The organism is Streptomyces sp. MUSC 14 (assembly GCF_001866675.1).
Taxonomy (GTDB): Bacteria; Actinomycetota; Actinomycetes; order Streptomycetales; family Streptomycetaceae; genus Streptomyces.
Genome location: NZ_MLYN01000034.1, coordinates 56887 through 110419, shown reverse-complemented (window position 1 = coordinate 110419; position 53533 = coordinate 56887). Strand labels below are relative to the sequence as shown.

Below are 53533 nucleotides of genomic sequence, written 5' to 3'. Positions count from 1 at the left end.
GCACGGCTACACCACTTCATGGGACGCGATCCACTACACCGCCGCCCAACAGTTCCACGAGCGCGAAGGCCACCTTCGGGCAGCCAGGGGCACGTCGAACGGGTCGTCACCGGCGACGACAGCGACCGGGAGGAACAGGAACTGAAGCTGGAATCGCAGATCGGGAACCAGCGCTCACGGGCCGCGAGCCGCTCCCTGAGCGCGTGGAACAACTGGCGGCGATAGCCCCTCGTCATCCCCGTCATCATCGGCGCCTGAGCCACAGCCCGGCAGCACAGTCCCCGGTTCCGGTCGCGGCCCCCGCAGGCATCGAGGTCGGGCACGGGAGTCAGCAGCCACCCCTGCAGACCGAACTCGATCGCGTGTGGAGCAAGCCGAGGTGTACGCGTTTTCGAAGGCTCCGAGAGTGCCGCAGACGAGAAGGTCGCCAGGAGGGGCCGCTGGCGCGGGCGATCCCCCCCACCAGGGCAAAGACGACGGAACACACGGAACGCGCGGTGTACAGCGGCTCCTGCATACCGGCCACCATGCAGGCGAAGCCCTGCGAATCGGCATACCGCGTCATTCCGGAGGAATGCGAAACTCGAATTCGGGACGGTCCCACAGCACGGCGGGCGGGTTCGCGAGCGCGGTCCCGATCCGCACGGCGCCGACGCGGTGGTAAAAGTCCTCGGCGGGAAGATGTGACACGACCTTCACACGGTCGAGCCCGGCGGAACGGGCCTCGGACTGCATGTGCGCGACGAGCATCCGCCCAATACCCCGCCCTTGCGCTTCGTCGGCGACGAACAGCAGGTCGAGCTCCGGTGGAACGACGACGAGCGAGTAGAACCCGAGGACCCGGCCTCCATGCTCGTCGTCGGCGGCGGCTACGAAGGTGCGGTGGGCCTCGATGTAATCAGGACCGACACGGTAGCCCGCGACTGCGGATGCGTACTTACCCTCGTAGGCGCCTGAGCCACGCACGAGCCGCGTGAGCCGTTTGGCATCCCGCGCGACGGCCCTCCGTATCGTGACCGGCTGACTGACCGGGGAAGTACGTGAACTCATTGGAAGAGTATTTCGCACCGGGGGGTGCCTTCGTGCTGCGGGTCCGCCGCACGGGCGGGCGTTCCTGCAGCGCTGCCGGGAACCAGTCGCCCAGGACCCGATCGATCACATCACTGCCGGCGTCGTCCGCGACGGCGTCCCTTGTCGGGAACCGGCGCGGTGGCGCTTCGCGCGCTCCGTTTCCAGTCCCCGCCGCATCAGTCCGTGCACGCGGTTCTCCCACACACGGCTTTCCGACATCGTTCACCGACCGGAATGCGCCATTTCCCCGTGCGCGTTCCCGCTCAGACGGAAGATCCGAAGACGCCTGAGCCACGCACAGTCATCGCGGGTGGCCCGATTGTGACCGCGTCGACCGTGCTTGCAGCTGAAAAGGATCGCCAGCCGCTCAATGACACGGGTGCTCCGGCTACACGCTCGTGGCTACGCAGGCCAGTGCCTGGGACAGGGTGAAGGCCCCGCAGTAAAGCGCGCGGCCGATGAGGGCGCCGTCGACTGCGTGGGGGGCCAGCGCGGCGACAGCGCGCAGGTCGTCCAGGGTGGCGATGCCGCCCGCGGCCAGCACGGCTGCGCCGGTCCTTTCGCACACCTCGGTGAACAGTGCCAGGTTGGGGCCGGACAGGTTTCCTTCCCGGCTGACGTCGGTGACCACGTAGCGGCCGCATCCGGCGTCGTCGAGGACGGTGAGGGCCTGCCACAGGTCTCCCGCGTCCGTGCCCTGTCCGGGGCCGGCCAGGCGCGGGCCGTGGTCGGTCCAGCGGACGGGCAGGCTGACGCCGACCCGCTCGCCGTACCGGGCGATCGCCGCAGTGCACCAGTCAAGGTCGGTCAGGGCGCTGCGGCCGAGGTTGTAGCGGGCGCATCCGGTGGCGAGGACCCGTTCGAGCGCGGCCTCGTCGTCGACGCCGGCCCGGCACATCAGCTGCACGTCGATGCTCACGGCCTCAATGACACGGCGGGCCTGCTCAAGGCTTGGGGTGCCGTGCGCCGGTTCGGCCATCACCAGGTGCAGCCACGTGGCCCCCTGCTCCTGGAAGGCCAGCGCTGCCTCGACCGGATCGCTCCGGTCCGGCTCCGGCACCTGGCCGTCCCCGACCAGATGCACCACCCGTCCACCGGCCACATGCACCGACGGAAAGAGATCGAACCGGGCCCCGGCACCGGTCCCCCGCACAGAGTCCGCATCCTGCGACACGCGCGGCATCGCCGCCCCCTCCCGAAGCATGTGCCGAAGACCCCCACCCGCTCCGGCAACACGGTAGGTACGCCCAACCCAGCCGTATACGGCGCGAACTGGCCACCCCTCGCCCGAAAATGCCGCTCACCGACACCGCCACCGTGCCGTCCGTGATCGGGCTGTCCCCGGCCGCCCGACGAGTCGGGCTGCGCTGTCTGGCACAGGCTTGCAGCGCACCGGCCGCGCGAAGGCAGCATTCGGGCAGGACCAGTCGGACGGCGCCTGCATCAGGGGGCTACCGGGGGTGCCAGTTGCAGGGGCTGCCGTTGCGCAGGCCGGCCAGGAGCCGCCGGTACTCGTCCGCCGCGACTTGATCCTCCTGCCCGTTCTGCATGAGCCACACCGTCATCGCGAACCCCTTCAGAGCGCGTGGTGTCTCGTACCCGTGCCAGTCGTACCGGTCCCGTCCGGCGGCGGGCACGAAGGCGGTGCACTGTTCACCGGTCTGCCGCCCGAGACCGTGATGCTGCACGGCCGTGACCCTCAGATCCCACTCCGGGTGATCGAAGCGGAACGCTTCCAGGTCGATCACGGTCACTCGCCCCTGACCGTCCGCCAAGAGGTTGCGCACGTGGGCCTCACCGTGAACGGGCCCCTTGAGCGTCACGGACCTCAACCCGTCGAACTCCCCCCCCGCAGCTTCCGCCATCGCCCGCTCAGGAAGAGGGGCGCCGGCGCGAGTCAGGGCGGCGCCCAGGACCATCTCCATGGAGATGGCGAGCTCCAGGCCTCCGCGTCGTGAACGCTGCGCACGTGACTCGGCTCGCCGTCACACCGAGAACTCGCGTATCACCATGTCGCGGAACACCGCGCTGCCACCGATCGTGAACAGCGCGAGCCGCGTGTCCAGCAGGTACGGGAAAACCTGGCTGGTGTGCACGTAGCGGCCGTCGTCGACGAACATCTCCACCGACGTCCGGTCCACCAGTATGCGCAGCTTCACTGTGCCGGCGGACGGGTCGAACGGGGTGTGGCTCTCCTGCCACTTGCCGGACGTGTCGGCGTTCACCGTGTTGCGTCGGTTGAGGAAGGCGTAGTTGTCGTAGATCCCGGCGTCGATGTGCCGACCGCCGTCCGGCGAGCGCCGCAACTGCAGTCCAGCGCCGATGAGTTGGGTCCAGGCGATCTCGGTCGTCACCTCGTAGGAGATACCGGTGTAGTCGAGTACCTTCGTGCCGTCGACGGTCACGTCGCCCAGGTTCACGGTGCGAGAGACATGTGAGTCGAGGCCGGCGACGGGCTGGGAGGCGAGGTAGTAGGTGCCGTCGGATGCCTTCTTCATGGTGACTTCTCGGACGATGGAGTCGGTGCCGTTGAAGCCGTCGCAGTCGATGGTGGGGGTGGTGTTGGCGTAGTCCCAGTCGTTCACCCAGCCGATCGCATACCGGGCAGCGACGTCCAGCGCGCCGCTCGCGTCCCGCTTCTCGAAGGTGACGGCGGCGTACCAGTCCCAGCCGTGGTCGAGCCACTGCGGGGCACTCGCGTCGGCGGTGAACGCGCTGCCGTCGAAGGAACCCGTCCAGTAGGCGTACGTGTTGGGCAGTCCGGAGTTCTTGCCGTTGGCGCTCGCGCCGAGCACCCACTTGACGGTGCCGTCGTCGGCGGTGATGCGGAACAGGTCGGGGCACTCCAGGACGCCGATGCCGTCGTGGACGAAACCTTCCGTGTACGTCCAGGACTTGAGGTCGTCGGAGTGGTAGAAGCCGATCTTGTCGTTCTCGGCGAGGGCCATCACCCAGCGGCCCCGGTCCTCGTCGCGGATCACCTTGGGGTCGCGGAAGTCGGCGACGCCCGGGTTGGGCAGGACGGGGTCGGTCCCGTAGTTGGTGAAGGTGCGGCCGCCGTCGGTCGAGTAGTACAGGAACTGCTCCTGGTGGTCGGTGCCGCCCCCTGGGGACATGGTGACGATGACGACGACCGCGCCCGCGCCGAAGCCGGCTGTGTTGCCGGTGTCGACCACCGCCGAACCCGACCACAGGTTGCCGTTGGGCGTGGTGTCCTTGGGCACGGCGACCCCGCGGTCGGTGAAGGAGACCAGGTCCTTGGTGGTGGCCAGACGCCAGGCGGTGCCGACGACTCCGGTGAAGTAGTCGGCGTTGTAGAGGTAGTAGTAGTGGTACTCGCCGTCGATCCAGATGGGCCGCTGCGGGTCGTTCTTCCACTGGTCGGGGACGGTGAAGTGATAGGCGGCACGGTAACTCGCGCCGCTCACCGCGGCCTTGGCCCTGCCCTTGGTCGTCGTCCTGGGCTTCGGGGCGGCCGTTGCCGGTCCGGGGGCCAGCAGCGCGACGGCGGTGCCCGCGGCCGAACCTGCGAACAACACTCTGCGGGAAATCCCCGACGTTCCGGGCATGACGCATCGTTCCTCTCGTGACGGCCCATGAAGGGCCCGTGACGCACGCGAGTGCGGCTCGCGACGTAGGTGGCGGAGAAGGCGGCTCGTGTGAACGAGGATGTAGACCTAACTCGTTAAAGGTCAAGCGCTCCCAGCCCTTGACAGGCCTGTGGCCCGGTTCACATCATCTGGGACATCAACCCTGATCTAACACGAGTTAGGCCTGTTTCGATGACCGACTCGCACCTCCTCCGCCGCACTCTGTTGCGGTATGGCGCGTACGGGGCGGGGGCCTCCGCCCTGGCCGCTACCGCCGCAAGCTGGGACCGGCTCACCGGAACCGACATCCCCGGCCGCGACGACGGTTCCCTCGTCGTCGCCACCCTCGGCTCCGCCTTCGACCCGGCCGCCGTCGACGCCCTCACCGAGGGCTTCCACCGGGTCCACCCCGACATCCCGCTGCGGGTGAACGCGGTCCAGGCCGTCGACTGGTCGGACTTCTTCGCGAAGATCCTCACCCAGATCGCCGCGGGCACCGCGCCCGACCTGGTCTATGTGGCCACCGAGGGCGTGCAGTTGTTCGCCCGACGGCTCGGCGTGCCACTGGACCAGTGGGTCAAGCGGGACGCGGCTCAGCTGCGCGAGTACTTCACCGACGTCCACCCCTCGCTGGTGGAGTCGATGATGTACGAGGGGAGCCTCTACCAGCTGCCGATCGAGTTCAACGCCGCCGACATGTACCTCAACAAGCAGGTGCTGAAGCGGGCGGGCGCGGGTTTCCCGGCGGCTGACTGGAGCCGCGACGACTTCACCGCGCTGCTGCGGGAGATGAAACGTGCCGGCGATACGCACTTCACGCCGTACTTCTGGACCAACCGGCTGTGGGGCGGCGTGGTGCCCTGGCTCTTCGCGGGCGGCACGAACCTGCTGAAGGAGTCGAAGGCGCCCGGTGGCGCATGGCTGTGGGACACCTTCTACCCGGCCGCCGACCGGCAGGGGCGCGGCGGGGGCTTCCGCTGGACGACCCCGCAGGCCACCGCCGACCGGGTCGAGGAGGCGTACGACTATCTCGCTTCCCTCGTCCAGGAGAACCTGTGCACCCGGCCCGAGGGCGGCAACGGCAGCAATCTGGTCGGCGTGTTCTCCACCGGCCGCGTCGGCGTCACGCCGGCGGGCGGCTTCTGGGCCGGCGGCCTGCGTCTGGCCGGCATGCGGGCGGCGGACTACGACGTGCAGTACTTCCCACGCTGGCGCACCCAGCGCCACCAGTTCGGCGCGGCGGGCTACGCGCTGCTGCGCACCTCGAAGAAGCAGGAAGCGGCCTGGGAGTTCATCAAGTACGCCGTGCGCAAGGACACGATGACCCGGCTGTTCCGGAGCAACCAGACCACCCCGGCCCGGCGCTCGATGCTGAACGCCACCCGCTATGCCGCGAGCGGCCCGGCGCACTGGCAGGTCTTCTATGACACCCTCGACCGGTTTCCCGACACCGGGCCGATCCCCGCGCCGCCGCAGGTCGCCGAGGTGACCGACGTCCTGCTCAAGTACACCGGCACCGCGCTGGCCTCGCCGCGTGCGGTGCGTCCCGCGCTGCGCCGGATGCAGGGCGACCTGGAGAAGGCCATGGAGCGTGAGATATGATGAACGCCAAGGTCCCGGCCGTACGTCCACGGCCCGCCACGCCACCCGCCGTCGCCGTACGGCCCTCCGTCCGCGAGCGCGGCACCCGGCTGCTGGCCGCACTGTTCCTGGCGCCCACGGTCGTCGGCATCGTCGTCTTCACGGTCGTGCCGATCATCGGGTCCATCGTGCTGAGCCTGTTCCACTGGAACGTGATCGACCCGCCCCGTTTCGCCGGCGGCGCCAACTACCGCACGACCTTCACCGATTCGACCGTCCTGGTCTCCTTCCGCAACACGCTCGTCTTCATGGTCTTCGCGGTCGCGCTGCAACTGCTGATCGCGCTGGCGCTGGCGCTCGCGCTGAACGGGCGGATGCCGGTGTGGCTGCGATCGGTGTTCCGTTCGGCGTTCTTCTTTCCGCTGGTGCTGTCCGCCGCGTCGATCTCGGTGGTGATGAAGTACCTGTTCAACCAGGACTTCGGGGTGGTGAACTGGCTCATCGGCCTGGTCGGCGTCGCGCCCGTGCCGTGGCTGACCTCGGAGCACGCCGCGATGGCCACGGTGATCCTGGTCTATGTCTGGCAGCAGTTCGGTTTCTCGTTCCTGCTGTTCGTCGGCGGTCTGAACAACATCCCCAAGGAGATCCACGAGGCCGCCGCCCTCGACGGCGCGACCGGCCTGCGCAAGCACCTCGGCATCACTCTGCCACTGCTGTCGCCCACGCTGCTCGTCGCATCGGTGGTAGGCATCATCAACGCCCTGCAGGTCTTCGAGCAGCCCTACGTCCTCACCGACGGCGGACCCGGCGACGCCACCCGCACCGTGGTGATGGTGATCTACGAGAGAGCCTTCGAGCAGCTCGACTTCGGTGAGGCGTCCGCGGTGGGCGTGTTGCTCTTCGTGCTGATCATGGCGGTTACCGCCCTCCAGTTCCGGCTCAGCCGGCGTTTCGTCCACTACCAGTGAGCCGGTGAGCCGCATGAGCCAAACAACCCCGACCCTGAGTCGCGTACGTTACTCACTCGCCCCCTGGGCCCGGGTCGCCGGACTGACCGTGTGCGCCCTGCTGACGCTCGGCCCGGTCATCTGGACCGTCTCCACCTCACTGCGCACTCCGGCCCAGTCCTTCGACCTGCCCCCGCAGATCATCCCTACGCACCCGACGACCGCGGCCTACCGCGGGGTCTTCCAGCAGATCGACGTGTGGCTGCTTGCCCTGAACTCCACGCTGGTGACGGCGCTGATCGCGGCCGGCCAGATGATCACGGCGGGCCTGGCCGGATACGCCTTCGCGCGCCTGGAGTTCCGTTTCAAGAAGCCTCTGTTCGGCCTGGTCCTGGCGACCATGATGGTGCCGTTGCAGGTCACCATCGTGCCGGTGTTCCTGGTACTGAAGTCGATGGGCCTCACCGACACGCTCCTCGGCCTGATCATCCCGGCCTTCCCGACCGCCTTCGGCACCTTCCTGATGCGCCAGTACTTCCTCGGCATGCCCAAGGACCTGGGCGAGGCGGCCATGCTGGACGGCGCGGGGCCCTGGAGGATCTTCCGCTCCGTGTACGCGCCGCTGGCCACACCCGGCCTGGCGATCGTCGGCGTGCTGGCCTTCAACTACCACTGGAACGAGTTCTTCCGCCCGCTCATCCTGGAGACCTCCAGCCAGAACTACACCCTTCCGCTGGGCCTGGTCTCCCTGCAGGGCAATCTCGGCACCGGGTCGATCTCGGTGGTCCTGGCCGGGGTCGTGCTGTCGATGCTCCCCGCCGTCGCCGTGTTCGTCGTCGGCCAGCGCCCTCTTCGCGAGGGCATCACCTCGGCAGGAGTCAACCGGTGAGCCACGACCCCCACACGCCCCGCTTTCGAGTGCGCCCGCCGACCGGCTGGATCAACGACCCGAACGGCCCGTTCCGGTGGCGCGGACGCCGGCATGTCTTCTACCAGTACAACCCCAGCGCCCCGGTCCACTCCGACATCAACTGGGGCCACGCCTCCAGCCTCGACCTCGTCCACTGGGAGCACCACCGGGTTGCCCTCACGCCGACGCCCGGCGGCCCGGACGAAGCCGGCTGCTGGTCGGGATGCGTGGTCGACGACGCCGGTACACCGACCGCCGTATACACGGGAATCGACCGTGACCACGCCGGTCTCGGCACCATCTGCCTGGCGCGGGCGGCGGACCCGGACGACGAGCGGCTGACCGAGTGGAAGCCGCTGCCGACGCCCGTGTTGGCAGGGCCGCCGCGGGGACTGGACGTGGTCATGTTCCGCGACCCGTTCGTCTTCCGCTGCGCGGACAGGCGCTGGGCCCTCGTCGGGGCCGGGCATGCCGACGGCACGCCGTCGGTCCTGCTCTACGACTGCGACGATCTGACCGACTGGCGGTTCGCCGGTGTGCTGCTGGACGGCAAGGACCCGGTAGCCGCCTGCGCGTTCGGTGCCAGGGCGGTGGGCTGGGAGTGCCCGCAGCTGTACGCGGCCGGCAGCGGTGACCACGTACTTCTGCTGTCGCTGTGGGACGGAGACCCGAGCTCGACCGGATATCTGACGGGCCGTCTGGAGGCTGACACCCGGGACGGGCTGAGGTTCGTGACGCGCACCGGCGGCCGACTCGACCAGGGGCGTGACTTCTACGCTCCCGCCGTACTCCAAGAGCCGGACCGCACGCTGCTGTGGGGCTGGTCGTGGGAGGCGCGTCCACCCGAGGAGGTGGACCAGGCCGGGTGGGCGGGAGTGCTCACCGCACCCCGGGTCCTCGACGTGCACCCTGACGGATCACTGCGCGTCCGTCCGGCCCCGGAACTCGACCTTCTGCGCGCTGCCGAGCCGTTCGTCACCGCGCCGGGCCGGGTTCCGCTTCCGCTTCCGCTTCCGCAGACATACGACCTGACGCTCACCGCATACCACCCCACCACGGTGAGCCTGCTCCGGAACGCGTCGGGCCGGGAACTGACCGTCCGGGCGGATCCCGCCGCAGGAACCGTCATCCTCGACCGCAGCGCCTGGCCCCGCACCGGCCGGGAAGGCTCCGCACCCATCACCGTGCAGGTACCGAAAAGGCCGCAACTCACACTCCGGCTGCTCGTCGACGGCTCGCTCCTCGAACTCTTCGTCGCAGAACGCACGATGGTCACCGAGCGGCTCTACCGGCGCCCCGACGACATCGCCGAACTGGTGGTCAACGGGCCGGATGCCCGGGTCACCGGGTGGGCGCTGGACCCACGGAGGCGCGACTGACCAGAGGGCAGGCCAGACGCCGGATGGTCGCGGGCGGCGTACGGCCGGTGCCGATGGCGTCCAGGAGCAGCCCGACCGCCGCTTCGCCCATCGCCCTGTGCGGCAACGCGACCGAGGTGAGCGGCGGGGTGAGGAACGCGGCCATGTGCTCCTGGTCGTCGTAGCCGACCACCGACAGGTCGGCGGGCACATCGATCCCGAGCCTGGCCGCGGCGTGCAGGACCCCCGCCGCGACCCGGTCGTTGTAGCACAGGACGCCGGTGGGGCGGTGGCCCGGCTCAACCCCGTCGAGCAGGCGCAGCGCCCCTGCATACCCGGCGGAGATCTCCCCGCCGCCGCGCACGATCCATTCCTTGGGCACGGTGATGCCCTCGGCGCGCAGCGCGTCCCGGAAGCCGCGGGTACGTTCGGCCGAGGCGATGTCGTCCTGGCCGCCGATCATGGCGAGCCGGCGGTGGCCCGCGCCGAGCAGCAGCCGGGCCGCGGTACGGCCGCCGGCGCGTTCGGCCGGGACGACCGCGGGCAGCGAGTCGTCCTCGGGCAGGCAGTTGGCGAGCACGGAGTGGGTGCGGTGCAGGCCTTCGGGGACACGGACTCGGCGCAGTGACATGGCAGCGTAGATGATGCCGTCCACCCGCCGGTCGAGGAGTTCCGCGACGGCCGCGTCCTCCTTGGCCCTGTCACCGCCGGAGTCGATGGTGAGGACAAGATGGTCACTGCCCCAGGCGGTCTCCATGGCGCCGCGCAGCAGTCGGCCGGCGAACGGTGAGGACGCGATCTCGTCGGTGACCAGCCCGATCACAGCCGTACGGCGACGACGCAGACCGCGGGCGACAGGATCGGGGCGATAGCCCAGCTGAGCGGCGGCCTGCCGGATGCGTTCCTGGGTGGCGGGCGAGAGGTTGCCCTCGGCCCGGCCGTTGAACACGAAGGACACCGCCGTGTGCGACACACCGGCGAGCCGGGCGACGTCCCGTGACGTGGGGCGCCCGGTGCCCGTGCTCCTGCTGTCCTCGGCACCACCCACGCCGTCCGCCGCCCTCGCTCAGCCGTCCCTGTCGATCACCATCCACCCTATCCGCGCCACGCGCTCTCTCTGTCTGGGCCGTTGTGATGAGGTGCCTCGTGGAGCGCCTCATAAGACGCTCTCGTTCTGACATGCCGGGCCTGGTGCCCCGGCCATGTCGTCCGGGACCCGGCCGGACCGGATGGCGTCCGCCGTTAGCCCCTGCGCCAGTTGAAATGACCGGCTCAGCCAAAGCGAACGCTTCGTACAGCGAAGGAGGCGCCGTTCACAGCCGAACCGCTCGGCAGAGTGACCGCAGTTCCGACGCAGCCGTACTCCGGGAAGACGGTGGCCCTCCTGTCCGTATGGTTGACCACTGTGTGCGTACCATTGTCCAGCGGATAGCACACGCCGTCTTCCAAGCTGCGGAGCGTGGATTCTTCGCCGTTCACGTTCGCGTAGATGAAGCTGCCTGTGGCGTCGGCCTCAGCGATGGCGGGCAGTCCCAAAGACAGGGTGAGAGCGGCGCCGGCCGCCAAGGCCACGCGTTGCATACGACCGAGCGTTCTCATGACTTCTCCCACGTCATTTCAGGGATGTTCTGTGCCCATACCGTATGGGCCAGTTCCCTCGGGGTTCCGGACCGACCGCATCCACCTCACCCCAACGGATGCGCATTCGCGGGATTGCTGGAACAGCACGAGCGCGCCGCTCGCCGTCGGGTGGATGAGTCACAGACGCAGCCGACCGCATCCAGGTCCGATGACCACACTCTCGGCGCGGCCGAGGCATCCAGTCCCCGCACGCCGATGCGCTGCGGGAGCCTGTGCCTCTTGTTCCGCAGGAGGCGAAGTGGAAGCCGGTGGTGCCGGTGTGGTGCAGGCGCCGCCTCGTACTCGGGTGCGCAGGAGTCGGCGCGCGGCCAGGTCGGTCGGTGGTGCCGCGGGTTCGTTTGACGAGGGGTGGAAGCTGTCCCCGGGCCTTGTGCAGGCGATGACGGTTGCAATGCCGGGCACAGGCGTCCAGCACCGCACTCGCGCTCGGCGGCCTGCCCGACCTGCTCCGGTGTTTGCTGTAGTCCCACCTACGCGCGATGCGTCTGCGGTGCCATGCCGACACGGTTGCGGGCGTCATCGGGAAGACACGCGACCACCAACGCCGCGATCAGCGCAGACAACGCCCCGAAACACAGCCGGTCCGCCGGTGCATACCATACCGGTCCCTTGAGCTGCCTGCGCAGCAGCGCGTTCTCATTCTGTACCACCAGCAACTCGACGCCCATTGCTGCGTGTTGGTGTCACAGCACCGTCGGGACCGACAACAGCTTCCACGTCACCCGATACACCAGCGAGACGCGCATCCGGACAGGTTTCCAGGAGCTCGTAGCGGCGCGCCAGACGCACCCACTCCGAGCAGCAGCGATGAGCTTCCGAACGGCACACGACCGGCGGGCCGTCGGCACAGGCCAACATCCCGCCAACTCCTCGTAATCTCCTCGTATGCGCGAGCACACCGCGCCGTTGTCAGCGTACGGTCGGCTCGTGCATGCAGTCGGCCAACCCCCCTCACTGTCCTCCGCCCCTGTGGCTCGTCGCCTGCTCCTGGGCGCTGGCCTTGCGTCGGTCGCGCAATTCGGCGTCGCATGCGGCGACTCGCGCAAAAAGGCCAAAGCAGCCGGTTCGCCCACGGTGAATGCCACTGAAGGGACCGTGGTGATGGTGATCCGGCACGGCGAAAAGCCCACCTCCGGGCAGAGCGGGATGGACGACTCCGGGCGACCGGACAGCAAGTCGTTGACGGCCCGGGGCTGGGAGAGGGCACACGCGCTCCCGAAACTGTTCTCGCCGCCCAGGGCAGGACTGGCACGACCGGCAGCGGTGTTCGCCGCCGCCGACCAGGGCCCGAACGCGGGTGCCCATCGCATGCGCCAGACCGTGACCCCGCTGGCCAAAAGCCTCGGGCTGACCGTCGACACCAGCTTCGCCGAAGGATCCGAGCGTCGACTAGCACAGGCCGCGCTGAACGCGCCAGGCCCCGTACTGATCTGCTGGGAGCACAGCCGGATCCCCGCCATCGTGGCCGGGCTCGGCGCGGCGGACGCCCCCGGGACGCCGGCCACCTGGCCGGACCGCTTCGACCTCGTGTGGGTATTCCGCCGCCGGTCCGGATCCTGGTCGTTCACGCAGGTCGACCAGCATCTGCTGCCGGGAGACCGGTGACCGACAAGTCACGGAACGGGGTACGCCCGATGTCACGTGACGTGGACAGGGACGGCATCTTCTCCGTCAACGAGATGATCGAAACGACTCTGGAGTACAGCACCAGCACCGATTAGCAGGCCAACGGCAACGACCTGCTCGGCCGGACGAGACATACAAAGCCGTGACCCGTAACCGGACCGGTGAGAGAGCACAGCCTGGACGAACTCGTCCGGCCAGGCCCAACAGCTGGATCAAGCAGTCGTGAGCCTCCAGACCGGCTCGTGTACGGCAAGGGCCAGCGTCCATTTCCCCGCTCTCGACCGAGGAGAGCTCATCGTTGACGTCACCCATGCTCTCGACCCACGCCAGCTCTCCGACCCCGGTCACTGACAACGGCCTCGCCGCCGAGATCATCGCGGGCCGGCCTCCGGCCACGGACCGCTCCCGACGCGCACCATGCGGATCAGCCCGCCAGGTCCTCTCATCTTCGCGGGCCAGGTGCCGTGGACGGCCCACGGAGCAGACAACGGCTCGCACACGGCATTGACGGGCGCCTGGAGGTGCGCATCGAAACTCGCGCGGACATACGCCAAGTCGTCTCTCCGGGCAGGGTCGCCTCGATACGGCGATGGAGTGACGACCGGGATTCCTCCACCCCGCGTTCGTCGTGGAGCCGTTGGTGGATCGTGGTGACGCCGACTGTCCCGAGCAGGCTGCTGATGTAGTCGCGGTGTTCGTCGATCTGGTCCCAGGTGATCTGCCGCAGCCGCCGGTCCGCGAGCTCCGGGAACCGGCTCTCGATCGGTTTGACTCAGTAGTCCTCGCTCATGGGCGGGCCGCCCAGGGTGATCCCGGACAGCTCCGCCGGTGCCAGGGACTCCCTGACCGACTTGCGGTCCCCCCAGCGACACGGCCGGCTCGCTCTTGGAGCGGCCCGCCTGCCAGTGGACGTAGATGTCGATGATGTCGACCACGGGAACGATCCCTTGCCATCAGGTGCGCCCATTGACCTCTCGTGGCCCAGGTCGAGGGACACGTGCGTGTTCGTGATGCCAGGACCCTTGGACCGGCATACCCCCGTGTGGCCGGGCGGACGTTCCTTCTGCATTGCGTGGAGGCGGCCCCAGCGGGGCCGATGAGTGGACGAGGAGCACGATGTCTCTCCGCAGAGCCCTGGCGGCACGAACCCGAGGAGCGCTCACCGCGGCCGCGACGGTCGTGGCGATGACGGCAGCGGCCGGGCTGGCGGGCTCGGTCCCCGCACGGGGCCACCTCCACGGCGAGGCGCCCCAGCAGTACACCGCGATGAGGCTCCTGGCAGACGGGGTGACGACCAAGACCACCCGTCGGCTGCCAGGAGCTTCGCCGTGTCTGTGGCCGAAACCGCGCTCGGCCCACCCGGGCCGGCCCTGCGGCCGCTCTCACCACCGTACGGCGCAAGGAGCCCGGCAGCCGGGGCCCGTCGATACCGAAGAGCGGCGACGTGCGCAGCGCGAACGACGGAGAGCTTCGCACCGGCCTGGCGGCGACAGCCCCGCGAGAAGAACCTATGCCGGCTCGGGTCGTTCCGGGTTCGGGACGAAGGCGGGCAGCGCGGCGAGGCTGTGGCGCACGGCCTCGCCCCCGTACTCGAACATCTGCCGCTCGTAGCTGTCGACTGCGGTGAGAAGATCTTGCCGGCCCTCGGCGGCCTCGATCAGGCAGCGGCCCAGCAGGTCGGCATCGCGCAGGGCGGTGTTCGCACCGTTGCCGCCGGTCGGAGAAGTGGCGTGGATGGCGTCACCGAGCAGCGTGACCGGACCGCGCGCCCAGCGCTCACCTGGCTCGACCACCCCGATGGACAGCAGAGTGCTGTTGTCCGGGTCGGCCTGTTCGATGAGCGCCTGCAGGTCCGGGTGCCACCCTTTCATCCTGGACAGCGCGGCTTCCTGTGCCGTCAAGGTGCCGAGAGAGCCGTTCGGCGGGAGGATCATGGCCCAGCGCACGTAGTCGCGGATGTCGGGGAGCGTTACCTCGGGGGCCAGTTTCTCCGCCGCTTCCTTCGGCGGCATGGGGAACCGCATCGCCCCGAGCAACAGACTCACTCCGTCCCCGACGATCTTCCCGCCGTAGGCCCGGGACAGGCCGGCGAACTGCTCCGTCAGCGGCGTGCGGCCGATGACGAACCGAACGCCGGTGTCCCTCGGAGTAGTCTTCGGCGCCAGCACCTGGCGAACCGCGGAGCCGACCCCGTCCGCCCCGACGAGCAGATCGGCGGTGGCCGGATCGCACCTCGCGAACCGGGCTTCGACCCTGCCGTCGTCCAACACGTCGTAACCGGTCAGCGCGGCCCCGGTGTGCACGGTGAGTCCGGTCAGCAGCAGGTACCGGAGTACGTGCCGGTCGACCACGATCCCGCTCCTGGCAGGGCCGAGTTCGCCGATCTTGTTCAGCTGGGCGTCCAGGGCCAGTCGCTCGACGTAGGCATCACTGACGACCGTGTCCAGCAGCGGGTGCCAACGCTGTGGCAGGCAGCTGCGCAGCGCCTGGAATCCGACCGGATCCAGTACGAGCCGGTACCCCTGGAATCGTGTGGTGATCGCTGGGTCCCGCTCGTAGACGTCGACCTCGATCCCGGCACCGCGCAGACCCTGCGCCAGGCACAGACCCCCCAGACCGGCTCCAACCACGGAAACTCGCATCACACGCCTCCTGAACAGGATTTCCGAACCCTGCCCGGGCCTGAGCAAGGGGTAGCGAATCACGCAGATACGAACTTAGTTCGTTTCTACGATCTAAGCTCTACTTGACGAACTTAGTTCGTGTCAAGCTATAGTGACCAGCATGGCCTCCGACCCCCGGCAACGCCGAGCAGCTCGTCACGCCCAGCCCCCCGGGGAGCCCGCAGCGGCGCCACCGCGCAAGAAGCCCATCACGGTCGACCGGATCACCGACGCCGCCCTGCAGGTCGTGGCCGCCGAGGGCTACGACGCACTGACCATCCGTCGAGTCGCCGCGGTACTCGGCACCGGGCCGTCGTCGCTGTACGCGCACATCGTCAGCAAAGAGGACATCGACGATCTGCTCGTCGGCCGGCTCTGCTCCGAGGTCGTGCTGCCCGAGCCGGACCCCACCAGATGGCGTCAGCAGATCCTCGACGTGTACGAGCAGATCCGCGACCAGTACCTGAGTTACCCCGGAGTCTCCCGTGCCGCGCTGGGCGTGGTCCCGACCAACCTCTCCACGTTGCGGGTCCAGGAAGGGCTTTTGGCGATCCTGCTCACCGGCGGAATCGAACCGCGGAACGCCGCCTGGGTGCTCGATGCCCTGTCCCTCTACGTCAGCGCCTACACCTTGGAGCAGTCGCTGGTCCAGCAGCGGCGCAGTCACCCGGACCAGGAATGGGTCCTTGGCCGCGAGGAGCTGATCCGCCGCTTCACCGCGCTGCCGGCCGACACCTATCCGCAGACCCGACGCTATGCCGCTGAGCTGACCTCCGGCACCGGACACGACCGGTTCGATTTCACCCTCGGACTGATATTGGACAACCTCACCCAGCCCCGACCGGCACCGGCATCCGACATCGCCGGATGAACCCCGTGGCCCGAGGCCTGTCGACCACGGCCTCCCGCCAGTTCTGCGTGGCGAAGGAGATGACGACTGTCACGAAGCGGCGCATCCGGGTGTGCTTGGGCGGGTCCTGGTGGAGGAGGTGCACCTGGAGCTGGGAGTGCTGCGGCTCGGGCATGATCGAGGCGCGGGCACGCCAGCGGTCGTTGCCGCGGTCGTGGTTCTTGCCGAGGCGGTCGTCGTTCAGCGCGGCGTGGGCGGCGTCGTAGCCGGTGACGAGCCAGGCTTGGACGCCGCGGGGGAAGAGGACCCGGTGGACGGGACCGGCCTCGCGCATCCGCTCCTACAGGAGGTAGGGGTTCGTCTCGTAGGGCCAGCCCATCAGCGGCACCGGGGCGGGCAAGGTGTCCGGATCTGTGACTGGCTGCTGTTCCCGGAGGGTCGTGGAAATGCTCCTCAGAGGGCGAGTTCGGGCCGGTAGTGGTCCAGCCGGAGGGGGAGGTCGACGACGCGTTCGAGGCACAGGCGGTGGCCCCACTCCAGTCGGTCGATCGGGATGTCGAGGCAGGGCTCGATGCGGGTCTCGTCGGCGAGGGCGCATGGGACGACTCCTCGGTCAGGGGTGGTGGGCGGCGGGCGCCTCGTCGGTGGACATCTCCTTCGCGAGCGCCGGGCTGCGTCCTGGCAGTGCGAGCAGGGGTACGGCGATACAGGCGGCGGCTGCCGCCAGGGTCAGCCCGGCCGTCACGCCGTCATCACCTCCGGCCAGGCCCCGGGCGACGACGGCCGGAGCCGGGCCGAGGGCGATGCCGAGGCTGCGGGCCAGCGGGACGGATGAGCCCACGGTCGCCGTGCGGTCCGCCGGGGCGGCGCCCATGACGAGGGCCTGGGCCGGGCTGCCGTTCAGGCCCATGCCGAGGCCGGCCAGCGCCATCCGCCAGGCCACGTCCACCGGCGACCAGTCGCCCCCCAGCGGAACGAGGAGGAACAGACCGGCGGCGGTGAGCGCGGCGCCGATGACCGCCACTGGCGGATCCCCGCACCGGTCGGCGGGGCGACCACCGACCGGCCCGGCCAGCCCCATGCCGGGCGGGAAGGCGAGCACGGTCAGACCGGTTCCACTCTGTGCGCCCGCCGTGCGCCGGGCGCGTGCAGCGGCGTCCCTCTACCGGACCATCATCATCACACTGCGTAGCGGGGAAGATCACGGATGCGGCACGCAACCAGCGTCCGCTCGCCTCAACCCCGCTGAGCACCTGGCACGTGCGCACCGTGCGGCGGCAGCAGGGCGAACTCACATCCCGTCGAACGGAGTAGTGCTGTGCCCTTGACCGTGGAGACCGTGGAAGCCGAGCTGGAAGCCGCAAACCTGGAGGGTGATCCGGCAGCGGACGCGCTGGTGTCCGACCTCATCGACAACAGGGAGGTCGACGGCGTCAACGGCCTGTTCCGCACCATCGGAACACTGAAGCCCCACATGCCCATGGACGAACTGTCCAACCTGCCCGAGCGGCTCGCGCAGTTCCTGCACGACGCCTCCGAGGAGCCGCCTGGCTGGAACGACGCCGACGTCAAAGCGGCGGAGGGCTTCTTCGCCCACCACCACGGCACGGCCTCCATGCTGCAGGGCACCGTCGGGCTGATCGGCACCTACCTCTCCCCCACCGGCGCCTACACCCTGCGCTCCACCGGGAAACTGGGCGGCGTGGACGGTCCGGGCCGCCGTCTGTCGCAGTCCTCGCGCCTGTTCATCGGCATGGGCGACAAGGACGCCCTGCGCAACGGCACCCTGGCCGCCACCGTGACCAAGGTCCGCCTGGTCCACGCCTCCGTCCGCCAACTGCACAAGAAGAGCGGGCAGTGGGACTACGCCAAGTGGGGCGAACCGGTCCCGCAGAAGTACACCACCGGAGCCATCTGCGTCTTCAGCGTGCAGATCCTGGAGGCCATGAAGAACCTCGGCATCCACGTGACCAAGGACGACGCGCAGGGCTTCGTGGGCGCCTGGCACTACATCAACCACTACCTCGGCACCCCCGAGAAGTGGCTGATCCCCAAGGACGCCGACATGACGGACCGCGTGTGGAAGCTCATGCGGGACAAGGAGTGGAAGCAGACCGAGGACTGCACCTTCATGACCGCGCAGGCACTGAAGTTCTACAAGGAACAGATGATCCCGCCCGGCTTCTACGAGCCGTTCATCGCCCTGGTCCGCACGGCCTTCACCGACAAGTACGCCGACATGGCCGGCATCCCCAAGAGCCCCGTCGACCTGGTCGCCAAGCCCGCCGCGGCCCTGCACAGCATCTTCAGCAGCACCGTCGGCGGACTCGGCGGCGACACCGCCAAGCAGGTGGTCGGCGTCAACCCCTACGACGAGATCCTCGGCGTGGCATCCAAGGCCTTCAACCAGGTCGAGCTCTACGCCCTCACCCACGACAAGGACGACCAGCCCCAGATGCACCAAGAACTCCACGACAACCGCTGACCCCCACCAGTCAGACCCACACACAGTGATCGCGGCGGGCGCACCACGCGCCCGCCGCCCGGACGAAGACGGTGTGCACTGCCCGACGTGGACGTGACCCGCGGCCCGCTCCCACAAGGGGCCGACCGGGGCGTGCACGCCATCCGGGGACGTCCACGGCTTGTACGTGCGCGGTCTTTCGGCCGGTACGACGCCGTGTACGCGGACGAGCTGGGCCGCGAGCAGGTCCAGGCGCCGGTCGAGGCCGTCCTCGTCCACGCGGACGCGGCCGGGCAGCGCGGACATCAACAGGGTCGGGTGATCGCGGTGTTCGGCCGTGGCGTCCACGGCGATGAACCGGCGAGCCGGATGTCCTCCTGCCCGGCGAGCAGCGCCAGGACGGACGCCTCGCGAGCCGCAGCCCGGGGCCGTGGTGGCGGAAGAACGGCTTCACGAAGGTGCTTTGCACCAGGTCCGAGCCGTCATCGAGCGTGAGCCGGCGCATCTGGCAGCTCCAACCACCGGACAGCGGGCGGGGGTCAGTGACGTGCCGGTCGTCGCCGAGTTGCTTGGCCACCCACGTACGCGTGGCCGTTCAGCCCCGGTCGTCGAGGCCGGTCGGCACCGCCTCCACGAACTCCCCCGGTCCTGACCTGCTGGTCGCTCTCGGTGCTCGGGTCGTGCTGGCCGGCCCGGTACGAGGGGCCGATGTCGATGCCGACGCCGTGGTACCGGGGCGGGCAGTGGGATGACGTTGTGTTCGTCGTCCGGGGCCCACAGCTCCGGGCACAGCCCCGCAGCGGTCGGCAGGCCGCCGCCGGGCGTCAAGCCGCCCGAGCAGTGGACCTGACAGCCCCCTGCCGGACCGGTGGACCAGGGCCTGTCCGGCGAGGGGTTGCCTTTACGTCTCGGCACAGCGGAACTTACGGTTTGTGGGATACCCAGAGCAGTTCCGCCGGCCAGCGGTGTGCCCAGTCGGGTGGGTCGGTTTCGTTGTAGCCGTTGGGTGTTCCGAGTTCGGGCCGCGGCTCGATGAGGTCGTCGATGACGAGACCCGCGCCGCGCAGGACCCTGACCCAGTCGCCGTAGGTGAGCTGATAGCTGGTCGCGCCGTCGTCTTCGGCGATGGTGTTCAGCCCGAAGTAGTCCTGCTGCAGCGTCGTGGTCACGCGTCTGCCAGCTTCGTCGTAGCAAGCTTCGAACCATGGGCTGGCGACGTTGAACACCAGGCGCCCGCCTCGGCCCAAGACGCGTGCGGCCTGCGGGACCGCCAGGTGCGGGGGCGCCCAGCTGAGCCCACCGAAGTCGCAGAAGACCAGGTCGAAGCTTTCGGCGGCGAAGGGGAGTTGTTCGGCGGCGCCTTGCACCAGCGGGTAGCGGGCCGCTCCCATCGCGCGGGCCGCTGCGGCGAGTTGTGCTTCGGACAGGTCGAGCCCGACCACGGTGGCGCCCTCGGCGGCGAGTGCCCTGGACCACTGGCCGGCGCCGCAGCCGAGTTCGAGGACGCGCTTGCCGGTGACGTCGCCCAGGGCGTGCAGGTGCGCGTCGGGGATGGAGTACATGCCCCACAGCCGGGGTGTGGCGCCGATTTGCGGGTCGTGTTCGTGCTGGTAGGCACTGCTGATCCGGTTCCAGAGCCGCCGGTTGGCGGGGATGCTGTCCACGTGCCGACTCCAGCACTGCCTCCCGGGGCGGTCAACACGACGAGGGCACTGTCCGGCCCTCGCCTCGGTCAGGCCCTGGCTCGGCCACTGATCCGCCGGACGAGCCTTAGGCGGCGTCCGGGGGCAGTTGTCCCTTGACGCCGCCCAGCAGCCGGTGCAGCAGCTCCAGCACCTCGGCCGGATCCGCCTCGGCGAGTCGCTCGAGGGCCCCGGCGGAGCGGGCAAGAAGCACCCCGCCGAACGCCGCGACCGCGATCTCCGCGCGCAGCCTGGGGCGGTCCAGGCCCTCGCGCTCGAAGCGCTCGCGCAGCGGATCGACCAGCCGCCGGTACAGGTGCGCCTGGCCGGCCTCGTGGACGGACGGTTCGTCGGAAGGCAGCATGACGCTCTGCAGGAACGGGCTGGGACGGCGCTGCAGGCGCTCGAACAGTTCACCGAGCCGCTCTTGGTCCAGCAGATCGGTGGGGGGTTCGTCACCGTGCTCGGACTGGACCAGGGCCAGGTAGAGCTGGGTCTTGCCGCCGAAGTAGCGGGCGATCAGCGCCGGGTCGACCCCGGCGCGTTCGCCGATCTCCCGGATGGTGGTGCGCTCGAAGCCGCGCTCGGCGAAGAGTTCGCCGGCCGCCTTCAGCAGTTCCTGACGGCTGCGGGCCGCATCCCGTCGGCGCGGTGTCTCGCTCACCTGGGCGCCCCGTCCTCGTGCACCGGCGCTCCGCCCTCGGCCGCAGTCGCGTCGGCCATGCTCTCCTCCACCAGCAGTTCCTCGTCCACCGACCTCACCGACCGCGCCGGCGGCACCCCACCCACCCGGACCGTCACGCCGGGAGCCGCCGCAACGCCGTGCCGCGGCAGCACGATGGTAACCACCGCGACCAGCACCCACACCGCGCAGCCGATCAGCGCGGCGGTGCGGTAGCCGTCGCCGGCGGGCAGCGCGTGCCCGGGTGTGGTGTGGGCCTGCAGCACGGCTGCGCTCAGTGCGCTGCCGGTGGAGTAACCGACGTACCGCAGCACCTGGTTGAAGCTGACGGCACTGCCGGTCTCCTGCGCCGGCACCGCGCCGACGATGAGTCCGGGCAGGACCGCGAACGTGCAGCCGACGCCCAGCCCGGCGATCGCCATCACCACGAACGACTCCCACAGCCGGTCCCGGGCGAAGAGGAACACCAGTATCGACAGCAGCGACAGCCCGCAGCCGATCGGCAGCACGAGCACCGGGGCGGTACGCCGAGCCAACGCCGGTACGACCTTGCTGGACAGCACGCTGGCCACCGAGAACGGCAGCAGCACCAGGCCCACCACGGTGATCGAGGCACCGAAACCGTAGCCGGCGGAGCTCGGAGTCTGTACAAAACGCGTCATAAGCGACATCAGCAGGTACATCCCAACCCCTGCGACCAGCCCGGTCACGTCGGCGGTCAGCACCACGCGGTTGCGCAGCGAGCGCAGGTCGACCAGCGGCTGCGCGATGCGCAGCTCGTGCCACACCCACCAGGCCAGCAGCAGCACGGCGCCGGCGGCGAGGGCGAGCAGGCCTGGTGCGCTCCAGCCCCAGCTCTCCCCCTCGCTGAGCACGAGCAGCACACCGCCCAAGCCCAGGCCGAGCAGGACGGCGCCGAGCGCATCGAGCGGTGCGGGCCGACGGGACGTAGCCGCCGGCAGCACCAGCGCCCCGGCGGCCAGGGCGGCGACGCTGACGATCGCACCGAACCAGAAGCCGGCGTGCACGCCGAAGGACTGGGAGATCAGCCCGGTGAGCGGATAGCCGAGGCCCACGCCGGCCACCGTGGTGATGGAGAGCATCGCGACGGCGGACCGGGCGCGTTCGCCGGTCAGGCGGTCGCGGGCGGTGGCGATGGCGAGCGGGGTGAGTCCGAGGCCGACGCCCTGCAGGGCGCGGCCCACCAGCAGGACGGGGAAGCCCAGCGGGAGCGCGCCGAGCACGCAGCCCACCAGGACGGTGGCGACGGCGGCGAGCATCGCCGTCCGCCGCCGGGGCCCGTCGCCGAGGCGGCCCATCACGGGGGTGACCACCGCGCCGACCAGCATGGTGACGGTCAGGGACCACTGGGCGTCGGAGAGCGAGACGTGGTCGACGGCGGCGACGGTCGGGACCAGCGGCGCGCCGAGGCTGCTGATGACCGCTACGACCGTGCCGAGGAACACCAGGACGGGCACCAGGGCCCCTTGCCGCAGACCTCCCGCGTGCATGATCCGCCACTCTCCTTCCACCAAAGTCATCAGTTGATGTCTTCATATGATGACATGAATCCGTGCGCTGCCCCCGGATCGTGGATGGCGGCTTCCCGACCGAGCAGCACGATGCCCACCGCCACCCTGCGGCCACGGCCAACCGGACGGTCGGCGCCCCCCGCCACGTCCGACCGTGCGCAGGCCCTCGCACCCCCAGCGCTGGGGCAAACGCACGAACCGCCGACGCCCCCCTGTCTGCACGGCCTCCCACAAAGGCCGCGACTCCGCTGTCAGTGCACGGTGTTACTTTCTGCGACATGACTGATCACGCGCTGTGGCTGCTGCGGCAGGACCGCCGCCTGGCTGAACTGGCCGCCTTCCCCTTCGACTTCGACCTGGACCGCGCCGTCCACGGCCATGTCGAGGAGGTCCGTCTCGCCTCGGGCAGGCCGCTGGAGACGGTAGCCGGGGACGATACCGGCGGTACGTACTTCGTGTGCGCGGACGGCTCGGTGCTCTACGCGGACTCGGAGGGCGCCGCGGGCATCATCGGCTCCAGTGTCGACGAGACCCTGGAGCTCGTGATCGGCCTGCCCGGCTGGCGCGACTACACACGTCTGTCGCCGGACGACGGCGAGGAGAAGATCCTGGCGTGCGTCGCGGAAACCGAGGACGAGATCCGTGAGCACTACGGAATCGACGAGGAGCGTGCCGAGCTCCGTGCGGCACTGGGCTTCCCGGAACGCTCCCCGGTCGAGTTGGTGGCCAGGCTGCACGCCGCGCTGCTGCGCACCGAGCCGGAGTTCGTACTGCTCAACGCGGATGAGGGGTGCGCGTACGACCGGATAGGCCCGGCCGGTGCCCCGCTGTGGGAGCCCGTGCTCGCGGCGGGCCGCGCCGATCTCGCCCGGCTGCGGGAGGACGACAGCACGGCATGGCGCGAAGTCGCCGAGGACCCGGTGCGGCGCCGGATCACCCTGCGGGCCGCGCAGTTCGACCGCGCCGAGGGCGATCTGGAGCTGTTGCGGCATCTGCTGCGGCACGAGACACGGTCATCGATGTCGGACGAACTGCGGCTCGCGGCCGTGCTGGTGGGGCTGCGCGGGGACACCGGGGATCTGCCGCTGCTGCTTGAGGTCCGGGAGACGGACTTCGACACGGCGTGCGGCCTGGGCGGTATGCCGGAACCCGGTGCAGGCGCGGACGAGTTGAGGCAGTGGGCGCGGACGCTCGACGAGTCGATGTTCGGGACGGACCCGTCGGACGAGCCGGTCTCCACTTGGACCGACCTGGCGCGGGACCAGGGGATGACGGAGCTCGCGCGGGTGACGCTGATCCGCGAACTCGACAACATCTTCTTGGACCAGAGCAGACTCCGTCGCCCCGAGGCGCCCCGCACCCTGGCCACGGCTCCGCTGAGCGGGCTCGCCCGGGACTTCGAGGAGCTCGGCGACCTTCCCCAGGCGCTGCGTGCCCAGCACCTGTACGCCGCCCTTCAGGAGACGGCATGGGACCGGGCCTCAGCCCGGCACACCCTGGCCCGCCTCGAGCGGGAGGCGGGCCGGCTGCCGCAGGCAGCGGACACCCTGGCCGCCGTGCGCAACGCCCTGGCCACCCCGGGCGACGACTCGCTGCGCTACTGGACGCAGGTCAGCCTCGGCCGCTTCATCGCCGAGGAACACTACCGGCTCACCCTCGCCCTGGCCGACGCGAGCCGCCCCGAGGAGGCCCGTGCCCTCCTCACCGCTGCCGACGCCATATTCGACGAGCTCTCGGAGAATGCCGCAAACGGCATCCGCGAGCTCGCCGAGCAGGCCGCCGCACGAGTGCGGGAGGTCGACTGAGGACGATCACGATCGGGCGCCCTCGCGACCGGCTCCTTGCGTGGCGTGATCCTCTGATGCACTGCATCCACGTCCAGCCCAGCGACAACCGGTCGCGTGAGTGACCTGAGATTCCAGGCGACCGCGCCCGGTGGCAGGCCACCGCAGGCCAAACGGGACGCGAGCAGCGGTGAGGACGCCCCGTCCCCACACGTCCACTGTGCTACCCCGCGCTTTTCGTATGTGCCGGCCTTGGCCTTGCGGGTGTACTGGACGATGACCGTGAACCTTACCTGTCGGGGACGTGGTCCGGTTTCAAAGGCCACGCCGTCGCATTCGAGGCGGCCCTTGTGGTGCCGGGAGGTGAAGTGCCGCCACCCGGAGTCTGCGTTCCCGAAGAACACGATCGGAGCAGCCGTGTCGGAGCCCTCGTTCCGCCAGTACCCGTGCGCGCGGAAGATCGAGTGGAGCGCCCGGTGCATGGCGTCCTGCTGCGATATCCAGGGGGCACCGGGAGTGGACAGGCTCGGGTGCTCCCACCAGTCGGTCCGGACGGCTCCCCCGGCGCTCAGGTCGCACAGCGGAAGGACCACCCGCTCCGCTGCTCGGGGCCGAGCAGCGGGTAGTCGTCGCGCGGCTGAGGGTACGTCGGCAAGCGGAGACCGGATGGGCCTGTCTCGTGGGCTTGCCGGAGTACCGAGACGGCCGCGGACCCCGGGTTCGCCGGACGCTCACGCCGGTCAGCAAATGGGAGCGCGAGCTTTGTAGCCCTGGCTCTGAACCTCGTCGACGCACTCGCCCTCACGGTTGCCGTGGCGGCCCTCGCCGCCTGCGACCGACGTTGTGCAGCACGCCCTCCGGGAGGGTGTGCCGACCATCCCATCGCGGCGACCTCCAGGCCGCACCGGCGAACTGCACGAGAGGCAGCGCGCGTCCACGCCCGTCCGATTCCTGCCCGTTCCCGGATCGGACCACGAGGCATTCAAGCCATGGGCCGGTCATCGAGGAACCGGCTTCTCATAAGACCTGCTTTGAGCCGCCCACAACGAACTGTTATGGGCGACGCGTCGGCTGTGATCACTGTCTCCGATATTCCTGGAACCGAAGTTCCGAATAATCCGTCCAGCCACGTATTTACACCCCGTCAATATCTCTTTCACGGGCGTCAGTTGGTGCAATCCCGTCCCGAATGGTGAGATAGGCTCATCTCAGGGCGCCCGCTCTTCACGAGCGTCCGCTCTCTCCTATCTTCAGCGAACGATGTCCACGTCGGTGGACTCGTTCCATCGCCCACGGCCGGCCTTTCCGTGCCGGCGGCCACGCCTTCGAGCAGGAATTGATGCCCGTTCAACCAATTGCGGAACTCATACGTTTCGCCAGGCACAACTCGTCTTTCTACCGGGACCTCTACGCCCACCTCCCCGATCACGTGACTCGTCTCACGGATCTCCCGGTCGTACCCCAAGCCGATTTCTGGCGAGCCAACGCGCCGCGCGACAACCGGCTGCTGACCTCCCCTTTGAATGAGGCGGTCGTATTCCGCAGCGGCGGAACCACGGGCTCGCCGAAGTTCTCGTACTACACACGCACCGAATGGCGTGAGTTCACCTCCGCGTTCGGCGCCGGATTCGTACACGCCGGGCTGCGGCCCGGTCATCGGGTGGCGGATCTCTTCTACGCGGGTGACCTGTACGCGAGTTTCAGCTTCGTGCTCGACTCCCTGCACCGCTCCCCCGTGGCCAACGTCCGCCTGCCCATCGGCGGCGCGACGCCCTGGGAATCCACCGCGGCGACCTTGGAGGAGTTCCAGGTCCAGGTCGTCGCCGGCACCCCGACCACGCTGTGCGCGCTCGCCGAACGCCTGGTCGGCGCAGACCGGACTCTGCCGGACGTGGAGCTGCTCTTCTTCGGTGGAGAATGCCTCTTCGGAGACCAACTGCCGCTGTTGCGCGCAGCGTTCCCGAATGCCGAGCCGCGCTCGCTGGGATACGCGAGCGTCGACGCGGGGCTCCTCGGCGAGGCCGTCCCCGGCGGGGATCCGCGCGTACACCGTGCGTTCACGCCGCACACGGTGGTCGAGATCCTCTGTGACGACACCGACGACCCCGTCGACGGCAACGGCGTGCCGGGGCGGCTGGTCGTCACGGATCTGCGCAGACGGCTCATGCCCGTGCTCCGCTATCCGGCGGGTGACCGGGCCGAGTGGGTGGACCGGGACTCGGGTGTCTTCCGTATCCTCGGGCGCGCCGAGGAGGGCGTTCGAGTCGGACCCGTCTCGCTCTTCACGGAGGACGTCCATGGCGTCGTCACAGCAGCCGACGCCCGCGGCGAGGTGACCGGGCTTCAGCTCGTGGTGCGGCGCGTTAACGGTCGGGACGGCCTGGTGCTGCGTCTCGCCGTCGCCGATCCCGAGAAGGCGTCCGCCGCGTTGGAGGGGTCCGTCGTGGCGGCGGTCCTCGCAGAACGCCCCTTCTACGCGAGCGCGATCGCCTCCGGGCACGTGAACCCGCTCGGTGTCGAATGGGTGCGGCACCGCGATCTCGCGGTCAACTCCCGCTCGGGCAAGCTCATCCGGGTCGTCGACGAACGGCCGCACTCGTGAGCGCGGCGCCCGCGCACGTACGGCGGCTGCCGCTCGTACTGCGCAATCCGTCCTTCGGCAGGGTCTGGGCCGGCCAGCTGCTCACCCAGGCGGCCAACCGTATGTTCCAGGTCGGCGCGGTCTGGTGGCTCGTCGGTTTCGCGGGCGGAGAGCACCGCGGGCTCGACTCGGGCCTGTTCCTCATGGTGAGCACCGTACCCGCGGTGGCCCTCGCCCCGGTGGTCGCCCGCATCGTCGCACGGCACGCGCACCGCACAGTGCTGGCCGGCGCGGCAGCCGTGGCGGGCGCAGTGTCCGTGACCGCGGCCGTCCTGGCCCGCGCCGAATCCCTGCCGCTGGCCGCCGCCTACGCGGTCGGGCTGGCGCTGGCCGCCTGTCAGGCGCTGTTCGATCCCTGCCTGACCACATCGGTGCCGGAACTCGTCGAGGACGCCGACATCGAGTCGGCCACCGGCTTCGAGCTGTCCACCCAGTCCGTCGCCGGACTGTGCGGCGGACTGCTCGGCCCCCTCGTGGTCGACGCGGGCGCGCTGGCCGGCGTCACCGCCGTCTGCGGCACCGCGTACCTGAGCGCCGCCGTGCTGATCGGCGCCACGCGCTTTTCGCACCAGGGGGTCGGAGACGGTCCGGCGCGCGAGCGGCGCACACTGCGCCGGGTACTGGCCGGCCTGCCGTTCATCCGCCGCGTGCTGATCTGCTTCGCCGCCGCCAACATCTTCACCACCGCCGTCTACGTCGTGATGCCGCTGTACACCCAGGAGGTGCTGCACGCGACCGGCTCGACCGTCGCCTCGCTGGAGACGGCCCTCGGCGCGGGCACCCTCCTGGGTTCGTTCACGGGCGGACGCCTGCCCGGCCGTCCTGTCCCGGTCGGCAGTGTGTGCCTGGCCGTGATGGCCGCGGCTCTCGCCCTGCCGGGCGTGTTCGCCGGACACACGGCGGCCCTCGCCTCGATGGCGGTGGCCGGCTGGTGCGTGGGCGTGATCGGCGTACGGTTCGTCGCGCTGTTCCAGCGTCTGGTGCCCGCCGACGACAAACCGGCCTTCTTCGCCGTCATGCAGGCCGTGCTCGGGGCCACGTTCCCCGTGTCCTCGCTCGTGTTCGGCGCACTGGGCGACCATCTGAGCGCCGGGACGCTGTGTCTGGCGCAGGGCGCGGGACTCGTGCCGGTCGCGCTGGGCCTGTGGTGGCTCGGCAGCCGCGCGGACGCCGCCGGGGCGAGCAGACCGGACGCACCGGTGCGGGTACCGGAGGGACACGTCTCGTGACCGCCGTGCTCTCCCCCGCCTCCGTCCAGGACATCGCCGAGCTGCGGCAGTTGTACTTCGACGTGTACGGGCACGGCTATCCGGTGCCGCTCGGCAGCGACCCGGTGGTCATGCGCGGGCTGATCACCGGCGGCTGCGCCCACTGGCTCACCGCCCGTGCCCCGGGCGGTGACCTGGTCGGTTCCGCGGTCGTCCTGACCGAACCGGGCAACCGCATCGGCAAACTGGTCGGACTCGCTGTGCACCCGGCCCACCGCGGTACCGGTCTGGCCTCCCGGCTGACCGGAGCGGTCTGCGACGAAGCCTTCGGCACGGGCCTGCTGGACTCGGTGTACGCCACCGTCCGCCTGGTCACCGAAGGTCCCCAACAAGTCGTCGTACGCAACGGATTCCGGCCGCTCGGCCTGCTGCCGAACGCCGTCGAGGTCGAGGGCTGCGAGACACTCGCGCTGTTCGCCCGCTACGCCGACGGTGTGCTGGAGCGCCGTGTACCCGTGACGAGCGTGCCCGAGCGGCTGTCGGCGTTGCTGTCCGCCGCTTCCCGTGGCGTCCGCATCGACTACGCCCGCACCCGCTCCGCCCCCTGCCGTGCCGCGGCGGCGGCCGAAGCCGCACCGATCGAGCTGATCGCGGCCCCGGCGTTCGTGCGGCGCCGCTTCCTGGAGCTGTTCCCCACGGCCGACGACCGCTTCTTCCCGCTGCACACCCCCAACGCGGTGGTGGTGGCCACCGACGGCCGCTTCGAGGCGTACGCCGACCTCGATCCCGTAGCGGGCAGTTGTGCGCTGGTCGCGGTCCATCCGCGCCCCTCCGCGGTGGCGGGAGCGCTGGAGGCGCTGATCGCGTCGGTCACGCGGGCCGGCGCCGACTATGTCGAGGCGCTGCTGCCGCTGGCGGACACCGATGCGCTGGAGGTGTTCCTCGCCTCGGGCTTCGTGCCGAGCGCGGTCTATCCCGCGATGCGCCGTCTCCACGAGCGGTTCCACGACTACGTCGTGCTCTCGCGCACCAGCCGTCAGATCGACTTCCGCACGACCGCCGTCAGCCCACTCCTCCAGCCGTACCTCGGTGCCTACCTGAGTGCCTGGACCACCACCTACCTGCCCCTTCACGAGGTCTCCCGATGAAACCCCATCTCGCTCCCGTCGAGGTTCCCGACCCGGCGGCGCTCGGTCGTGTGCAACTCCTGTGCGACATGACGGAGCCGTATGCCGGCGGACCGGCCGCCGACGCGCTGTTCGCCGACGCCATGGCGGAGTCCCATGCCTGGCACGCCCGCCGCTCCCCCTTCTTCGCCGCCCTGCTCGCGGAACCGGCCGAAGTACCCGCTCCCACGGTCGGCGACGGTGTGCGCACCCCGCTGGTGCCCGCCGCCTTCTTCAAACGTCATGAAGTGCTCTCGATCCCGCGGGACGACGTCTTCCTGCATCTGACCTCCTCGGGCACCACGGGCCAGAAGTCGCAGATGTTCTTCGACGAGTGGACCATCCGCTCGGCGCAGCGCATGGTGGCGCGGATCTTCGACCACTACGGCTGGATCACTCCCGGGCAGCCGGTGAACTACCTGCTGTACAGCTACGAGCCGGCACCGGCGCTGCGACTGGGCACGTCCTTCACCGACAACTACCTGTGCGACTTCGCTCCGGCCCGGCACACCACACACGCTCTGCGGCACACCGGCAGCGGCCACGAGTTCGATGTGCACGGCTGCATCGCGGCACTTCAGCGCTACGCCGAGGAGGACGTGCCGGTCCGCGTCCTGGGCTTCCCCGCGTTCCTGTACTTCACCCTGGAGCGGATGCGCGCGATGGGGCTGCCCCCGCTGCGGCTGCCCGAGGGATCGCTGGTGGTGCTCGGCGGCGGCTGGAAGGGGCACACCGACCGGCAGATCGGCAAGGACGCCTTCTACGCCGAGGTGACCGAACGCCTCGGAATTCCCGCCGAGCGGGTCCGCGACACGTTCGGCTCCGTCGAGCACTGCGTGCCGTACGTCGAGTGTGCCCAGCACCGGCTGCACGTGCCGGTGTGGTCGCGCGCGGCCGTCCGTGACACCGGGACGCTGCGTCCCCTGCCGTACGGCGAACGCGGCTTCCTGCACCTGGTCAGCCCGTACATCACCTCGGTGCCCGCGCAGAGCGTGGTGATGGGCGACCTCGCGTCGCTGCACCCCGGCGAGGAGTGCCCCTGTCCGCTGTCCACCGACTGGTTCACCGTGCACGGACGGGCCGGGGTGAGCCGCAACCGCAGCTGCGCGGTCGCCGCCGCCGAACTGATGAAGGGAATGTCGTGATCACCTCCGTACTCCACCTCTGGCAGGGCGAGTTCGTCGACGACGCCGAGGCCGGGCGGCGGCTCGCCGGTCTGCCCGAGCTGGCCGGGCAGGTCCTGGTCCGTCCGCTGCCCACGGACGTCGTGCTGGACGCCTGTGCCGCGGTCAGCCGTGACCTGGCCGATCCGGCCTCCGACCTGTACGGCCGGCTGGCCGGGCAGCTGCCCGCGGACGAGTTCCCGGCCGTGTCGGCCGAGCTGGCGACCGCTCTCGGCCGGGAGGCGCTGGAGCGCAAGCTCCGACGGGAGCTGGGCGGCCTGCGCCCGGAGCGGCTGACCCGGCCGGATGCCCGCGAGACGGTGTACGAAGCCTGGGCACCCGTCGGCCTCCTGGTGCACATCGCACCGGGCAACGCTGCGGCCGTGGCACCGCTGAGCGTCGTCGAGGGGCTGCTGGCCGGTAACCTGAACGTACTGAAGACCAGCAGCTCCGACCCGGCCCTCGCCCTCGACGTGCTCGCCGCGCTCTGTGCGGCCGACCCGTCCGGGCTGATCGCCGAACGTGTCGTCGCCCTGCGTTTCTCCTCCGCTCGTCGTGAGTGGCTGGAAGCGGTCTGCGGGGCGGCGGACGCGATCGCGGTGTGGGGTGGTGAGGACGCGGTGCGCGCGGCGGGCGAACTGGCCCAGCCCGGTTGCCGGGTGGTCGAGTGGGGCCACCGGATATCCTTCGCCTACCTGTCCCGGCGGGCCGCGTCCGAGGACGCGGTGCTCGACGCGTTGGCCGAGGATGTGTGCCGGTTCGAGCAACAGGCGTGTTCCAGCCCGCAGGTGGTGTATCTCGACACCGACGACACCGACGAACTCATCGCGTTCGCGGAGCGGTTCGCTGCCCGGCTCGCGAAGGTGTCCGAGGCACGTCCGGCGCCGTCGCCCGATCCCGCCGAGCGGGCGGAGATCACCACGGTGCAGCAGCTCGCCCGGCTCGAACAACACCTGGGGCTGACCCGGGTGTTCACCGCCGAGGACGGCACCTGGCGGGTCCTGGCCGACACGCGTGCCCCGCTCGCCGCCTCGCCGCTGCACCGCAGTGTCTGGGTGAAGCCGCTGCCTCGGCACTCGATCACCGCGACCCTGCGGCCCATGCGCCGCTACCTCCAGACCGCGGCGATCGGCGGCGACCGTGCGGAGGTGGCCGAACTCTCCCGCGCGATGTTCGCCGCGGGCATCACCCGCGTCACCCCGGTCGGCTCCATGCTGGACAGCTACGAGGGCGAACCGCACGACGGCGTCTACGCGCTCCAGCGCTACAGCCGCCGGGTGAGCGTACGCGCCGCGGACCCGGGCTTCCGTACGGTGCCCTGCCTCGACGACCTGGTGGCGCCGCCGGTGCTGCCCCCCGCACCGGACGCACCGCTGCTGGGCAAGGAGGGCGTGCAGCGCAGGCTCACCGTCCTGGACCCGCGCCACGCACAGCTGTACTTCCGCAGCGGAGGCTCCACGGGCGCGCCCGCGCTGTCGGTGTTCACCTGCGACGACTACGACAACCAGATGCGCGCCGCGGCCGACGGACTACTCGCCGCCGGCTTCGACCCGGCGCGGGACCGGGCGGCCAACCTCTTCTACGGCGGCGGCATGTACGGAGGCTTCATCAGCTTCTTCTCCATCCTGGAGCGCCTGAACGCCACCCAGTTCCCGATCGCCGCGGGCCCCGACCACGCATCGGTCGCCGAGGCCCTGGTCACCCACCGGGCCGACACCCTGTTCGGCATGCCGTCCTACCTGTGGCAGCTGCTGCACGCCGAGGCCGAGCGGCTGCGTGCCTACGGCGGTATCCGCAAGGTGTTCTACGGCGGCGAGCACTTCACCGCCGAACAACGCCGGGTGCTCACGGCCGAGTTCGGAGTGGAGGTGATCCGTTCCGCGGCCTACGGCAGCACCGACCTCGGACCGCTGGGCTACCAGTGCGCCTCTTCCGACGGCTCGGTCCACCATGTGCTCTGCGACCTGCACACGCTGGAGATCCTCGACCCGCGGGAGGACCGGCCGGTGGCTCCGGGGGAACCGGGGCGGCTGGTGTTCACCTCCCGGGCACGCGCCGGTCAGCGCCTGGAACGCTACGAGATCGGCGATCTGGGGCGTGCGGTACCGGGCACCTGTGCGTGCGGCAGCACCGTGCCTCGCCTGGAACTGCTCGGACGCTACGGCGACGTGGTGCGCGTCGGCACGTACTTCGTCAACTACCGGCGGATCGTCGGGGCGTTGGAGGAGCGGCTCGCCTATCACGGCGAGGTCCAGCTGTCGGTGGCGCCCGGCACCGACCGGGAGGAGCTGACGGTCCGGCTCGACGAGCAGTACGCCCCCGACCCCGACGCCACCCGCGCCGCGGTCGCCTCCGAGGTCCCCGAGCTGGCCTCGGCGCTGGAGGAAGGCCTGCTCTCCCTCGTCGTGCAGAGCGTCCGTAGGGAGTCCTTCGAGCGCACCGCGACCAGCGGCAAGCTGCGCACGGTCGTCGATCTGCGCTGAGCCGCTCCGCGGAGTCGGCGGAGTCGGGTGCCGTCGGGTTTCGTGCCGTGCTGCCGCGCGCCGCGTCCCGACGGCGGGCTCTGACCGGTGTGCCGTCCGCCGTCCGGTGCCAGGGTGACGGCTGCGTGCCGGAGGAGTCGGTCCAGGGCCTGTGTGGCGTCGTGACGAACCTTGCCGATCTGGCTTCCCCGGGAAAGCGGATCCGGGAGGGCTTCCAGCCACGCCACAGGAAGCTGATGGAGATCATGCCCTGGCACTGGTCGTCCACCGCATCGTGGCCAGCCACTGGCACCGGCCCGCATCCGCCGAGCGCGCGGGGCGTCCGAAAGGAACCCAGCGCGTCCCTGCGGAGCAGATCGGCGTCGGCGTCCGCGCCGTGGCCAGGGCACGGCGCTTCGCCGACCGTGGGGTGCGCGTCCGCCCGAGTTCCTGCAAGGACCCAGCCGCGCTGCGCCAGTCCTTCGAGGACGCCGAGCAGATCCTGCTCGTCTCCTCCAACGCCCCCACGCCGACGCGGTCGGCCTGCACCGCGTCGGCATCGAGACCGCCGTCGCGGCAGGGGCCCAGCGCATCTTCCACACCAGCCACCAGGGCGCCGGCGCCGACAGCCCGTTCTCTCCAGCACGCGCCCATAGCGCCACCGAGCGGATACTCACCGACTCCGGCGTCGCCTGCACCTCGCTGCGCAACGGCTTCTACGCGCACAGCCTCGGCCGGCTGCTCAGCCCCTGGCAGGAGACCGGCGTGGTCACGGCTCCCGCGGACGAGCCGGTCTCCTGGACCGACCGCGCCGACGCCGACGCCGAAGCGGCGGCGCCCAGAACAGCGGCCGCGAAGTCACGCGCATCGCCGTGGATGACGAGCAGTGGGCCGCGGACAAGGTCGCGGCCGGTACGCCGGAGGCGATGGCCCGGATGACACTCACCACGTTCCAGGCCGCCCGCGAAGGCCGCCTTGCCGGGGTCCACCACTTGCCGGCCGGCCTCCTCGGCCGCGAACCTCGCAGCGCCGCCGACCAGATCGCGTACGACGGTCGACGGTAGCCCCCAGGCCCGAAGGGGGCTTCCTCACGGTCTGTTGACGGGCGTCTGAGTCGTGCGGGTGGCGACGCTCGCCCCCTTGGTGAGGGCGAAGGGCTCCAAGGCAGCCCGGATACCGGCACCCGAGCCCTGGCCGACGCCGGCGTCGCCGCGCGTGTGCACCGGGCGGTCATTGCCGAGCCCGGCCCGATGGACGGCCCCACCGCGCGGATCACCGGGCACGAGGGCCGAACTTCCGCGCGCGGCCTCGCGCCGACCATGACGGGACCACGCTCGACGCATGTCCCCCGGTACGCCGTGGCATTCGGCCTCATGCGGCTCGGACTCCTCACCCCCGACACCGGACTGATCGGACAGGGTAAAGGCGACAACGCCTTCACCGCCGCCGACCTGGGCAGCGACACGGCATCCGCCTACTGTGCGCGCGACGCCCACCGCATCCCGGCTGAGGACACGGCACAGAACTTCTCCTTCAGCCCCGCCGCCAGCCCCCGCATCCAACAGACGGTGAGGGACTCGTCCTCCATCGCACGGCTGCTGAGGCAGTCCCGGACCCCCGCGATACTGATGCTGGCCGAATGCTCCTCCCAGCTCCGTCAATGGGAGACCGCCGTCCTCGCCGATGCCCCCGCCGTCCGGCGCACGCAGTACATGCCCGGGGTCGGGCACCACAGGTGGAACGGCCTGGACGACAACAACGCCCGAGCCACTGCCGCCATCACCGCGTTCCTGCAGGACAGGCCGGCACCTCTGCCGAACTACCCGACCCGCGCCGAGATCCCTGCCCTCCTGCGCGACCACAAATGATGACGCTGCACCCCACCACCGCCAACGGCGCCAGCTCCGCGAGCGGGACCGCGGTGTCGGAGTCGGGCACTTGCACGTCAACCTGCCCGCGCTCGACGCGACCGCGGTGCTCTTTGCCGTGCTCGACGAAGACGAATCGGGGCGACGCGGTCGGCTCGACTTCTCGGCCGGTTCGGCGAGGAACTGCGGCACACGACCGGCACCGAAGTCGTAGAACCGTGCCCACGGCGGCTCGGACACCGAGGGCCCATCCGGTCACGCACCGGGGTGCAGGCGTCAGAAAGCCGTGTTGTTGCAGCCCATGGTCGAGCCGAGACGGGTGGACTGCGCGCCGGGATCACCCTCGCCGTTGAACGCGTTGCCCAGCAGGCCGTTGAGAACTCCGACCTCGCCGAGAACGTCGAGATTGAGGTCGTGCGACCTGCACTGACCGCTCTGCCGGACGTCGAACTGGCCGCCGCCGACCCCACCCCTGCCGGCGGTGCCGGCCCCCAGAACACCGACGCTGCCGAGGACGACGGCCACGAAGGCCGCCTGTCCTTATGGAACGTGCGCGAGATCATCTTCGGCGACACAGCTGGGGCCGGGGCGTGGAGGGTGAAGGACGGGGCGTACGGGGATCGGGGCCCGCCCACACAGTCTCGCCACATGCCCCCGCCTCCACCGTCAGGATGCCGGAGGAGCCGCTCACCTCCTCCACCCGCACACCGATCCCTGGAAACAGGACATCCTCTACCGTCTTCTTCGCCACGGCAGAGAGTCCGGCAGGGCATGCCTGGCTGGTGGGGGTCTGCTCGCTGAATGATGTGCCGTTCCCGGACGTCGATGTTCGCTTGGAGGCCGTGGAGTCCACTCCGCCTATGAGCGAAGCGAGGCCGAACGGCCCCCAGTCGGGAAGAAGTTGCTGGTCAGGCTGCGGTTCCGTCGGTTCTTCTGCGACCGGTCCAACTGTGGGCGGCAGACGTTCGTCAAGCAGGTCAACGGGCTGAGCGAGCGGTACCGCCGCTCCAGCCTCGGGCTCAAGGCCTGGCTGCGCCAGGTCGCGGTTGAGCCCGGCGCCCGAGCCGGCGAACGGCCGTGCCGCCGCATGCACCTCGTCGCCGACCGCACGCGACTGCTGGAACTCCTGGAGCCTCCGACCGCGCCGGAACGGTCCCCGCGGATCCTCGGCGTCGACGACTTCGCCTGGTGCGCCAGGCGTCAGGCCGGTGGCGAAGGTGTCGCTACTTGATGAAGTCCGGCAGCACCCGCGGGGGCCACTGGCCGACGGTCAGCATGCCCATGGAGTGGGCACGCGCCACGAGGGCGGCGCGGTTCGGTGCCTTCAACTTCCGCAGCATGAGGCCGACGTGGTATTCGACGCCCTGCCGGCTGAGGTAGAGACGAGCGGCGAGCTGGACCGTGGAGGCGCCGCTGGCGACGCCCTCCAGGACCTGTGCGTCGAGCTTGCTGAGAAGCCGCTCGCCGGGGTTGAGGACTCCCTCCTCGGAGTCCGTGTCGGGTGCGTGGGCGTCCGGCCTGACCTGTACGACGATCCCGGCCAGCAGTCCGGTGGTGTTCTGTACGGCGATGCCCGTCAGTTCTCCGGGAAAGGCCCGCCCCTCGTCGCCCAGGCCGACCATGCGCTCGGCGAAGCGGTTGCAGCGTCCTTCCGACAACCGGTTGAAGTGCCGGTTGAGTACAGCAGGCGAGCCGGGGTGCAGGAGATCGTAGAGGCTCCGTCCGCAGATGTCGGCGGACGTTGTGCCGAACTGGCGGGAGAAATCATGCTCCGCCGCCACGATGTGCATGTCGGTGTCGATGTGTGCCGTGTAGAAGCGACGGCTGCTCTCCGTGCGATGTCGGTGATCGGGCTGAGTTCGGTGAAACCCCGAAGGACTGCGCGGGGCCGCCGCCCTGTCCCTGTTGTGCCAGGACCCTGTTACTCGCGTGGTCACTGCGACGCACCGCCTTTCTGCATTCAGATGTGGGGAATCTGTTACCCGAAGGCGCATTTGATCGGACGCTACGCCCCCTCTGGTGGACAGCCGTACTTCACGAAGCTGAAGTGCCTGTTCCTGGGTCGGTGTCGTCGTCGGGGAGGCCGGCGGCGGCCTGTTGGGCGCGGTCGGCGATCTGCTGGAGCCCGGCCAGGTGGGTGCGTAGCCTCTCGCGGCCCGCGGGAGTGGCCCGTACCCAGGTTCTGGGTCGTCTGCCGACGTATCCCTTGCGGATCTCGACGAGGCCGGCGCCGCCGAGGGTGGTGAGCTGCTTGGACAGTGCCGAGTCGCTCAGCTGGGCGTTGGCGCGGACAAAGGCGAACTCGCACCAGTTGGTGGCGGACACGAGGGAGACGATGGTCAGCCGGGTCGGGTCCAGGAGGAGTTGCTCCAGCTGAGGGAGCGCATCGGCGGTTGGTTCGGTCACGCTCATCACTTCGAGGGGCGGCGGGCCATCCGTCGCGCCACGGTGTTCATCAGCATGGCCACGGCCAGGCTGATGAGTGCGAACGGGAGCGCGGCGGCAGTGTAGGGGTGTTCACGGATCCAGGCGGGCATGCCGGATCCGGTCAGCACACGGTGCACGGCAGGACTGACGAAGTGGCTGCCGATGCCGCAGATGAGGGCTATCAGCACAACGGCGAGCCTGGCGTGCCCCGTGCTGGTGCTGCGGTGCGGGACGCCGGAGACGGCGGCCACGCGGGGGCTGAGCCGTCCGGCGACGACCCAGGCGACGGCAAGGGCGCCGAGGCCGAGCGACGCGCCGACCTGGACGGCGGAGCCGTAGTCGTTGGCGGCGAAGACCAGCATCACCACGACACCGAGCGCCGCCCACAGCCACCAGGGCGTGCGCAGCGAGTCGACGGCGGTGCGGCGGATCTCGTGGACGCGGTTCAGGGCGTCACGGGCCTCGGCAGGGCTGGGCGTACTCATCTCTGTTCCCCTCAGACGACTACTTTCCTACAGAGAAAGTAGCGGACACTTTCCTGCCGGGCAAGTGAACGACGGAGCTGCTCGTACCGACGCGCCGACCCGGACCGGACACAGTGCGTCGCCTTCCCGGACCGGACAGGCCGCCTGGTCCCACCCCTTCGGGAGACCGCCCTTCATCCCAGTGGACATCCGGTTCCCGCGCGGCGGGTCGCGCGTGCACTTGGACCCTGCGCCCGCAGCCGCGTCCGTGCTCCGTCCACTGCCGGCACAGCCTCACCCTTAGCCACGGGAGCGCATCGCCCCTGTGAAGGCGACTCGAGATCAGTGCTGATCACGGGACAGTCGGCACACGCGTGCTCGGCCACGGCAGAACTCGGCGGCACCACGCTGGGAAGACGCCTCTCGCAGCCAGGCGAGACGTCAACCGATGAGACCGCGGAGCACCGGAACACTGGAACCAGCCCCGGTCAGACCCGCAACCACTGCCTCGGCCACCGGGACACCACTGCGGAAGATCAGGGCTCCCACGATCATGCCGATGGAATCCGACGGGCGGTCAGTGAGCTCTACCTTCCTGACCGGGTTGGCCCTCCCCTTCGTAGGGTGGGGGCGCCCAGGAGGCCGGACATGGCTCTCAGTGAGCGGGCACTTCGAACCCGAGGGCGGCCAGGGCCGCTTCGGCGGCCTGCTGGTCCTGCTCGTAGCTGCCGCCGGAGATGCCGAGGCCGCCGACGCATCGGCCGTCGTCGATGATCGGGTAGCCGCCGCCGACCGCCATGAGGCGCGGGTGGCCGGCCAGCGGCGCGACGCGCGCGTTGGCCAGGTAGTCGTTCCACTTGTGAGTGGGGATGTGGAAAGAGGCTGCGGTCCACGCCTTGTCGAGGGCGACCTCGGCGGTGAGGAAGGGGGCGTCGTCGGCCCGGTCGAACGCCTTCGGATGCCCGCCCGCGTCTGTTACGGCGATGGCCGCCGTGAAGCCGATCCGCGCGGCGGCGGTGTGCACCGCCGCGATGAGTGCGCCGGCGGCGGCCTGGGTGATCGAGGAGGAGGGGGACGACTTCTGGAGCGTGTCAGTGCTCATGGACGTTCCTTTGCTGCTGTTGCTGTTGCTGTGCTGGTCTGTGCTGTGCGGGTGGTGGGTGAAGCGGTCGGGGCCGCGTCAGCGCAGCGGTGAAGCTGGGGTGGGGACCACGCGGGTGACGACGGTCTTCTCGGGGATCAGCAGGGCGTGGACGGCCGGTCCGATCTCGTTCTTCCAGCGGTCGTGGTCGTAGACCGCCTTGTACAGGGCCTCGCTCTGTGCCTCGTCCTCGAACCGGCGGATCCAGACGTAGCCGTCCTGGTCCTGGTCGTCGACGAAGGAGGCGGTCACGTCCATGCCCAGCGAGGTCTGGAACGGGATGACGGTGTCCTCCATGTAGCGGACCCACTCGTCGCGTCGTCCGGGCCGGGCCTGGTAGCGGCGGATCTCGTAGTACACGGTGTTCCTCCAAAGTGCATGCTGGGGCTGTCAGTTGGTGACGGTGAGGACGAGCTTGCCGCGGGTGCGGCCGGCCTCGCCGCGGGAGTGGGCCACGCCGGCCTGCTCCAGCGGGAAGGTCTCCTCCACCTCGACGGTGACGTGGCCGGCGTCGATCAGGTCGGCGATCGTCGTCAGGGCCGCGCCGTCCGGCTCGACCAGGAACGGGGTGACCCGCACGCCGGCCGCCTCAGCGGCCTGGGCCAGCTCCGGGGAGACGCCGGCCGGGATCGCGACCAGCAGGCCACCGGGGCGCATGGCCTTCAGTGAGCGCGTGCTGGTCTGGTCGTGGGCGTCGCCCACCAGGTCGATGACGACGTCGACGTCGGCGGTGGCGTCCTCGAAGCGGGTGGTGGTGTAGTCGATGGTCTCGTCGGCGCCGAGTTCCTTGAGCCACGGGTGGCGGGCGGCGCTGGCGGTGGCGATCACATGGGCGCCGAGGTGCCGGGCGAACTGGACCGCGAAGTGGCCGACCCCGCCGGCGGCCGCGGTGACGAGCACGCGTCGGCCGGTCTGCACGTGGGCGGTGTCGACGACGGCCTGCCAGGCAGTCAGCGCCGCCAGCGGTACGGCGGCGGCGTGCGCGTGGTCGAGGGTGGCGGGCTTGCGGGCGAACTGCCGGGCCGGGGCGGTCACGTACTCGGCGTAGGCGTTCGCGACCCGCGGGAACCACGGCATGCCGTACACCTCGTCGCCCACCTTCAGCGTGGTCACACCGAAACCGACCTCCTCCACCACGCCGGACACGTCCCAGCCGAGGGTGAACGGCGGCTCACCCACCACCCCGGCCATGCCGGTGCCACCTCTGGTCTTCCAGTCCACCGGGTTGATCCCGGCAGCGCGCACCCGCACCAGCACCTCGGTGGGCAACGGCACCGGGCGCGGCACCTGCTGGACCCGCAGCACCTCCGGGCCGCCGAAACCGTCCTGGACCACCGCGCGCATCATGTCTGCGGACATGCGTCATCTCCTGAGAATGCAACTGGAAAAGGCGTTTCGTGGGGGCCGTTGGCGGCCCTCCTGCTGACGTCGATGACGCTATCCCCATGGATATAGTTACCTTCAAGGTCTAGTACTTCCCATTGGGAAGTATCCTGGTGAGGAGAGTGATCATGACGACCACCTGTCCGAGTGGCCAGCACGCGCACCACGACGTCTACGCCGCCCAGTGCCCCTGCCGCGCCCTGCTCGACCTTCTCGCCAACAAGTGGTCCGCGCTGGCCATCGGCGCCCTCGAAGAAGGCGCCCAACGGTTCGGCGAACTTCAGCGCAAACTCCAGGGCGTCAGCCCCAAGGTCCTGACCCAGACGCTGCGCCGCCTCGAGGACTTCGGCATCCTCGACCGCACGATCTACCCCGCCGTCCCCCTGCACGTCGAGTACGCGCTCACCCCCCTCGGCCAGAGCGCCGCGATCCCGCTCAACGCGCTCCGCGCCTGGGTCGAGGACAACATCGACAACACCCTCACCCCTGAGCCGGCCGTGCGGTAACCGGGGCAGGATGCGCACTCCTGGGGTACCTCCCGCTCGTCCAGCACGAAGAGCCGGTCACTCACGAGACGGGTGTTCGTCGTCCAGTCGAGACGCCGCCGCACCGCTTCCCGAGCGGCATGCCGGTCGACCAGCTTCTCGTGCCGACACCGGGCTGGCTCATTCCTGACGGCCATCCTGCACAGAGCTCCTGACCTGGTGTTCCTCTGTGCCCTGGGTAGGATTCGAACCTGCGACACCCGCTTCAGGAGGGCGAAGACGGCGTCTCCGTCTCTGTGCCGGCGTGGTCGCTGCTGAAGTTCTGCACCCCGCGCGCCCCGGCCTCGTCGGCGGCGTTCGTCAGCCTGTGCGTCCTCAACGCCGAGAAGAAGCACCCGGCGTGACGTGGCGTCCTGCGGCACGCCGTCTTCGATGTGCAGCGTGGGCTCGCGCCGCCCATGGGGGGGGAGGCGACGCGAGCCCGGATTCAGGGGCAGCGCGCGTGGCCAAATTGATCATCGAACCGGCTTCGTCGCCGTCGAGGACTGCCACAGCCCGGACCACATTCTCCAGTTCACCGACTCGACTTGCCGGAGGGTGCGCGAGACCCCACGCCGGTGTCCGATCCGCTCCGCCCGCACCACACAACGGCACCGGCATATCTCGCGGTGGGCGTCCCGGCCGGGCGTCTGGGTCGCTGTAGTGGGCGTCTTCGACCTGGCGGTGACGTGGCCGCGGCGGCGCGTGCCCTGCCGGTTTCGCCGCTGGCCGCGTCGGCCTGGTTCTTGGCGTCCTTGGCGTGTTACTCGGCCTCGTCGGCGCGCTTGACCACGGCCTTGTCCCAGCAAGCCGACGACCCGGTCACCGGTCCTCGGCTGCGTCGTCACGCGCAGTGGCGCCCGGCGCGTTTGCGCAGCGGCACAGTCTCGTGTCGCCTCTCCCCGCTTCTGCCTGTGGCCGTCACCGCGGGGACGGTGGAATCACCGACGGCGTGTTCGCACCGAGGCAGCACCCATGGGCGTGTGCGCAAGGCATGGCGGATTGAAGGACATCACGTGAGACCTGCTGCCACGTCGCCATCGGGGGCGGGTGAAGCGCCACGAAGGTCTTGCCGGTGGTCGCCGCCAGGGAGATCCTCAAGCGAGTACTGGGACGGGATGCACCGCGAGGAGCTGTGGTGAAGGCAGGCAACGCGCGTCACTGGGAGGACAGTTGACGGACATGGAGACCCACTCTGCGCGACGGGTGCAAGAACCCGTGGCGGCCGGGTTGGGGCGGCGGAGATTCCTCGGCTATGTGCTGGCCGCCTCGACGCTGACCGTGGCCGCCGAACTCGGTGAGGCGGTGATCGCGCCGGACGAGGCGGCGGCCGTCGTCCCGTCCGTGCCGGGTCCGGCGGAGATCTACGATCTCAACGACATGCTCACCCATGCGACGCTGCCGACGGCCGACCTGATCACGATCCGGATCGACGCCGACGGCACAGCCTCCTTCGCACTGCCCCGGGCGGAGGTCGGGCAGGGCATCACGACGTCCAGCGCCATGCTGATCGCCGAGGAACTGGACCTGCCACTGGAACGGATCCGGGTCACACTCGCGGATGCGCGGCCGGAGCTGCTGTTCAACCAGCTCACCGGCGGCTCCAACACCACGATCTCGACCTTCACGCCGATCCGCGTCGCCGCCGCCGTGGCCCGGGGCCGGTTGCTGAAGGCCGCTTCCCTGGAACTCGGCGAGGCCCTGGACACCCTGACGGCGACGGCCGGTGTCATCACCTCCTCGGCCACCGGCCGCAGTCTCACCTACGGTGAACTGGCCGGTAAGGCAGCAGCGGTGACGACTGGTCGGGTCTCGGTGGGGCTCAAGGAACCGGCGGAGTTCAAGGTCATCGGCATCGCTCAGCGGCGTGTCGACGCGATCGAAGCAGTGACCGGGCGCAAGAAGTTCGCCATGGACCTGCACATCCCTGACGCCCTGCCGACGATGGTGTGCCGACCGCCGACGATCAACGGCACCCTGCGGTCGGTGGACAACCTCGCCGAAATACGGGCCATGCCCGGCATCACCGATGTCGCGACCGTCTCCACCGGGGTCGCCGTTCGCGGCCGTACCTTCGGCCAGTGCATCGACGCCGTGCGCGCGCTGGAGGTCTCCTGGGGACCGGGCAGTGCCGAGAACGCGTCCGACACCACGATCCGCGACGAGCTGAGAAGAGCAGAACTCCCCCTCCCCGCACTGGACTTGCTGACCAAGTCGGTCGACGCCCGGTTCACCTTCCACTTCGCCAGCAACAGCGCGCTGGAGACCAACTGCGCCATCGCCGACGTGCGGAAGGACTCGGCCGAGATCTGGGGGAGCGTGAAGTCCCCGATCGTCGCCCAGGAGCAGATCGCGCTGAAGCTGGGGCTGCCCGTCTCGGCGGTCACGGTTCATGTCACCGAGGGCGGCGGCTCCTTCGGGCGGAAGCTCTTCCACGACGCCGCCGCCGAAGCCGCGGAGGCCTCGAAGGCGATGGGCAAGCCGGTCAAGCTGATGTGGCACCGCACCGACGACTTCCGGCAGGGCCGTGCCCACCCGATGGCCACCTCGCGGGTGCGCGCCACCTATGCCCTCGGCCAGGTGCTCACCTACGACCAGCGGCACACCTCCGTCGCCACCGACTTCGGCCACGGGGTCGGCGAGATCATCACCTCCGAGGCCGCGCGGCTGCCGGTCGGCGATCTGGCCTTCTCCGAGACGATCTTCGCGCTCAGCCAGCAGACGCCGTACAACTTCGGCGTCGTCACCCAGTTGCTCGGCGAGACGGACAAGGGCTTCAACACCGGCTCCATGCGCAACATCTACTCGCCCAACGTGCGCTGTGCGCAGGAACTGGTCGTGGACGAGCTGGCCGCGCGGATGGGCCAGGACCCGTACCGGTTCCGTCGCGAGTTCGTGAAGGACGAGCGGGTGCGGGCCGTCCTCGACAAGGTGGCGGACGTCGGGAACTGGGGCCGGAGCATGCCCGCCGGCACGGCGCAGGGCATCGCGCTGCATCCCGAATACCACGCCTGCGTCGCCGTCCTCGCCGAGATCGACTGCCGCCCGCAGACCACCGGCCGCAAGGTCCGCGACGCCTACACCGGTCCCCGTGTCACCAAGGTCGTGTGCGCAGTCGACGTGGGCCTTGCGGTCAACCCGCAGGGACTTCAGGCACAGATGATGGGTGGCATCATGGACGGGATCGCGATCATCCTCAGCTCCGGCCTCCATCTCGACGACGGGCACTTCCTGGAAGGCAGTTGGGACAACTACTTCTACACCCGGCAATGGAACGTCCCGCCCGAGCTGGAGATCGTCGTCATGCCGCCGACCTCCGGGCAGCCCGGCGGCGCCGGGGAACTGGCCGTGGCGGCTGCGGCGGCCGCCGTGGCCTGCGCCTACGGCCGCGCCACAGGTGCCATGCCGACGAGCTTCCCGATCAACCACGCCGGACCGCTCGGTTTCGAGCCGCTGCCCACCACCCCGCCGATCCCCGCGTCCCCGACCGACGGACTCAACCGCGCCTTCTAGGAGTTGCCGTGCCCGAACAGACCTTCATCCTCAACGGCAAGCGGGTGACCGTCGACATCGAGGACGACGTCCGGCTGCTGTGGGTGCTCAGAGACGTCCTCGGGGTCACCGGACCGAAGTACGGCTGCGGGCTGGGCGTCTGCCAGGCCTGCACCAGCCACATCAACGGCAAGGCGTTCAATCCCTGTTCGGTGCCGGTCGGCGCGGTCGGACCGGACGACGAGGTCACCACCATCGAGGGCCTGCCCGCCACCGTCGGCAAGGATCTGCACCCCATGCAGGAGGCCTGGCTGGAGCACGACGTGGCACAGTGCGGCTACTGCCAGCCCGGCCAGATCATGACCGCCGTGGCCAAGGTCCGCCAGGCCCGCGAGGAGGGCCGGGAGATAACCGAGACCGACCTCGACGAGATCCGCAACGTCTGCCGGTGCGGCACGTACCACCGCATCCGGGAAGCGATCGTGGCCGGCGCGAAGAAATACTGAGGCGCCGTGCCGGGACTCGCCGTGCGGGTTCACCGACCCCAGGCCCTGTGTGGTGATCGCCGACCGGCTCTGCGGGTGCCGGTAGGTCGGCCGCCCAGGTGGTGGACTGGATCGATGGACCTCTCAGGCCGCGCTCGCCGACAACTCCGTTGTCTCCACTACCGCGTGCAGCGCGACGGACGGCAGCCTGCTGGGCGAAGCCGCCCTGGACGTGCCGTGTGCGGGCGGCGCAGCCCAGGCAGTGGATGTCAGCGTACACGTGGCGCCGTGCCGCGCCGTACTCCTTGCGCAGGTTGGCCGGATGGACCGCGACAGGCCTGCCGCCGGCCGGCACGTGCGCGCCATCCGAAGCCCGTGGCGAGCCAGGCATCGGTGTCACCGCATCGCAGGCGCGCCAGGGCAAGCAGGGCCTGACGGCCCGCCGGCAGTCCCCGCCGACGCGTACCGATCTCCCTCCGGTGTCCGGTGAGTTGACGCGTCAGATGCTGCAGGTGCGCGGTGGACAGATGGATTGCCGACGGATGGACAAGCACGTGAAGCTCCTGGTGGGGCACGGTGGATCTTGGTCGTGCCGAGGCCGCCGAGCGTCGAAGTGATCCGCACAGCTCCGATCTGTGAGTAGCACGCCTCGCGCATGCCCGAGCCCACAAGCGGAGCGGAGGGCTTGGCGGAGGCAGGCCGGGCGCTGGCGCCGGGATGGCCAGTGCTCTTACTGGCGGTGGAAACGCAGCCACCCAGCAGCAGGCTGCTCGTTATCGCGGCCACAGCGCCCGCTGTCAGGAAGTGACTCGGCGGAAGGGTGACCACCAACGCATCCAAGCCGCCACACGGTGTCTTGGCCAGGGTCTTCGTCGCACCCACGCTGCCATCGACGAACTCGCACACCAGCACACCCACAGTCCGGCTCGACCGAGGCGTACCCGCGTCGACACAAGGAGAATGACCCGGAAGCGCCACGGGATGATCTGGGAGTCCGGGTGGTCGCGGACGAACCCGACGCCTACGACCCGCACCTGGACGTCGGCTTCACCCCGATCCGGGGCGACGGCCTACCGTCCGATGGATTCAGCCAGGTCGCGTGAGCCGGCCAAGGGCCGGATGCTTAGCTGGCCGGGTGCGTTTCGGCGAGCTCCTCGCGGAGCCCTGGCACCGCATGCGAGGGCTGATCGCGGGAACCAGGTTGAGCTCACAGCAATCGGTCGACCAGCCCGTCGATGTAGTCCGGGGTGAGCGGCACCATGCCGAACAGGACGCGGATATACATCGGGGCCAGGATGTGGTCCAGCACGTCGAACGCGTCAGGTGCGTGCTCGCCACGGTCGCGGGCGCGATCGAGCATGGACTGCAGTTGCCGCGTGCGTTCGACGAGGAGGTCGTCAGCAGCCTGCAGGCCCTGCTGACCACTGCTCGACAGGGCGACGGCCAGGCGCACCACCGCCAGACCGTCGGGTCCGGTGATCTCGCGGGCCACTTGGGCCGCGTAAGTGCGCAGGTCGCCGGCCAGGCTCCCGGTGTCGGGCATCGGCGACCGCGCGTTGAGGCGGGTGAGCGCCACGTCGGTGAGCAGGGTCTCCAGGCTGCCCCACCGGCGGTAGATGCTGCTGTCGGCCACGCCCGCGCGGGCCGCGACCTCGCCGACGGTGAAGTTGCCGTAGCCGCGCTCACTGATCAGGTCGGTGACGGCCTGGTGCACCTGCACGCCGACACGGGCGCTGCGCCCGCCGGGCCGCCGGGCTCGCTGTCGCTCGTTCATGCCTCCACCTTAACGCAGTTGCTGCTTGCGTTTGCGAGGCGGTCCTCCCTATAGTCACCTAATGCAGTCACTGACTGCTTTAGTGCGCTCAGGTCTACCGCCACCCGCGTCGACCGCGGACGGGCGCAACTAACGACTGAGGGGGATCCCATGACTGCATCACGTGCGACCGCAGGCAGTCGATCAAACCGGGCCGTGCTGCTCACGGTGACCTGCCTGGGCCAGTTCATGGTCCTGCTCGACAACACGATCGTCGGAGCGGCGCTGCCCGACATGCAGCACCGGCTGCACACGCAGCTGACCGGTCTGCAATGGATCGTCGACGCGTACGTACTGCTGGTCGCCATGCTGCTGCTGTCCGGCGGTGTCTTCGCCGACCGGTTCGGCCGCAAGCGGGTCTACCTGACCGGCGTGGCGGTGTTCACCACCGCGTCGGTGCTGTGCAGCCTCGCGCCCTCGCTCGGCTGGCTTGTCGCCGGCCGGGTGCTGCAGGGCATCGGGGCCGCGGCGCTGAGCCCCGCCTCGCTCGCCCTGCTCGCCGCCGCCCATCCCGTGCCGCAAGAACGAATCAAGGCGATCGGGCTGTGGGCCGGACTCGGCGGAATCGGTCTGGCTGCGGGCCCCGTGGCCGGTGGCGTGCTGACCGAAGCCTTCGGCTGGCCCGCCATCTTCGTGGTCAATCTGCCCATCGGCGTGGTCCTGCTGCTGGTCGGCCTGCGCCACCTCGACGAGTCCCGCAATCCGAGCGCCGCCGCGATCGACATCCCGGGCACGGTGCTGTCCGTTCTGGGGGTAGGGGCACTGACCTACGGGCTGATCGAGGGCGGCGCCCGCGGTTGGACCTCACCGCCCATCCTGGGCAGCTTCACCGCCGCGGTGATCCTCCTCGCCTCCTTCATCGCCGTCGAAGCGCGTCGTGCCACTCCAATGCTGCCACCGCGGCTGTTCCGGCAGCGACTGTTCACCGTGTCCAACACCGCCATGGTCGTGGTGGGGTTCGCGCTCATGGGCTCGTCGTTCTTCTTCTCCCAGTTCTTCGTGTACGTCCAGGGCAGCTCGATCCTGCGCGCCGGCCTGCAGACCCTTCCCGTATCCCTCGCCATGGTGATCGTCAGCCCGTACGCGGGCCGGCTCGCCGCCCGGTACGGCTTCCGAATCGTGGTCACCACCGGCCTGGCCCTGGCCGGCCTGGGACTGCTGGCGCTCGGCACGGTGCACGCCGACACCGGCTACGGAAACGTGTGGTGGCGGCTGGGAGTCGTCGGCATCGGCTTCGCCCTGACCATGTCCCCACTGACGGGAGCCGCCATCCAAGCAGTCAGCCCGCAGGAAGGCGGCCTCGCCTCAGGCATCAGCAGCACCACCCGGCAGATCGGCGCCGTGCTCGGCGTGGCGCTGCTCGGAGCCGTCGTCCGCACCCGGCAATCCCGCGGCGCCTCCTTCGAGACCGGCCTCAACAGCGCCTTCGCCACTGCCGGCGCCATCACATTGGCCACCGCCGTGTGCACCGGCCTGTGGCTGGCCAGGCCCAAGCCCGCAGAAGACTCCGCGGCGCCGCATCGGCCCACCGACCCGGATGCGGTCACCACCTCGAACGAGGCACCCGTGAACAGCCGTTGACAACATCGACCGCGCATACCGTGCAGGGGTGAGAGGAGCAGCGACCCAGGACGGCCATGTGCTGGACATCCCGGTCCAGCACAGGCGGGACGCGAAGGCCGCGAAACGGTTCATGCCCAGGCTGCGGGTGACCGACAAGTGCCGATCCCATGGGCCGGGTCACCGGCACCTGACGGGCTCGGTGGAACACCGCTTGCACAAGGGGCTGAAACAACCGGGCGGAAGACTCGCACCAGCCAACGAGGCAGCGCGAACGCGCCGTGAAAGGCTTCCGCTCGCCCCGCCCAGCGCAGAAGTTCCTCGCCGCGTGCAGCCGGATTTCACCCCCATTTCCGCCCCCCGCCGTCACCTGATGACCGCGCCCGAGTACGGGCCGAGATGACCAACCGCTTCGCCGTCTGGAGGCACATCACCGGCGTCACCGCTCTGCCCACGGCAGGCTGAGCCAGGGCGCCACCGGGGACGGATTGGCCACCGGCTATGAAGGTCCAGACGTCGAGCTGCTGCTGGGCTTGATGGGGGAGTTGGTGGACTGGCTCAACGACGGAGGCCTATAGGCCCACGTGCTGACGCGGACCGCGATGGCGCACCTGAACCTGGTGAAGATCCATCCCTGGTCGGACGGGAACAGCCGGATGTCCCGCTCGCTGCAGACCCCGTTGATCGCCTGCGGTGGCGTGCCAGCGTCGGAGTTCTCCTCCATCGAGGAATGGCTGGGCATGCCGGGCAACACCTGGGAGTACGACAAGGTGCTGCGCGAGGTCGGCGACCCCATCTACTCCCCCGAGCGTGACGCCGGGCTGTGGATCCGGTTCAACGTACCGGCCTACGCCACCCTGGGCCACATGAAGGGCCACCTGGGGGACGGCACCGAGGCCCAGGACCTCCTGATCATCGGCAGCTTCGACACGTGCAAGAGCGACGAACTCCCCCAGGGCTTCACCAAGGGCAAGGTCGCGTCGGCCGAGTACTGGGGCGAGCCCTTCACGCTGGGCCACGGGATTCCGCCGCCGTGTTGAGCGCCGCATCAGGCCACCGACGTCACCTCGCGCAGACGCCGGAATCGCCAAGACCCCGCCCGATCAATCGGACCGGACGGGATCCTGCGATGCGCGGTGGGGCGTTCACCCGCGTTGCGCCACCTTGAAGTGGCCGTTCAGGGGTCTGGCGTGATGTTCATTCGGGGTGCACGTGCTGGGCGTGAGCGGCTGGCTGCGATGTAGATCATTTGCGCTGCCGGCCTTGACGCCGGTTCGGATCCATGACCGGTACCGACGGCGGATCGCCGGTACGGCCGTTGGCGGCTCGGGAGCGGCAGAACAGGAGCTGCTGGGTGCGCGCGGCGAACTCCTGGTCGTAGAAGTCCGCATCGTCGTATACGGCCAGGTCCTTCAGTGGTTTCATCGCGCCACCGCCGACGTCGCGTCGAAAGCGTCAGCAAGGCTGGTCAGGACGGAGCCGGACCAGCCGCTGTCCCCGAACACGCTGATGGGCATGGCGAGCACTCCGTACTCGCGCCGGAGCGTCTCCGTCGGGATTTCGACCGGGAAGAAGTAGTTGCCGGGACAAGTCCGGCTCGCCGTGGGAATCGCCCCGAGCACCTCGTCCGGCAACCGTGCGAACAACCGCTCAGCCCGCGCTGCCAGTTCGCCGACGACCTGCCGGGGCACGTCGCTGTGCTCAGTCAGCAGACGGTCGGCGAGCCTCAGCTGTGCTGGTGACGGGGGATCCGCCCGGAACGCTTCGGCCAATTCGGTGTGCGCCGGACCCAGCAGGACCACGCCGAACGTGCGTGGCCACAGCCATCCCTTGGTGACCGAGTGCAGCAGGACCGCACGACCGGTGTCCAGCAATCGCCGTGTGCTGATGGCGAAAGGGGCTCCGAGGTCGTAGACGCTGTCGATCAGCAACCGGCGGCGTGGTGATTCCCGCAACCACGAAATCACCGTGGCGCACTCGGCATCGGACAGGTAACGGCCGAGCGGCTTGCTGGGGTTGGCGAGCAGCAGGTATTCGGGCCGGTCGTCCGCCGGCGCCCACGGCAGCGCCGGCTCCGGCAGCGTCGGGTAGGACGCGGGCACCAGGCCCGCAGCGCGTGCCAGCTCGAAGTAGACCGGGTACACGTCGCCGGGCAACCACAACCGCGCTTGCACGGCACGCAGCCAGTGGAACACCACACCGAGCCCGTGACGGACCCCTCGACAGACCATGGCGTGGCCCGACCGGTCCTCCGGCAGCTCGAAGCGTCGCAGCCAGGCACGGGCGAGATCGCACCGGTGCACCGTACTCATGTCGGCCGGCGGCTCCGGTCGCATCGGAGCAAGCGCCCGGTACACGTTGGTCTCGGCGGCGTCCAGAAGCAACGAGGAAGCAGTGAGCTGCCGTTGGCGGAATTGCTGGAACTCGTCGAATCTCATGCCGCTACACCTTCCGGCGCGATCTCGCTGGCCCGGTCTTCCAGGGAGGCGTAGCAGCGCCCGTCGGCCATGACGTTCCAGCTGCGTGCGATCCCGCTGGTGCGCTCCCAGAGAAGGCTGGGCTCGGTGTAGGCGGCGATCCGCATCAGCCGTCCGTCCCAGCTGCCGTGGTAGACCGGCGCGCCCCAGGGCAGGCGGCTCGCCAGTTCGAAGCCGTGCTGCTCGGTGAACCGGGTGACGACGGACAGCGAGACCTGGTGCTGTCGGCTCCAGACGTTGGCGGCACGGTCGAAGTAGAGCGACTCGGTGCTGGTGGAGACGTAGAGCTCTTTGAAGCAGACTTCCTCGACACCGAGCGCCGCGGCCCACGAAAGGTAGTCGGCGACGCCGGCCGCGTCGGCGACGCCGCCGTGCTGGAGCACACAGATCAGCCTCATCCGCAGCCGCGGCCAGCGGTCACGTCCCACGCGCCAGGTGTCGACCACAGAGCTCACCGGCGTGCGCAGCATCATCAGCCGCTCGCTGACGGCGTCGTCCTGATGATGCCGGGAGACCGACAGCACGCTCAGACCTGCGGCACTCAGAGCTTCCAGCCGGCCGGCCCGGTCGGCGTGGTGGCCCTTTGCCAGGGTGTGCGCGTTGGTGATCAGGACGACCTTCGGGAAGGCCGCCGAGCAGGCGGAGACCAGCCTCAGCTGCTGTTCGAACGGTATGAGCGTGGGCTCCCCGCCGCCGGTGATCACCGCACGCTCGGCACCCGCCGCACGGGCGCGCTCCAGCCAGTGGGCGACCGCGCCCCACGGGACCCGTGCCGGCGCCTGGTCGCTGGAGATCGAAGCCGAGGAGAAGCAGAACGAACACCGGGCCTGGCAGGCGGAAGCGACCGGCAGAAGTGAAACCGAGCGCGGTCGCGTGTCGGCGTAGCGACGCTGTGCCGATGCGTGCAGGTGCAGGGAGGCCGCCATCGCATCCTCGACGGTGGTCGGGCGCAGAGTGAACTCGTCGCCTGCCTGGTCGAGCTCGTGGACTGCTGCCAACCGGATACGAGCCTCGTGCCATTCCATGCCGAGGCCGGTCGACATGTTGGGGACCAGTTTGTCAGGGTCCACCGTGGTTTCCAGCACCAGCAGCCGGTCGCCCGGAATGGCCAGACGGTCCAGCAAGCGTCGCGCCTTGCCGATGCCGATACCCAACTCCGCACGGGTCAGCAGGTGGAACCGGTCGGGATAGGTACTCTCCGGAATCCCCGCCTTGTCGTACGCGAACGCGTACTTGTCGAAGCCCTTCGCGAAGTTCGACAGCACGATGACGTGGAAGCGCTGGTCGCTATGGTTCATTCCGTCATCATGCATGAACGGCCCCGGACGACATGGACCGTACTGCAGGCGGAACGCGGTGCCCCGAACCGATCCGTCGTCAGCGACACACCCCGCCCTGTCACGGTCCACGACACGGCCACCGGCGCCCTGGAGACCGTTGACCAGCCCGGCGTGGCCGGGGACTCATCCGTCCTCACGAGCAATCTCTCGCTGGGGCCCGCCGACGAAGTCGGCGAGCCCTTCCTCTCCCCGGAGCTGATAGTCGCAGGCTGACGGCCCGGCTGACTGGGCATGTGGGCACACATCAAACGCAGCCCGGCCAACCTCGCCGTCGTCGCCCTCGACCGCCTGGACAAGCTCGTGCGCGACCGTCTCGAACGCCTGCAGTACCGACCTGACGCAAACAGTGAGTCGGCCACACCCGAGCCGGAGAAACCGCGCCACCGATTGCTGGACGATCGGGCGTCCTTGATCAAGCCGAGGGCACGGGAGGCCGGGGTCGGTTTCCGTCCTCGTCCTGCGATGTGGTCCAGCGGTCGTCCACCGGCTTCCCGGCATTCGTGTCGAAGGCGCAGTGGCCGCGGTGATCAGCATGTTCCGGCCGGGGCTCTGCACCGCGCTCGCGGTGCAGAAGCGGGCGGGGCGGGCCGGACTGTTCGGACCGGGACCCTCCCCCGGCCCGAACGGTGAGCCTTTCCGTGGGCCTGCTGGTCAGCCTCGGCGCATGACAAGCGGCTCATGGCGTCGGAGGAGCACAAGCACCACGACGATGCCGACCAGCCCCAAGCCCTCCAGCACCCCCGAATCCAGCCACCACTGCTGAGTGGTGTGGGCCCACAGCGGATCAGCGGAGTGGGGGTGCACGTCGTCCGTGGGCGGACCGATCCGGCTCAGGTCGATGGTGGCCGCCTGTGCGGCGACCGCCCAGCGGGAGGGGGCGAGCCAGGAGAGCTGATTCAGGCCCGTCTGGTTGAACAGCGGGAAGACCGCGCCGCTGAACATCACCTGGACGACTGTGGCGAGCACCAGCAGGGGCATGGTCTTCTCGGCGGTGCGCACCAGGGCGGAGATGATCAGGCCGAGCATCATCGAGGTGGTCGAGAGCAGTACCACCACCAGTATCAGCTCGATCTCGGACGGTGTGGTCACCAGTCCGGCCACCGGCAGCCGACGGCCGGCCAGTCCGATCGCGACCACCATGAATCCCTGTACCGCGGTGATCAGCCCCAAGACCATCACCTTTGACAGGACGTAGGCGGACCGGGACAGCCCTATCGCACGTTCCCGCTGGTAGACCACGCGTTCCTGAACCAATTCGCGTACCGAGTTCGCGGTGCCGGTCAGACATGCGCCGACTGCCAGCACCAGCAGGACGGGCTGGGCGTCGACGTTGTAGTTCGGAACACAGGACGCCGACCTCACGCAGGTATGTGTGGCGGCCATGAAGCCGTACTGGGCGGGCACCGTGACGCTGAGCACCCCCATGATCAGGGGCAGGGCGAGCAGCAGACCCGCATGGCCCCGGTCCGCTGCGATGACCGAGAAGTTGCGGCGCATCAGGGTGGTGAACTGAGAGCGCCAACTCGGCGGACGAACCG

Annotated in this window: 46 protein-coding genes and 2 pseudogenes (1 of these 48 cut by a window edge); 23 read left to right on the top strand and 25 right to left on the bottom strand. The window is 69.7% G+C overall.

Annotation, left to right across the window (positions count from 1 at the left end; all coding sequences use genetic code 11):
- Positions 1–561: 561 nt before the first annotated feature.
- The 4 genes from BIV25_RS21965 to BIV25_RS21950 all read right to left on the bottom strand — a co-directional run bounded on the left by BIV25_RS21965 (position 562) and on the right by BIV25_RS21950 (position 4640).
- The gene (locus tag BIV25_RS21965; RefSeq protein ID WP_079176807.1) at positions 562–1050 is read right to left on the bottom strand and encodes a GNAT family N-acetyltransferase; all 489 of its coding nucleotides are present in this window, start codon (positions 1048–1050) and stop codon (positions 562–564) included.
- A gap of 409 nt (positions 1051–1459) precedes the next feature.
- Positions 1460–2254, bottom strand: coding sequence for a HisA/HisF-related TIM barrel protein (locus BIV25_RS21960; RefSeq protein WP_071374082.1), 795 nt, complete (start codon positions 2252–2254; stop codon positions 1460–1462).
- A gap of 268 nt (positions 2255–2522) precedes the next feature.
- Positions 2523–2858 carry a hypothetical protein gene (locus BIV25_RS21955; protein WP_143076686.1) on the bottom strand — a complete coding sequence of 112 codons (336 nt, stop codon included), beginning with the start codon at positions 2856–2858 and terminating at the stop codon, positions 2523–2525.
- A 198-nt stretch (positions 2859–3056) separates the two neighbouring features.
- A complete protein-coding gene (locus BIV25_RS21950; protein WP_071374080.1) occupies positions 3057–4640 on the bottom strand; it encodes a GH32 C-terminal domain-containing protein in 1584 nt (527 codons plus the stop codon).
- A 213-nt stretch (positions 4641–4853) separates the two neighbouring features.
- Here BIV25_RS21950 and BIV25_RS21945 point away from each other — a divergent pair, with 213 nt between their 5' ends.
- Genes BIV25_RS21945 through BIV25_RS21930 form a run of 4 tightly spaced genes read left to right on the top strand, consistent with a single transcriptional unit; the run spans position 4854 to position 9478 of the window.
- Positions 4854–6263, top strand: a complete 1410-nt coding sequence (locus BIV25_RS21945) for an extracellular solute-binding protein (RefSeq protein WP_071374079.1) — start codon at positions 4854–4856, stop codon at positions 6261–6263.
- Positions 6260–7210, top strand: a complete 951-nt coding sequence (locus BIV25_RS21940; protein ID WP_071374078.1) for a carbohydrate ABC transporter permease — start codon at positions 6260–6262, stop codon at positions 7208–7210. The genes BIV25_RS21945 and BIV25_RS21940 overlap by 4 nt, the downstream gene beginning before the upstream one ends.
- A gap of 13 nt (positions 7211–7223) precedes the next feature.
- Entirely contained in the window at positions 7224–8078 is an 855-nt protein-coding gene (locus BIV25_RS21935) for a carbohydrate ABC transporter permease (RefSeq protein WP_071374077.1), read from the top strand.
- Entirely contained in the window at positions 8075–9478 is a 1404-nt protein-coding gene (locus tag BIV25_RS21930) for a glycoside hydrolase family 32 protein (RefSeq protein WP_071374076.1), read from the top strand. The genes BIV25_RS21935 and BIV25_RS21930 overlap by 4 nt, the downstream gene beginning before the upstream one ends.
- On the opposite strand, the gene BIV25_RS21925 is transcribed toward BIV25_RS21930, so the two are convergent.
- From BIV25_RS21925 to BIV25_RS51245, 3 genes are all read right to left on the bottom strand, one after another.
- The gene (locus BIV25_RS21925; RefSeq protein ID WP_071374075.1) at positions 9441–10505 is read right to left on the bottom strand and encodes a LacI family DNA-binding transcriptional regulator; all 1065 of its coding nucleotides are present in this window, start codon (positions 10503–10505) and stop codon (positions 9441–9443) included. The two genes, BIV25_RS21930 and BIV25_RS21925, sit on opposite strands and share 38 nt — an antisense overlap.
- Before the next feature lie 224 nt (positions 10506–10729).
- Positions 10730–11038, bottom strand: a complete 309-nt coding sequence (locus BIV25_RS21920; protein ID WP_071374074.1) for a hypothetical protein — start codon at positions 11036–11038, stop codon at positions 10730–10732.
- 530 nt (positions 11039–11568) lie between these two features.
- Positions 11569–11766 carry a hypothetical protein gene (locus BIV25_RS51245; RefSeq protein ID WP_071374073.1) on the bottom strand — a complete coding sequence of 66 codons (198 nt, stop codon included), beginning with the start codon at positions 11764–11766 and terminating at the stop codon, positions 11569–11571.
- A 217-nt stretch (positions 11767–11983) separates the two neighbouring features.
- On the opposite strand from BIV25_RS51245, the gene BIV25_RS21910 reads away from it, so the two are divergent.
- The gene (locus BIV25_RS21910) at positions 11984–12703 is read left to right on the top strand and encodes a hypothetical protein (RefSeq protein WP_107486231.1); all 720 of its coding nucleotides are present in this window, start codon (positions 11984–11986) and stop codon (positions 12701–12703) included.
- A 1529-nt stretch (positions 12704–14232) separates the two neighbouring features.
- On the opposite strand, the gene BIV25_RS21905 is transcribed toward BIV25_RS21910, so the two are convergent.
- Positions 14233–15366 (bottom strand): NAD(P)/FAD-dependent oxidoreductase, encoded by a 1134-nt coding sequence (locus BIV25_RS21905; RefSeq protein ID WP_071374072.1) that lies wholly within the window; start codon positions 15364–15366, stop codon positions 14233–14235.
- A gap of 142 nt (positions 15367–15508) precedes the next feature.
- On the opposite strand from BIV25_RS21905, the gene BIV25_RS21900 reads away from it, so the two are divergent.
- Positions 15509–16258, top strand: coding sequence for a TetR/AcrR family transcriptional regulator (locus BIV25_RS21900; protein WP_071374071.1), 750 nt, complete (start codon positions 15509–15511; stop codon positions 16256–16258).
- Between the two features lie 67 nt (positions 16259–16325).
- Here BIV25_RS21900 and BIV25_RS21895 read toward each other — a convergent pair.
- Positions 16326–16616 (bottom strand): annotated as a pseudogene (locus BIV25_RS21895) (cytochrome P450); the annotation flags it as partial.
- 234 nt (positions 16617–16850) lie between these two features.
- A complete protein-coding gene (locus BIV25_RS21890; RefSeq protein WP_256255983.1) occupies positions 16851–17339 on the bottom strand; it encodes an MFS transporter in 489 nt (162 codons plus the stop codon).
- A gap of 216 nt (positions 17340–17555) precedes the next feature.
- Between BIV25_RS21890 and BIV25_RS21885 the strand changes: the two genes are divergently transcribed.
- Positions 17556–18722 (top strand): oxygenase MpaB family protein, encoded by a 1167-nt coding sequence (locus BIV25_RS21885; RefSeq protein ID WP_256255982.1) that lies wholly within the window; start codon positions 17556–17558, stop codon positions 18720–18722.
- A gap of 902 nt (positions 18723–19624) precedes the next feature.
- Here BIV25_RS21885 and BIV25_RS21880 read toward each other — a convergent pair.
- From BIV25_RS21880 to BIV25_RS21870, 3 genes are all read right to left on the bottom strand, one after another.
- Positions 19625–20365: a class I SAM-dependent methyltransferase gene (locus BIV25_RS21880; RefSeq protein ID WP_071374068.1), complete on the bottom strand. Its 741-nt coding sequence runs from the start codon at positions 20363–20365 to the stop codon at positions 19625–19627.
- A 106-nt stretch (positions 20366–20471) separates the two neighbouring features.
- On the bottom strand, positions 20472–21047 hold the full coding sequence (locus tag BIV25_RS21875; RefSeq protein WP_079176806.1) for a TetR/AcrR family transcriptional regulator: 576 nt from the start codon (positions 21045–21047) through the stop codon (positions 20472–20474).
- Entirely contained in the window at positions 21044–22576 is a 1533-nt protein-coding gene (locus BIV25_RS21870; protein ID WP_071374067.1) for an MFS transporter, read from the bottom strand. The genes BIV25_RS21875 and BIV25_RS21870 overlap by 4 nt, the downstream gene beginning before the upstream one ends.
- Positions 22577–22875: 299 nt before the next feature.
- Here BIV25_RS21870 and BIV25_RS21865 point away from each other — a divergent pair, with 299 nt between their 5' ends.
- The 9 genes from BIV25_RS21865 (at position 22876) to BIV25_RS51230 (ending at position 35103) form a co-directional block, all read left to right on the top strand.
- Positions 22876–24402 (top strand): hypothetical protein, encoded by a 1527-nt coding sequence (locus BIV25_RS21865; RefSeq protein WP_071374066.1) that lies wholly within the window; start codon positions 22876–22878, stop codon positions 24400–24402.
- Positions 24403–25720: 1318 nt separating this feature from the next.
- Entirely contained in the window at positions 25721–26983 is a 1263-nt protein-coding gene (locus tag BIV25_RS21860) for a phenylacetate--CoA ligase family protein (RefSeq protein WP_071374065.1), read from the top strand.
- On the top strand, positions 26980–28251 hold the full coding sequence (locus tag BIV25_RS51240) for an MFS transporter (RefSeq protein ID WP_256255981.1): 1272 nt from the start codon (positions 26980–26982) through the stop codon (positions 28249–28251). The genes BIV25_RS21860 and BIV25_RS51240 overlap by 4 nt, the downstream gene beginning before the upstream one ends.
- Positions 28248–29378 (top strand): GNAT family N-acetyltransferase, encoded by a 1131-nt coding sequence (locus tag BIV25_RS51235; protein WP_071374089.1) that lies wholly within the window; start codon positions 28248–28250, stop codon positions 29376–29378. The genes BIV25_RS51240 and BIV25_RS51235 overlap by 4 nt, the downstream gene beginning before the upstream one ends.
- On the top strand, positions 29375–30541 hold the full coding sequence (locus BIV25_RS21845; protein WP_071374064.1) for an acyl-protein synthase: 1167 nt from the start codon (positions 29375–29377) through the stop codon (positions 30539–30541). The genes BIV25_RS51235 and BIV25_RS21845 overlap by 4 nt, the downstream gene beginning before the upstream one ends.
- The gene (locus BIV25_RS21840) at positions 30538–33042 is read left to right on the top strand and encodes an acyl-CoA reductase (protein ID WP_256255980.1); all 2505 of its coding nucleotides are present in this window, start codon (positions 30538–30540) and stop codon (positions 33040–33042) included. The genes BIV25_RS21845 and BIV25_RS21840 overlap by 4 nt, the downstream gene beginning before the upstream one ends.
- A gap of 851 nt (positions 33043–33893) precedes the next feature.
- Entirely contained in the window at positions 33894–34085 is a 192-nt protein-coding gene (locus BIV25_RS53055) for a hypothetical protein (RefSeq protein WP_256255979.1), read from the top strand.
- A 186-nt stretch (positions 34086–34271) separates the two neighbouring features.
- Positions 34272–34889 carry a hypothetical protein gene (locus tag BIV25_RS21830; protein ID WP_256255978.1) on the top strand — a complete coding sequence of 206 codons (618 nt, stop codon included), beginning with the start codon at positions 34272–34274 and terminating at the stop codon, positions 34887–34889.
- Positions 34890–34959: 70 nt separating this feature from the next.
- Positions 34960–35103, top strand: coding sequence for a hypothetical protein (locus BIV25_RS51230; RefSeq protein ID WP_177235370.1), 144 nt, complete (start codon positions 34960–34962; stop codon positions 35101–35103).
- Positions 35104–35165: 62 nt separating this feature from the next.
- Here the strand turns inward: BIV25_RS51230 and BIV25_RS21825 are convergent, their stop codons facing one another.
- Positions 35166–35414 (bottom strand): hypothetical protein, encoded by a 249-nt coding sequence (locus BIV25_RS21825; RefSeq protein ID WP_071374063.1) that lies wholly within the window; start codon positions 35412–35414, stop codon positions 35166–35168.
- 376 nt (positions 35415–35790) lie between these two features.
- Between BIV25_RS21825 and BIV25_RS21820 the strand changes: the two genes are divergently transcribed.
- Positions 35791–36120 carry a hypothetical protein gene (locus tag BIV25_RS21820; protein WP_071374062.1) on the top strand — a complete coding sequence of 110 codons (330 nt, stop codon included), beginning with the start codon at positions 35791–35793 and terminating at the stop codon, positions 36118–36120.
- On the opposite strand, the gene BIV25_RS21815 is transcribed toward BIV25_RS21820, so the two are convergent.
- The 6 genes from BIV25_RS21815 to BIV25_RS21790 all read right to left on the bottom strand — a co-directional run bounded on the left by BIV25_RS21815 (position 36113) and on the right by BIV25_RS21790 (position 40280).
- Positions 36113–36826, bottom strand: a complete 714-nt coding sequence (locus BIV25_RS21815; RefSeq protein WP_371273053.1) for a LuxR C-terminal-related transcriptional regulator — start codon at positions 36824–36826, stop codon at positions 36113–36115. The two genes, BIV25_RS21820 and BIV25_RS21815, sit on opposite strands and share 8 nt — an antisense overlap.
- Positions 36827–36923: 97 nt before the next feature.
- A complete protein-coding gene (locus BIV25_RS21810) occupies positions 36924–37295 on the bottom strand; it encodes a transcriptional regulator (RefSeq protein WP_256255977.1) in 372 nt (123 codons plus the stop codon).
- Positions 37296–37300: 5 nt separating this feature from the next.
- Complete coding sequence (locus BIV25_RS21805; RefSeq protein ID WP_071374059.1) at positions 37301–37801, bottom strand: hypothetical protein; 501 nt, start codon at positions 37799–37801, stop codon at positions 37301–37303.
- Positions 37802–38435: 634 nt separating this feature from the next.
- Entirely contained in the window at positions 38436–38882 is a 447-nt protein-coding gene (locus BIV25_RS21800; protein WP_071374058.1) for a heme-binding protein, read from the bottom strand.
- 78 nt (positions 38883–38960) lie between these two features.
- Positions 38961–39281: an NIPSNAP family protein gene (locus BIV25_RS21795; RefSeq protein WP_071374057.1), complete on the bottom strand. Its 321-nt coding sequence runs from the start codon at positions 39279–39281 to the stop codon at positions 38961–38963.
- A 30-nt stretch (positions 39282–39311) separates the two neighbouring features.
- Positions 39312–40280 (bottom strand): NADP-dependent oxidoreductase, encoded by a 969-nt coding sequence (locus tag BIV25_RS21790; RefSeq protein ID WP_071374056.1) that lies wholly within the window; start codon positions 40278–40280, stop codon positions 39312–39314.
- A gap of 152 nt (positions 40281–40432) precedes the next feature.
- Here BIV25_RS21790 and BIV25_RS21785 point away from each other — a divergent pair, with 152 nt between their 5' ends.
- From BIV25_RS21785 to BIV25_RS21775, 3 genes are all read left to right on the top strand, one after another.
- Positions 40433–40810, top strand: coding sequence for a helix-turn-helix domain-containing protein (locus tag BIV25_RS21785; protein ID WP_071374055.1), 378 nt, complete (start codon positions 40433–40435; stop codon positions 40808–40810).
- Between the two features lie 1200 nt (positions 40811–42010).
- Positions 42011–44341 (top strand): molybdopterin cofactor-binding domain-containing protein, encoded by a 2331-nt coding sequence (locus tag BIV25_RS21780; RefSeq protein WP_071374054.1) that lies wholly within the window; start codon positions 42011–42013, stop codon positions 44339–44341.
- A gap of 8 nt (positions 44342–44349) precedes the next feature.
- Entirely contained in the window at positions 44350–44826 is a 477-nt protein-coding gene (locus BIV25_RS21775; RefSeq protein ID WP_071374053.1) for a (2Fe-2S)-binding protein, read from the top strand.
- Positions 44827–46012: 1186 nt separating this feature from the next.
- Here the strand turns inward: BIV25_RS21775 and BIV25_RS21770 are convergent.
- A complete protein-coding gene (locus BIV25_RS21770) occupies positions 46013–46579 on the bottom strand; it encodes a TetR/AcrR family transcriptional regulator (RefSeq protein WP_071374052.1) in 567 nt (188 codons plus the stop codon).
- 150 nt (positions 46580–46729) lie between these two features.
- On the opposite strand from BIV25_RS21770, the gene BIV25_RS21765 reads away from it, so the two are divergent.
- The 3 genes and pseudogenes from BIV25_RS21765 to BIV25_RS54500 all read left to right on the top strand — a co-directional run bounded on the left by BIV25_RS21765 (position 46730) and on the right by BIV25_RS54500 (position 49218).
- Positions 46730–48199 (top strand): MFS transporter, encoded by a 1470-nt coding sequence (locus tag BIV25_RS21765; RefSeq protein WP_071374051.1) that lies wholly within the window; start codon positions 46730–46732, stop codon positions 48197–48199.
- 37 nt (positions 48200–48236) lie between these two features.
- Positions 48237–48643 (top strand): annotated as a pseudogene (locus tag BIV25_RS53045) (DDE-type integrase/transposase/recombinase); the annotation flags it as partial.
- Between the two features lie 119 nt (positions 48644–48762).
- Complete coding sequence (locus tag BIV25_RS54500) at positions 48763–49218, top strand: Fic family protein (protein WP_071374050.1); 456 nt, start codon at positions 48763–48765, stop codon at positions 49216–49218.
- Between the two features lie 205 nt (positions 49219–49423).
- On the opposite strand, the gene BIV25_RS21755 is transcribed toward BIV25_RS54500, so the two are convergent.
- From BIV25_RS21755 to BIV25_RS51225, 4 genes are all read right to left on the bottom strand, one after another.
- Positions 49424–49603, bottom strand: a complete 180-nt coding sequence (locus BIV25_RS21755) for a hypothetical protein (RefSeq protein WP_071374049.1) — start codon at positions 49601–49603, stop codon at positions 49424–49426.
- Positions 49600–50616 (bottom strand): aminotransferase class I/II-fold pyridoxal phosphate-dependent enzyme, encoded by a 1017-nt coding sequence (locus BIV25_RS21750; protein WP_071374048.1) that lies wholly within the window; start codon positions 50614–50616, stop codon positions 49600–49602. The genes BIV25_RS21755 and BIV25_RS21750 overlap by 4 nt, the downstream gene beginning before the upstream one ends.
- Positions 50613–52064, bottom strand: coding sequence for a radical SAM protein (locus BIV25_RS21745; protein WP_256255976.1), 1452 nt, complete (start codon positions 52062–52064; stop codon positions 50613–50615). The genes BIV25_RS21750 and BIV25_RS21745 overlap by 4 nt, the downstream gene beginning before the upstream one ends.
- 582 nt (positions 52065–52646) lie before the next feature.
- Positions 52647–53533: the 3' end of an ATP-binding cassette domain-containing protein gene (locus BIV25_RS51225; protein WP_177235369.1), read on the bottom strand. The gene runs 1303 nt beyond the window's last position; 887 of the gene's 2190 nt are visible here — the last part of the coding sequence; the start codon falls outside the window, past its right edge; the stop codon is at positions 52647–52649.

What these genes read in the sequence shown, in the direction of transcription:
- BIV25_RS21965 (WP_079176807.1), bottom strand. Translation starts at nt 1,050, where the DNA reads ATGAGTTCACGTACTTCCCCGGTCAGTCAGCCGGTCACGATACGGAGG.
- BIV25_RS21960 (WP_071374082.1), bottom strand. Translation starts at nt 2,254, where the DNA reads ATGCCGCGCGTGTCGCAGGATGCGGACTCTGTGCGGGGGACCGGTGCC.
- BIV25_RS21950 (WP_071374080.1), bottom strand. Translation starts at nt 4,640, where the DNA reads ATGCCCGGAACGTCGGGGATTTCCCGCAGAGTGTTGTTCGCAGGTTCG.
- BIV25_RS21945 (WP_071374079.1), top strand. Translation starts at nt 4,854, where the DNA reads ATGACCGACTCGCACCTCCTCCGCCGCACTCTGTTGCGGTATGGCGCG.
- BIV25_RS21940 (WP_071374078.1), top strand. Translation starts at nt 6,260, where the DNA reads ATGATGAACGCCAAGGTCCCGGCCGTACGTCCACGGCCCGCCACGCCA.
- BIV25_RS21935 (WP_071374077.1), top strand. Translation starts at nt 7,224, where the DNA reads ATGAGCCAAACAACCCCGACCCTGAGTCGCGTACGTTACTCACTCGCC.
- BIV25_RS21920 (WP_071374074.1), bottom strand. Translation starts at nt 11,038, where the DNA reads ATGCAACGCGTGGCCTTGGCGGCCGGCGCCGCTCTCACCCTGTCTTTG.
- BIV25_RS51245 (WP_071374073.1), bottom strand. Translation starts at nt 11,766, where the DNA reads ATGGGCGTCGAGTTGCTGGTGGTACAGAATGAGAACGCGCTGCTGCGC.
- BIV25_RS21910 (WP_107486231.1), top strand. Translation starts at nt 11,984, where the DNA reads ATGCGCGAGCACACCGCGCCGTTGTCAGCGTACGGTCGGCTCGTGCAT.
- BIV25_RS21905 (WP_071374072.1), bottom strand. Translation starts at nt 15,366, where the DNA reads ATGCGAGTTTCCGTGGTTGGAGCCGGTCTGGGGGGTCTGTGCCTGGCG.
- BIV25_RS21900 (WP_071374071.1), top strand. Translation starts at nt 15,509, where the DNA reads ATGGCCTCCGACCCCCGGCAACGCCGAGCAGCTCGTCACGCCCAGCCC.
- BIV25_RS21870 (WP_071374067.1), bottom strand. Translation starts at nt 22,576, where the DNA reads ATGCACGCGGGAGGTCTGCGGCAAGGGGCCCTGGTGCCCGTCCTGGTG.
- BIV25_RS21865 (WP_071374066.1), top strand. Translation starts at nt 22,876, where the DNA reads ATGACTGATCACGCGCTGTGGCTGCTGCGGCAGGACCGCCGCCTGGCT.
- BIV25_RS21860 (WP_071374065.1), top strand. Translation starts at nt 25,721, where the DNA reads ATGCCCGTTCAACCAATTGCGGAACTCATACGTTTCGCCAGGCACAAC.
- BIV25_RS21845 (WP_071374064.1), top strand. Translation starts at nt 29,375, where the DNA reads ATGAAACCCCATCTCGCTCCCGTCGAGGTTCCCGACCCGGCGGCGCTC.
- BIV25_RS21830 (WP_256255978.1), top strand. Translation starts at nt 34,272, where the DNA reads ATGGACGGCCCCACCGCGCGGATCACCGGGCACGAGGGCCGAACTTCC.
- BIV25_RS21805 (WP_071374059.1), bottom strand. Translation starts at nt 37,801, where the DNA reads ATGAGTACGCCCAGCCCTGCCGAGGCCCGTGACGCCCTGAACCGCGTC.
- BIV25_RS21800 (WP_071374058.1), bottom strand. Translation starts at nt 38,882, where the DNA reads ATGAGCACTGACACGCTCCAGAAGTCGTCCCCCTCCTCCTCGATCACC.
- BIV25_RS21790 (WP_071374056.1), bottom strand. Translation starts at nt 40,280, where the DNA reads ATGTCCGCAGACATGATGCGCGCGGTGGTCCAGGACGGTTTCGGCGGC.
- BIV25_RS21785 (WP_071374055.1), top strand. Translation starts at nt 40,433, where the DNA reads ATGACGACCACCTGTCCGAGTGGCCAGCACGCGCACCACGACGTCTAC.
- BIV25_RS21780 (WP_071374054.1), top strand. Translation starts at nt 42,011, where the DNA reads ATGGAGACCCACTCTGCGCGACGGGTGCAAGAACCCGTGGCGGCCGGG.
- BIV25_RS21770 (WP_071374052.1), bottom strand. Translation starts at nt 46,579, where the DNA reads ATGAACGAGCGACAGCGAGCCCGGCGGCCCGGCGGGCGCAGCGCCCGT.
- BIV25_RS21765 (WP_071374051.1), top strand. Translation starts at nt 46,730, where the DNA reads ATGACTGCATCACGTGCGACCGCAGGCAGTCGATCAAACCGGGCCGTG.
- BIV25_RS21755 (WP_071374049.1), bottom strand. Translation starts at nt 49,603, where the DNA reads ATGAAACCACTGAAGGACCTGGCCGTATACGACGATGCGGACTTCTAC.
- BIV25_RS21750 (WP_071374048.1), bottom strand. Translation starts at nt 50,616, where the DNA reads ATGAGATTCGACGAGTTCCAGCAATTCCGCCAACGGCAGCTCACTGCT.